A 57,374-nucleotide genomic window follows, 5' to 3' on the forward strand; every position below is an offset into this window, starting at 1 on the left:
CCATGGCACTAAACTGCCTGCGCGCGACATCTGATCGAAGCGTGACTATCGAGTTGCGGCGCAACGCGTTGAATTTTGAACACCTCCGACGTTGCGCCTGCGGCACCATGAGAAATTAACAGCCCTGGGTCCACTCGGCGCGGCGCTTCACGCGTGGCGTGAAGCGGGAGCGAAGCGCCGTGAGACCGTCAAGGAAACCGAAAAACGCGCCGGAAAGAATGGCGCAGCGTGCCTAGATGTCCGACGTGCGCACCGGCTCGAGCGTATTGCGCGTTTGCGACAGCGGCGCGGCCGGGGGACGAATGTCGCGTGTGGATCTCCATTTCGCGCGAATGAAAGGCCGCTCGTGGCCGGACACCTTCAGCGCGATATGCGTGACCCAGCGCTGCGTGGGCACATGCACGCCGTGCATCAGGATTGCCAGCACCATCATGCTGACGGCGACCGGCAGCGCCGACAGCCGGCCCGGCTCCGCATTCCACGCGATGCGCACGAACATGAGCGCGGCGAGCGCGCCGACGAGGCAGCCAGTCACTGCTTCGGACGGCGAATGCGCGCTCAGCACGACGCGCGACAAGCCCACCGTCAGGCCGGCGGCAAGCCCCGCCAGCACGCCGAGCAGCCGGATCGCGCGGCGCGTGGGCAATAACATCAAGAATAGTGTGACCGGATAGACGGCCGTGGACAGCATGGAATGACCGCTGACGCCGGTGAAATCGAGTTCGCGCACGCCGACGCCCCAGCCGAGGAAGGCCAGCTTGGTCACGGTCACGACGCCGATCGCCGTGCCGAGCAGGGCGAGCCAGCAGGCCGAGAGCCGCCACGAGTAGCCGACCGCCAGCCACATCGCAATGGCGAACGCGAGCGGCAGCGTCAAGCCGGCGCCGCCGAGGCTGGTGATCGAATACCACAGGTGGATCGGTAAATCGGGCATGGCAGGGGCGCGACGCGGGTCGCGCGAAATCGGGTTGGTGGGAGTGCGCGCGCCGCGGGCGCGAAACGCCGATGCGGCCCTCGGGAGATCAACCGCCAGTATAGTCGGGTGTCGCGCGACGGTCTTGCGGCGCACAGCGCATTTGTACGCCGAGTGTGGGCTGCCGAACGCGTATCGACGCAGTTTGACGACAGGGCCGCGGCAAGGTTCGCCGCGAACGGAAACGGCATCGCGCGCGGCGCCTATGCTCAGCAATGCATGAAAAATGATGTTATTGTGCGTTGCACAACTTCATCTGATCCGCTTTCTGGGTCCGCATTTGTCTCTTTTGCGAGGTTATCGCCGATGGCAAAAAGCCTGTCGAAAATCTGGCTGCGCGGTTTGAAGCGCCTGCTCGCGATCCAAAGCGAACATGCGCAAAAAACCGCCAAGCGAGCGCAGGCGCGACCGGTTCGCGCGGCCACCGCCAAACCGTCGAGCAAGACTCATCCACTGAAGCCGGCTGCCGCATTACGCAAGCCCGCGAAACGCGATGCGCCGCGTGAGTCGCGCGTGCGCCCACGCGCGACTGCGTGGGCGAGCGGCGCGTGGACGCGCTCGTTCCATTCCGCGCCGGCGATGCCCGGCCGGCTCGTCAATCATCTTCAGTACGGCCTCTATATCCCGTCCGGGCACGCGGGCGAGGCGTTGCCGCTCGTCGTGATGCTGCACGGCTGCACCCAGTCGATCGACGAATTCGCCGAAGGCACGCGTATGAACCTGCTGGCCGACCGCTATGGGTTCGCGATCGTGTATCCCGAGCAATCGAAGCACGCGCACTCACACCGCTGCTGGCATTGGTACGACGCCAGCGGCAGCGCGGGCGGCGGGGAGGCGTGCGCGGTGGTGTCGCTGGTGGATGCGCTGCTCGAACAGCACGGCTTTGACCGCGAACGCGTCTACCTAGCGGGGATTTCGGCGGGCGCGGGGCTGACGGCGCTGTTGGCCGTCAAGTACCCGGAACATTTCGCCGCTGTCGCGCTGCATTCCGGCCCCGCTTTCGGTGAGGCCCGCTCCGGCATTACCGCGATGGACGTGATGCGGCGGGGCGCGCGTCGCGAGCCGGTCGAGCTCGTCGATGAAATGACGAACGTCGCGCACTATCCGGGCATGCCGGCTCTGATTCTCCACGGCGACGCCGACCATGTGGTCGCGCCTGTCAACGCCGACCAGTTGGCGACGCAGTTCCTGCGCCTGAACCGCCTCATCGATGCAAATGGCGCGCGCAAAGCGGGCGAAACGCGCGAAGACCGCAAGAACGGGGTCGTGACGCGCGACTATCTGCGCGGCGGGCGGCGCGTGGTGCGGGTGTGTCGCGTGCAGGGGCTCGGTCACGCATGGGCCGGTGGCGACGATGCGCTGCCATTCCACTCCTCGAGGGGTCCCGACGCGAGCGCCATGCTGTGGGAGTTTTTCCGGCATCAGCGTCGCACGGACGCAGGTCGCATCGCGGAAGGATTGGCGACGTCGTCGGCCGGACGGTGACGTCCAGGCAACGCCGCGAAAATGAACAGTAGCGCGAGTCTAGGGTTTTCCCTATAATACGGGTTATCCCCTAGGCGTTAACGCCTAGTCTCATTTGCCGAGGTCGACCATGTACCTGATTAGCCGTCTGTTCCTCTTTTTGACCAAGTCGCCGGACCAACTCGCGAAAGAGCGTGCTGACGCCTATCTCGCTGAAGCCACCGATCTCTACGACCTCGAATTCCGCATGCGCAAGCTCGATGGCGAAGCGAATGTGCGTCAGCCGTCGTGGATGAGCCAGCACTACGGCTAAGCCGACTTTGACTTTTCATCACGGAGCCTTCGCGCCCGCTTGGCGGGCTCCGCTCAAGCAGCCGGATTCAGCTGCCACAACGCGTAATTGACGAGCGCCGCATACGCGACATACGGCACGAGCAGAATGCCCGCGAGGCGATCGCGCCGCCAGAACACATACGTCAGCATCACGATCAGCACCAGCAGGATCAGGATCTCGACGAGCCCCGCCTCCGGCCGATGCAGGCCGAAAAACAGCCACATCCACGCGGCATTGAATAGCAACTGCACGACCCACAATACGATCGCCGCGGTCAGGCCGTCGCGCTTCCACACGCGCCATGCGGAAAACGCCATCAACACGTAAAGCACGGTCCAAACCGGCGGGAAAACCCAGTTCGGCGGATTGAACGCCGGCTTTTGCAAGCCCGTGTACCACGCGTCCGGCAGCGACAGACTCGCAGCCCAGCCGGCGCCAGCGTCAGGATCAGAAACACGAGCAGCGACGGCAGACGGCGCATCTTCATCCCCTTCAAACGTTCTTATTCAATGATGTGAGCGGGCACTCACTTTCCGTATCTGGCCAATGTGCGCTCGCGCGCCTGTGCGTGATCGACGCTCGGTTCGGGATCGTTCGCGCCTGGCACCATGCCGAACTCCGCGAGCCGTTCTGCGCCCGCCAGACACGGCGCGTGAATCCATTTTGCCGGCTACGTGGTGGGTTGGGGTAGAGATCGTTTGATAAAGCGCCTGGATTGAAAATGCGGAAATAAGGTTGCGCGACGCGCCCGGTCCAGGCAGCCAACCGCCAGCCGCCGTTGTTCGCCGAGAAATCGAAGTCGTTCAGCGGATCGGCGAAATAGCGCTCGCCGAGCCGTCAGTCGACGCCGAGATCCTTCGCGAGGAAGCTCGCCGTGCCCATGCGCAGATGGTTGTTCGGCGCGGCATGATCCGTGTTGCGCAGATCGCGGCGGGTATTGTGCAGGCTGCGGGCGCTGGTCGCGACGGCGCCGGATGGTACGCCGTGAGCGGTTCGCGATGGGTGTTTCGATCAGCGCGACGGCCGAGCGGAATTCAAGCGACGTGCAGACGGACCGCGACGTTGTTACGCGTGGCGTTCGAGTACGGGCAGACCTGGTGCGCTGCGTCGACCAGTTCCTGCGCTGCGTCTGGAGCCAGGCCCGGCAGCGAGATGCGCAGATCAATGTCGAGCGCGAAACCGCCGTTGTCGTTCGGACCGATGCCGACGTCGGCGGAAACCTGCGTGTCCGCAGGCAGCGCCTGCTTGCGCTGGCCCGCGACGAACTTCATCGCGCTCAGGAAACAGGCCGAGTAGCCCGCCGCAAACAGTTGTTCCGGATTGGTGCCCGCCGCGCCAGTGCCACCGAGCTCACGCGGCGCTGCCAGCTTCACGTCCAACGCATTGTCCGACGACACGGCGCGGCCGTCGCGGCCACCCGTGCTCGTTGCGCTTGCCTTGTAGAGGATGTTCATGGTGCGGCTCCTGGTCTGGGATGTAAGGGTTGGGCAGATTTGCCACTAGCTGCCGGTTCGCGGCTCTGGCGAAGCGCTAGCGAAGCGGCATGCGCCTAAGATAGTACACAAATAATTTGTGTACAAATTAATTTCACGATGACGCGAGAACCAGTCTTTTTCAGTTTTCGCACTACTGGTCCATGAAATCGTTGAGCGTCGTGCGCAGGCGTGTGAGGTCGTCGCGCAGACGCAGCAGGAAGTCCGGCGTCTGCTGCGTCGCGCAGAGGATTTCGCCGGGCACGTCGCGTGCCTGACGCTTGAGCGCCTTGCCCGCGCCCGTGAGACGGATATACACGAGGCGCTCATCGTCGGTGCCGCGGACGCGCTCGACGAGTCCCTGCGTTTCGAGGCGCTTGAGCAGCGGCGTGACCGTCGCCGGATCGAGATTCAGGCGCCCGGCCATGTCCTTGACGGTGACGTCGTCGGTTTCCCACAGCACGAGCATCGCCAGGTACTGCGGATACGTGAGTCCGAGGTTTTCGAGCAGCGGCTTGTACGCTTTCGTCATCGCGAGCGAGGTCGAGTAGAGCGCGAAGCAGACTTGCTCGTCGAGCGTGAAAGGAAGGGCGGGGCGCTGGGTCATGAACCGTCTCGGCTAGAAGAGCGTGCAAATGGATTGCACGCAAAACATTGTGCCGCAAATCGATTCAGGATGCCGAGCGTCGGGACCAGGTGTTTCGACACAAACGTCGGGAAGATGCGCGTGGGAGACGCGGCGCGCGGGCGCCAGAACAGCACCCGCGCGGGAACGGCGGATCAGGCCGCCGGCGTGGTCGGCAGATCCGGCGTTTGCGGCGTCTGCACGCCGAAGCAGCCGCGATAGGTCGCGTAGAACGAGCAGTACAGCATCGTCGTGACGATCATCGTCGCGGGCATCAGGATCGCGAACGCGAAGTCCGCCGCGCCGAGCGCCTGCATCAACGTGGACAGCCCGAGCGACACGATCGTCGCGACCGCGAACCACAGCGCCGCGAACACGATGAAAGCGCCGCGATTGCGCCAGCAACTGACGACACTGAAGAACATCGCCTTGACGGGCGGCACGTCGTGCCAGGCGGCGAGGATCGGCGAGAACCAGAACAACATCGCGACCGGCACATAGAACGCGAGCGCGGTGATCACCGCGAGCGGGATATTGCTGTTGGCGATCGCGTTCTCATCCACCGACGCACTGCCGAGCATCACTTTCAGCAGCATGCCGCCGTCGGCGAGCGCCGAGCCGGCCAGCACGAGCGCCATCGCGATCACATACAGCACGCCGAGCACGAGCAGCCGCCGCGCGACCACCGGGCCATACGAATGGAAGCCGTCCACGAGAATGGTCGGAAACACCGGTTTGCCGGCGATCGTGTTGCGGCACGCGGCCATGAAGCCGACCGCGACGCCTGGAATGAACAGCAGCGGCAATACTCCGCCGACCACCGGAATCTGCGACACCAGCGTCATCACCAGCAAATAGGTGAAGAACAGCGTCAGGAAGGCGAGCGGATTCTTGCGGAACAGCCAGATGCCCTGGCGGAACCATACGTAGCCGGTTTTCGCGGGAACTTCGATCAGTTGCATGAGGTATGGATGCCTGGATTCGCGACGCCCTGCAGGCGCTCGCGCAGAATGCGTTCGAAATGGCCGGGGTCGTGCGGCTTGAGCAGTTCGGCCGCGCGCGGCAAATGAAAATCATACAGGCGCGAGACCCAGAAACGGTACGCGCCTGCACGCAGCATGTCGCCCCAGTGATGGTTTTCCTCGACGGTGAACGGCCGCACCGTCTGGTACGCGCGCAACAGCGCCTCGGTGCGTGCGGTGTCGAGCTTGCCGGTCGCGAGATCGACGCACCAGTCGTTGACCGTCACCGCGACGTCGAACAGCCACTTGTCGCAGCCGGCGAAATAGAAGTCGAAGAAACCACCCAGCCGCACTTCGTGCCCGGTGTCGGGCGCCGCGTGCGCGAACATCGCGTTGTCGCGGAACAGGTCGGCGTGGCACGGGCCCGCGGGCATTGCCGCGTAATCGGCCGAGGCGAAAAACGCTTCCTGATGCGCAAGCTCGGACGCCAGCAGATCGCGCTGCTCGCCTTCGAGGTACGGCAGGATCGTCGGCACGGTTTCGCGCCACCACGGCAGGCTGCGCAGGTTCGGCTGATAGCGCGGATAGTCGCGGCCAGCGAGGTGCATGCGCGCGAGCATCTGGCCGACCTCGACGCAATGCTCGACGCCTGGCGCGAGCTCGGGCGCGCCTTCGAGCTTCGTCACGATGGTGGCGGGTTTGCCGAGCAGCACGCCGAACAGCGCGCCGTCGAGGCGCGGCATCGGATCCGGTACCGGCACGCGATGGGCGGCGAGGTGCCGCATCAGGTCCAGATAGAACGGCAGTTGTTCAGCTGTCAGCTTTTCGAAAATCGTCAGCACGTATTCGCCGCGCGTCGTCGTCAGAAAGAAGTTGCTGTTTTCAATGCCGGACGAAATGCCACGAAACTCGACGACATCGCCGAGATCGTAGTGGCTCATCCATTCTGCGAGTTGGGATTCGTTGACAACGGTAAAGACGGCCATGCGAAAACGTCGGATCAGGGTTGTTCGGGCTGGCGCGGTGCGGCCAGTGCGAGGTGAGACAAATGAATGTGGCGGGATCGGGCGGCGAGTGCGGAACGGCGAGGTAGTAAGCGTCGCCGCATTCAGCGCGGGTTCATCGCGAAACGGCCGCGATAGGGTGTAATCGGGGCACGGCAGCGCCGCGGCCGCCGTTGCCGGCGCGCCGCTTTCGCAACGATCAATAGTGGAGATTCACCGACGGCAAGCGCGTACTGGGCTTGCCGCTGTCGTGGACGGAGGGCGACGTGTCGGGCGACGCGCTCATCTGGTAGCGGGTGCCGAAATTCGATTGCACGTTGATTTCGACCGGCTTGCCCTTGTCGCGGTATTCAGTGATTTCAGTGCCGTTCGGGCTGACTTCGTGAAAGCTCGGCGTGCGCGGGACGTTGATGTCGACCTTCGAACTGGCCTCTGCGCCCGGACGATTGATCTTGCCCAGGTCCGGTAGACCGGCCCGTTCATTGGCGGACTGAGGCGCGTCGGCGGGCGGCGGTTCGTCGACGGGCTGGGCAGCCATCGCGGCGCTGCTGAAGGCGAGAGCCAGCGCAACAGCGATGGGAAGGTGCGGCTTCATGGTGATTCTCCGATTGGATGCCCGATTCTAGCAAATCCGGCCTGACGTACGGCCGCAAAGTCTTTATTTTGCGCCGCTTTCGCGCAACAGGCGCGGGTTCTCGCGAGCGCTGTTGCTAGCGTCGCCGTCGACATTTGGCAACAGCGGGTTCCATGGTAATGTCGTCTCATCGAAAAGGGTGAACGATGATGATCAACAACGATATCAATCAGCGCACGGTGCAGACTCCCGCCAACAGCTTCCCGACCGAAGGCTTCGACGACGCGGCCGAAGCCGTCACCCGCCTCGCCGCGATCTACGAGGCGAACACGTCGTTTCTGCGCGATGCGTTCGCGCGCTATCGCCGCAACGAGCAGTTCGACCATCGCGTGCGCGCCTGCTATCCGTTCGTGCGCGTGCGTACCGAGGTCAACACGCACGTCGATTCGCGTCGCTCCTACGGGTTCGTCGCGGGGCCGGGCGTGTTCGAGACGACCGTCACGCGACCCGACCTGTTCGGCAACTACTATCGCGAGCAGCTGCGGCTGCTGGCGAAGAACCATCACGTGCAGATCGAGGTCGGCGTGTCGGACCACCCGATTCCGATTCATTTCGCGTTCGCCGAGGGCATCCACCTCGAAGGCGATCTGGACCGCGAGCGCCTGTTCCTGATGCGCGACATCTTCGATACCCCCGATCTCGCGCTGCTCGACGACCGCATCGTCAACGGCACGTACGAGCCGCTGCCGGGCGAGCCGCATCCGCTCGCATTGTTTACGGCGGCGCGCGTCGATTTTTCGCTGCATCGGCTGAAGCACTACACGGCGACGGCGCCGACGCATGTCCAGAACTACGTGCTGTACACGAACTACCAGTTCTATATCGACGAATTCGTGAAGCTCGGCCGCGACATGATGGCCCGTACCGGCGACGACGAGTTGCGCGCCTATCGCAGCGAATACACGTCGTTCGTCGAGCCCGGCGACGTCGTCACGTATAACGAGAATCTCGGCGAGCAGGCGCGGGAGGGTACGCCGCCGCCACGTCTGCCGCAGATGCCCGCGTATCACCTGAAACGCGCGGACGGCAGCGGCATCACGATGATCAACATTGGGGTCGGTCCGTCGAATGCGAAGACGATCACCGATCACATCGCGGTGCTGCGTCCGCATGCATGGATCATGCTCGGCCACTGCGCGGGGCTGCGCAACACGCAGCGTCTTGGCGACTACGTGCTCGCGCACGGCTATGTGCGCGAAGATCATGTGCTCGATGCCGATCTGCCGCTGTGGGTACCGATACCGGCGCTCGCCGAAGTGCAGGTCGCGCTCGAGCGCGCGGTCGCGCAGGTCACGCAGCTCGATGGCGTCGAGCTGAAGCGCGTGATGCGCACCGGCACGGTGGCGAGCGTCGACAATCGCAACTGGGAGCTGCGCGATCATCGCGAGCCGGTGCAGCGGCTGTCGCAGAGCCGCGCGATCGCGCTCGATATGGAAAGCGCGACGATCGCCGCGAACGGCTTCCGCTTCCGCGTGCCTTACGGCACGTTGCTGTGCGTGTCGGACAAGCCGCTGCACGGCGAGCTGAAGCTGCCGGGCATGGCCGATCAGTTCTATCGCGCGCAGGTCGATCAGCATCTGCAGATCGGCGTGAAGGCGATGGAACTGTTGCGGATGAACGGGCTGCATCGGTTGCATAGCCGCAAGCTGCGGAGTTTCGCGGAAGTGGCCTTTCAGTAACTCAGGCCGAGTTTGGCCTACCGGAACTTTCTGTTTCAGCGGGAAAGAAATGGCAATAACGGGTGAGGCGTTCTCGCTGATCGAACGGAGCATAGCCGTCCTTATCAATCGGCTTCGTTGGTTGTTGCGGGAACGCTTGCCGGTTCAACCCTGCCCGAACCCGGTCAACCCGATCAGGCTTCCCGCGGCCAGTAGCCATAGCGGATGAATCCGCGTCTTCGTCGCCATCACGGCCGTGAACGCGGTAATCGCCCACGCTATCGCGGTCGGGCTCGACGCGCGCGCGATCAGCGCCGCGCTCGCCGCGACGAGACCGGCCGTCACCGGCACGAGTCCAAGCTGCGCATAGCGGCGCCACGGTCGGTCCTTGAAGCGGTCCCATGCATGCATCGCGAGAATCGTCACGAGCGACGACGGCCCGAACTTCGCAAAAGAGGTGACGAGCATGCCGGGCCAACCGGCAACATGCCAGCCGATCAGCGTGACGATCATCAGATTCGAGCCGGGCGCGGCTTGAGCGAGCGCGAACAGCGCGCTGAACTCGCTGGCCGGCATCCAGTGATGCACGTCGACCACCTGCCGCTGCATCTCCGGAAGGATCGTATTGCCGCCGCCGAACGCGAGCAGCGACAGCTGGCTGAAAATCGCCGCGAGAGAAACGAGCGTGTCATTCATCGCGCGCTCCTTGCTGCAACATAGATGCTGAGCGGCGTGAGCACCAGCATCGTCGGCAGCAGCGGCAATCGCAGCACGGCAATCGCGACGAAGCCGAGCCCGGCGATCAGCGCGGCAAGCGGCTTGTTGCGCAACGGCAGCACCATCTTGAACGCCATCGAAATCAGCAGGCCCGAGGCCGCCGCGGCGAGCCCCGCGAACAGATGACGCACGTGCGGATCGTTCTGCGTGTGCTCGTACAACACGCCGAGCCCGATCACCACCAGCGAAGGCCCGGCGATCAAGCCGAGCAAACCGGCCAGCGCGCCGGCCACGCCGCGAAAGCGCATGCCGATCGCGACGGACAAATTGATCACGTTGCCGCCTGGCAGGAATTGACATAGGCCGAGCAGGTCGGTGAATTCGTCACTGGTGAGCCAACGGCGTTGTTCGACGAGCGCGCGGCGCGCGAGCGGCAACGCGCCGCCGAATGAAATGAGGCCGAGGCGGAGAAAGCCGCCGAAGATCTCACACAATGTCGGCGCGAGCGCGGCTTCGGGCGAGGTGAGTTCGTTGTCCATATTGCAAGATTCGAGTACAGGCTGAGCAGGTTAGCGCCGGACGGCACGCGTGCAAGACGAATGATTCGCCAATGTGGTCGACAGTAAGCGCGCCGCAAACTGGCCTGCAAAACGAAAGCGGGCAGCCCGAAGGCTGCCCGCCATGTGCGCGACGAGGAGCATCGTGCTACGCGTAATGCGAGGCGCGCAGCGTCATGCCATCACAGGTAGAACATCCGGTCTTCTTCCGACTTGACCGGATGAACTTCGCCTTCCTCGCGGTCTTCGTAGAACTTGAGCACCGCATCGAGCACCTGGTCCGGATTGTCGATCACCTGCATCAGATCGATGTCGGTCGGATTGATCAAACCCATCGGGATCAGCGAACTCTTGAACCATGCGAGCAGACCCTCCCAGAACTCGGCGCCGACCAGAATGATCGGCACGTGGCGGGACTTCTTGGTCTGAATCAGCGTGAGCACTTCGGCCAGTTCGTCGAGCGTGCCGAAGCCGCCGGGCATCACGATGACTGCGTCCGAATTCTTCACGAACGTGACCTTGCGCGTGAAGAAATGGCGGAAGCGCAGCGAGATGTCCTGCCACTGGTTGCCCGACTGCTCGTGCGGCAACTCGATGTTCAGACCGACCGAAGGCGCCTTGCCCGCATGCGCGCCCTTGTTGGCCGCTTCCATGATGCCGGGGCCGCCGCCGGAGATCACCGCGAAGCCCGCATCCGACAATTTGCGCGCGATCTGCGTGGCGAGTTTGTAGTACGGCGAGTTCGGTTTCAGGCGCGCCGAACCATAGATGCTGACCGCCGGGCGAATCTCCGACAGGTACTCGGTCGCCTCGATAAACTCTGCCATAATCGTGAACATCTGCCACGATGCGCGGGCTTTTTTGGCCGTTGCGCGCTCTTGATCTGCGAGCGATCGCAGACTCGGAATCACTTTTCTCTTAGTCATAATGCCTGAAGAACGAAGCCTTGAAGGTAAGACCCTGCTGTTGGTCGACGGTTCGAGTTATCTATACCGGGCCTACCATGCGATGCCTGATCTGCGCGGTCCCGAGGGTGGCCCCACAGGTGCGCTCTATGGGATGATCAACATGCTGCGGCGCATGCGCAAGGAAGTCACAGCAGAGTATAGCGCGTGCGTGTTCGACGCCAAGGGCAAAACGTTTCGCGACGACTGGTATCCGGATTACAAGGCGAACCGTCCGTCGATGCCGGAAGATCTTGCCCGGCAGATCGAGCCGATTCACGTCGCGGTGCGTGCCCTCGGCTGGCCGCTGCTGATGATTGAGCGCGTCGAAGCGGATGACGTGATCGGCACGCTGTGCACCGAGGCGGAAAAGCTCGGCATGAACGTGGTCGTGTCGACCGGTGACAAGGACCTCGCGCAGCTCGTGTCGAACCGCGTGACGCTCGTCAATACTATGACCAACGAAACGCTCGACCGCGACGCCGTGGTCGCGAAGTTCGGTGTGCCGCCGGAGCGCATTATCGATTATCTGTCGCTGATCGGCGATACGGTCGACAACGTGCCCGGCGTCGAGAAATGTGGCCCGAAAACCGCGGTCAAATGGTTGACGCAGTACGAGTCGCTGGACGGCATCGTCGAGCATGCGAGCGAGATCAAGGGCGCGGTCGGCGAGAATCTGCGCCGCGCGCTGGACTTTTTGCCGATGGCGCGCAAGCTCGTCACAGTCGAGCGTCATTGCGATCTGACCGGGCACATCGTGTCGATCGAGGAAAGTTTGCCGAGTCTTCCCGAGTCGCGCGGAGAGTTGCGCGAGGTCTTCACGCGTCACGGCTTCAAGACGTGGTTGCGCGAAGTCGAAATCGCCGATGCGGTCGAAGGCCCGGAAACCGACGTGCCGCCCGCGTTGTCCGTCGATCACGAACGCCACTACGAGACCGTGCAAACCCGGGAGCAGCTCGACACGTGGCTCGATAAGATCAACGCGGCCGAGCTGACTTCGTTCGACACCGAGACCACGTCGCTCGATCCGATGATCGCGCAGATCGTCGGCTTGTCGCTGTCGGTCGAAGCGGGCCGCGCCGCGTATGTGCCCCTTGCGCATCGCGGCCCCGACGCGCCGGTGCAGTTGCCGCGCGACGAAGTGCTCGCGAAGCTCAAGCCGTGGCTCGAAAGCGCGGACCACAAGAAGGTCGGCCAGCATCTGAAGTATGACGAACAGGTGCTCGCGAATTACGGCATCGAAATGCGCGGCGTTGAGCATGACACGCTGCTGCAATCATACGTACTCGAATCGCATCGCACGCACGACATGGACAGCCTCGCGCTGCGCCATCTCGGCGTGAACACGATCAAGTACGAAGAGGTCGCGGGCAAGGGCGCGCAGCAGATCGGCTTCGACGAGGTCGCGCTCGACAAAGCCGCCGAATACGCGGCCGAAGACGCCGACATCACGCTCCGTTTGCATCAGGCATTGCATCCGCAGATCGCCGCGGAGAAGACACTCGACCACGTATATCGCGAGATCGAAGTGCCGACCTCGCGTGTGCTGCGCAAGATGGAGCGCACCGGGGTGCTGATCGACGCGGAGAAATTGCGTCAGCAGAGCAGTGAGATCGCCACGCGTCTGATCGAGCTCGAAGCCAAGGCGTACGAGCTGGCCGGCGGCGAATTCAACCTCGGCTCGCCGAAGCAGATCGGTCAGATTTTCTTCGAGAAGCTCGAACTGCCGGTCATCAAGAAGACGCCGAGCGGCGCGCCGTCCACCGACGAAGAGGTGTTGCAGAAGCTCGCGGAAGACTATCCGTTGCCTAAGATCCTGCTCGAACATCGCGGCCTGTCGAAGCTGAAGTCCACCTATACCGACAAGCTGCCGCGCATGGTCAATCCGCAAACGGGCCGCGTGCATACGAACTACGCGCAGGCCGTCGCTGTGACCGGGCGGCTCGCGTCGAACGATCCGAACCTGCAGAACATTCCGGTGCGTACCGGCGAGGGCCGCCGCATTCGCGAGGCGTTCATCGCGCCGCCGGGGCGCAAGCTCGTATCCGCCGACTATTCGCAGATCGAATTGCGCATCATGGCGCACATCTCCGGCGACGAAGCGCTGATGCGCGCGTTCTCGCACGGCGAGGACATTCACCGCGCGACCGCGTCGGAAATCTTCAGCGTGACGCCGCTCGAAGTGTCGAGCGATCAGCGGCGCGTCGCGAAGGTCATCAACTTTGGTCTCATCTACGGCATGAGCGCGTTCGGCCTCGCGTCGAACCTCGGCATCACGCGCGATGCGGCGAAGATGTATATCGACCGCTACTTCGCGCGCTATCCTGGTGTCGCGCGCTATATGGACGAGACGCGTTCGAGCGCGAAGGCGAAGGGCTACGTCGAAACGGTGTTCGGCCGCCGTCTGTGGCTGCCCGAGATCAACGGCGGCAACGGTCCGCGCCGCCAGGCCGCCGAGCGTGCCGCGATCAATGCGCCGATGCAGGGCACCGCGGCCGACCTGATCAAGATGTCGATGATTGCCGTGCAGAACTGGATCGAAGACTCGAAGATCGGCACGCGCATGATCATGCAGGTGCACGACGAACTGATTCTCGAAGTACCTGACGCTGAGTTGTCCGAAGTCCGCAAGCGCCTGCCCGAGCTGATGTGCGGCGTCGCCGCGCTGAAGGTGCCGCTCGTCGCAGAAGTTGGCGCGGGCCTGAACTGGGAGGAGGCGCATTGACTTGCCTGTGACATGAGCACGATCAGCGCACGATAACGTCGTGCGCATGTCACACATGCGTTTTGGCGACTTGTGACTTCTCGTGCGGGTCGAGGACAATCGGTTCAGGACGGCGCATTCATGCGCGGCGTCGCGACAGATAATTCATCGGCTACACGGAGAAGTGCAATGCATCGATTTATCGTCGTTGGCGGAGGTGCGGGAGGACTGGAACTGGCGACTCGCCTTGGCGATCGCTATGGTTCCCGCAAGAAAGGGAGCCGCCCGCAGGCCCAGGTCACGCTGGTCGACCGCTATCCGACCCATATCTGGAAACCGCTGCTGCACGAGGTGGCGGCGGGCAGCATGGACCCGTTCACGCAGGAGCTCGAGTACGCGGCGCAGGCGCGCTGGCATGGCTTCGAGTTCCAGCAAGGCGAGCTGACCGGGCTCGACCGCGCGAACCGGCGCATCACGCTCGGCACCGTGCTCGACGACGACGGCGCCGAACTGCTGCCCGAACGCGAGCTCGAATACGACACGCTGGTCATCGCGATTGGCAGTACGACGGCCTTCTTCGGCGTCAAGGGCGCGGCCGAATTCTCCATCGCACTCGATACGGTGAGTCAGGCCGAGCGCTTCCGCAAGCGCCTGATCGCGGCTTGCATACGCGCCGAACATCAGGTGCACGAGCCCGTCGAGTCGAGACCGGGACCCGGCACGTCGACGTCCAGCGAGCCGCGCATTCAGGTGGCGATTGTCGGCGGCGGCGCGACGGGGGTCGAGTTGTCGGCGGAGTTGCGCAATACGGCGCAGGTGTTGTCCGCGTACGGCTTGCACAAGCTCGATCCGCGGCATGACGTCGGCATCGTGCTGATCGAGGCGGGGCCGCGCATTCTGCCCGCGTTGCAGGAGCGAGTTTCTACGGCCACCGCCGAATTGCTGACCAAGCTTGGCGTGAAGCTGATGATCGGCGAGACCGTGGCCGAGGTCGCGCCGGGCTACATCCGCACCGCCAGCGGTCACACGGTGCGCGCCGATCTGACGGTGTGGGCGGCGGGCATCAAGGCGCCGGCGGTACTCGGTCAGCTCGACGGGCTGCCGGTCAACCGGCTCGGCCAGCTGGTCGTGCGCCGCACGCTCCAAACCGAGATCGACGACAACATCTTCGCGCTCGGTGACTGCGCGGCCTGCGAGTGGCCGGGCAATGAGCGCAACGTGCCGCCGCGCGCGCAGGCCGCGCATCAGCAGGCGACCTTTCTGCTGAAGGCACTGGCGGCGCGCCTCGACAACAGGCCGCTGCCGGAATTCACCTATCGCGACTTCGGTTCGTTGGTTTCGCTCGGGCACTTCAGCGCGGTCGGCAATTTGATGGGCGGGGTGATCGGCGGCAATATGCTGATCGAAGGGCTGTTCGCGCGCTTCATGTACATGTCGCTGTACCGGCTGCATATCGCAGCGCTGCATGGCTATCCACGCATGGTCCTCGACACCTTCGCGCACTGGTTGCGCCGTACCACGCTGCCGCGCGTCAAGCTGCACTGACGCACGCGGACGTTCTCCTCAGTTGATTCTGCAACGGGATGCGCGCCAGGCGTATCCTGTTGCCTCAAACAATTCTTCGAGGAGCGCCACATGCTGAAGCCTGAAGTCGACTGTCTGGTGCCGCACGTTCCGTTCGATCGGCGCACCTTCATGAAGGCCGCGCTCGGCACCGGTTTCGCGGCGGCGGTGCTGCCAGTGTCGGCGCAAACCATCCATACCGACAGCGACGGCCTCGAAGCCGGGGAAGTTGCGTTCCATTCGGGCGGTACGCTGATACCGGCCTATCGCGCGCAGCCGAAGGGCAAGACGCATTTGCCGGTGATCCTCGTCGTGCATGAGGCTTTCGGCGTGCACGAGCATATCGCGGACGTCTGCCGGCGCTTCGCGAAGCTGGGCTATCTGGCGATCGCGCCGAACCTGTTCGAGCGCGAGGGCGATCCGACCGTCTACACGAGTATCCAGCAACTGAGCGATCAACTGCTCAGCAAGGTACCCGACGAGCAGGTGCTGGCCGACCTCGACGCGGCCGCTGCATGGGCCGGCGAAAACGGCGGTGACCTGAACCGGCTCGGCGTGAACGGCTTCTGCTGGGGTGGGCGCATCTCGTGGCTCTATGCCGAACACAATCCGCGCGTGAAGGCGGGGGTCGCCTGGGATGGTGGCGTGACCGGCGCGAAGAATCCGATGACGCCGGCCAATCCGATCGATCTCGTCGCTGACCTTCATGCGCCGGTGCTCGGCCTGTACGGGCGTCAGGATCAAAGCATTCCGCAGGACACGCTCGCGCAGATGAAGCAGGCGATCGCGCAAGGGCCGCAAGCGGGCCGCGGCTCGCAGTTCGTCGTTTATGACGACGCAGGGCACGCATTTTTCGCCGATTACCGCCCGAGCTACAGGAAGGCCGATGCCGAGGATGGCTGGCGTCGCACGCTGGTGTGGTTCAAGCAGCACGGCGTGGCTTGAAGGGCTGCTCGAAAGCCTCGCGTCTCGTTGGACTAGCGATACATCCGATGAATAAAGACTGTTGCCGCCTGGCAGCGGCAACGGCCTTTCTGCCTGGTTACGACTTGCCGCGACTTGTGCTCAAGGTTTCGCGCCCGTTGCCACGGGCCGTCTCGGATCCGAACTCCATTCGCTCCATGAGCCCGCGTACAGCGCCGAACCATGCAGGCCGGCAACCTCCATCGCGAGCGAATTCACGCATGCGGTCACGCCCGAGCCGCATTGCAGCACCACGTGTTCCGGCGGCGTGTCGCCGAGCAGCGCGTGGAATTCCTCGCGCAGGGTGTGCGCCGGCTTGAAGCGGCCGTCGGCGGTCAGGTTGTCCTTGAAGAAGCGGTTCAGCGCGCCCGGGATATGCCCGCCGACGCGATCGAGCGTCTCGTTTTCGCCGCGATAGCGATCGGCCGCGCGCGCATCGACGACGATCCGCTCCTTCGAGCCGAGGTTGCGCTCGACGGCCGCGGTATCGATGGTCACGGCGAGCGGCGCGGCCGCCTTGAAGTCGCCGGTGTTCTGCGCGGGCACTTCCTGCGTCAGCGGTTGGCCGGCCGCTTCCCATGCCTGCAGCCCGCCGTCGAGCAGCGCGACCGCGTCGTGTCCGAGCCAGCGCAACAGCCACCAGACGCGCGCCGCGTACATGCCGCCTTGCGCGTCATATGCGACGACCTGTTGACCTTGCTTCAGCCCACGTGATTCCAGCGTATCGACGAGCCGCGCGCGATCGGGTAGCGGATGCCGGCCGTTCGAACCGTTCTTCGGCCCGGACAGATCGCGATCGAGATGCAGATAGTGCGCGCCCGGCAGATGGCCGGCCAGCCAGGCTTTCTCGCCCGCCTCGGTATCGGCGAGGTCGAATCGGCAGTCGATCACGAAGACGCTGCCCGGCGCGGCCGTGAGCCGCTCGGCAAGATTGGTCGCGGAGATCAGGGTGGTGTAATGAGTGTGGGGCATGGATGTCTCCTCGATACGGGCGATAGCGGCTGCGGGCCGCGCCATTCACGCGGCTGGCGCATGGCCGGTCTATGTCGGTAGTCTAAACAAAAAAAGACGGGACGAAGCCCGTCTTTCCTTGAGTCGATCGAAGCGCCACGCGGCGCGGATCAGATCGTGCCGAGTTCGCGCCGCAGAAACTCGTGGAAGTGCTGCATGCCGTCTTCCATCGGGCTCTGATACGGACCGACCTGCGATTCGCCGCGTTCCATCAGCGCGAGGCGGCCGGCGTCCATGCGCTCGGCGATCTCGTCGTCTTCGCGGGCCGTCTCCATATACGCGGCGCGCTCGGCTTCGACAAAGTCGCGCTCGAACAACGCGATTTCCTCGGGGTAATAGAATTCCACCACGTTGGTGGTCTTCTGCGGACCGCGCGGAATCAGCCATGACACGACCAGCACGTGTGGATACCACTCGACCATGATGCCCGGGTAGTACACCATCCAGATCGCGCCGAACTCGGGCGGATTGCCGTCGCGAAAGCGCAGCACTTCGTCGTGCCACTTGCGATACGTCGGGCTGCCCGGTTGCTCGAGCGCCTTGTGCACACCGACGGTCTGCACGCTGTACCAGTCGCCGAACTCCCACGTCAGATCGTCGCAATTGACGAAGCTGCCGAGGCCGGGATGGAACGGTGCGACGTGATAGTCCTCCAGATAGACCTCGATGAAGGTCTTCCAGTTGTAGTTGCACTCATGGACTTCGACGTGATCGAACATGAAGCCCGAGAAGTCGAAGCGGCGCTTGGTGCCGAGGCGTGCGAGATCTTTCGCGACGTCGCGACCCTGCGCCTCGAACAGCAGCCCCTGCCAGTTCCGCAGCGGCGTGGCGCCGAGATTCAGGCACGGGTTGTCGGCGAAATGGGGCGCGCCGAGCAGCTCGCCTTTCAGGTCGTACGTCCAGCGATGCAGCGGACAGACGATGTTCTGCGTCTGGCCGCGGCCGTTGAGCATGATGGCTTGCCGGTGGCGGCACACGTTCGACAGCAACTCGACTTGCGACTGCTGGTTACGGACGAGCACCCGCCCCTCGCGTTCGCTGGGCAAGGCAAAATAATCCCCCGCTTCGGGCACCATGAGTTCGTGGCCGATGTAGCGTGGACCTTTCTTGAAAAGGGTGTCGATTTCGCGCGTAAGAAGCGCTTCGTCAAAGTAAGCCGTGACTGGCAGCTGGCTGTGGACAGACCGCAACTGCAATGCATTGCTCAGATTGGACATTCCCACTCCCGATGAAGACGTGAAAGCAGTGAACAACCCAACCATCGAAGATTCGATTTAGGGAGCCCGCGATTATACCCGTTTCCCCCTGACAGGGGCACTTAAGTCCCTGATTTGGGTTAAAAATGTCAAGAAAGTTCGGCATTTTCGCCGCAGACCTCGCGCTTTTTTTCTGCGAGACTTCAGGGTCGAAGCGGGGCAAAGGTGGGCATCAAACAGGCTCGAAGCGAGGCGGCACGGCGGGGCGCAGGCTGGCGAGCGGATCGAAAATGTCGCTTTTGCCGTAGAATGTCCGACTTGTTTTAATTTTGCGACCATTCATGGCGAAGACCGCATCGAACGATTCCGCCGCCGCGTCAGCCGAAAGCGGCAATAGCGCGCCGCTGCCGGAGAACTACGAGGCCGCGCAAGCAGAGCTGGAAGAGCTCGTCGCTTGCATGGAAGGCGGCAGCCTGAGCCTCGAACAATCGCTGGCCGCGTACCGTCGCGGGGCGGCTCTTGTCGCATTCTGTCAACAGCAGCTCGAAAAGGTCGAGCAGCAGGTGCGGGTCCTCGATGGCGAGACACTCAAGCCGCTGCCCATGAATACCGCAGGCACAGCCGCGACTGAGAGCGGGGACGACCTATGACATTCGAACAATGGACGCGCTCGGTGCTCGAACGCGTCGAAACGGCTCTGGAACACTATCTGCCGGCCGAGACGACCGCACCCGCCAGGCTGCACGAGGCGATGCGCTATGCGGTGCTCGGTGGCGGCAAGCGGGTGCGGCCGCTCCTGTGCCACGCGGCCGGCGAGCTGACCGGCGCGCGCGCCGAATGCCTCGATGCGGCGGCGGCGGCGCTGGAAATGATCCACGTCTACTCGCTCGTGCATGACGACATGCCGTGCATGGACGACGACGAGCTGCGCCGCGGCAAGCCGACGGTCCACGTCAAGTATGACGAGGCGACCGCGCTGCTGGTCGGCGACGCGCTGCAGTCGCAGGCATTCGTCGTGCTCACGTCCGACGTGCTCGGCCAGCCGCAGCAGGCCTCGCTCGTGCGCGAGCTTGCGCTAGCAAGTGGCTCGATCGGGATGTGCGGCGGTCAGGCCATCGATCTGGCGAGCGTCGGCCAGACGCTGACTCGCGCACAGCTCGAGACCATGCATCGCTTGAAGACCGGCGCGCTGCTGCGCGCGGCCGTGCGGATGGGCGCACTGGCCGGCGAGACCCCGGACGCGCGGGCGCTGGCTTCGCTCGACGCCTACGCTGCCGCGGTCGGCCTCGCGTTTCAGGTCGTCGACGACATTCTCGACGTCACGACCGACTCCGCAACGCTCGGCAAGACCGCCGGCAAGGACGCGAAGGATGGCAAGCCGACCTACGTGTCGATTATCGGGCTCGACGCGTCGCGCGCGCTGGCGGAGCAACTGCGCAGCGACGCGTACGCCGCGCTTGCACCGTTCGGCGCTCGTGCGCAGCGTCTTGCCGAACTGGCCGACCTGGTCGTGAACCGGGCCAGCTGAACGCGAGAGCCCGCCACCGCGCACTCTCCATCCCCGGGGTGCATGTATGAAGTGCGGGCGCGTAAGTTTTCCTACAATGGAACGACGATGTACGACTTGCTGAAAACCATCGACGACCCGGCAGCCTTGCGCCGCCTCGATCGCCGCCAATTGCAGCCGCTTGCCGACGAGTTGCGCGCCTTTGTGCTCGACAGCGTATCGCAGACGGGCGGCCATCTCTCGTCCAACCTCGGCACGGTCGAGTTGACCATCGCGCTGCATTATGTGTTCGATACGCCGCACGACCGGATCGTCTGGGACGTCGGCCATCAGACCTATCCGCACAAGATCCTGACCGGTCGTCGCGACCAGATGCACACGCTGCGTCAGTTGGGCGGCATCTCGGGCTTCCCGAAACGCGATGAATCGGAATACGACACCTTCGGCACCGCGCACTCGAGCACGTCGATTTCGGCTGCGCTCGGCATGGCGATCGCGAGCAAGCTGCAGGGCGACAACCGTATGGGCATCGCCGTGATCGGCGACGGCGCGATGACGGCCGGTATGGCCTTCGAGGCAATGAACAACGCGGGCGTCGAAGACGACGTGCCGCTGCTCGTGATCCTTAACGACAACGACATGTCGATCTCGCCGCCCGTCGGCGCGCTCAATCGCCATCTCGCGCGTCTGATGTCGGGGCGCTTCTATGCGGCCGCGCGCGCGGGCGTCGAACGCGTGCTGCGCGTCGCGCCGCCGGTGCTCGATCTGGCGCGCAAGCTCGAGGAGCACGCGAAGGGCATGATCGTGCCGGCCACGCTGTTCGAGGAGTTCGGCTTCAACTACATCGGGCCGATCGACGGTCACGATCTCGATTCGCTGATCCCGACGCTGCAAAACATCAAGGAGCTGCGCGGGCCGCAGTTCCTGCACGTCGTCACGAAGAAAGGCCAAGGCTACAAGCTGGCCGAGGCCGATCCGGTGCTGTACCACGGCCCGGGCAAGTTCAACCCTGCCGAGGGCATCAAGCCGGCCGCGACGCCGTCGAAGAAGACCTATACGCAGGTGTTCGGCGAATGGCTGTGCGATGCGGCCGAACTCGACTCGCGCGTGATCGGCGTTACGCCGGCAATGCGTGAAGGCTCGGGCATGGTCGAGTTCGAAAAGCGCTTCCCGGATCGTTACTTCGACGTCGGCATCGCCGAGCAGCACGCGGTGACATTCGCGGGCGGCCTCGCCGCGGACGGCATGAAGCCGGTCGTCGCGATCTATTCGACCTTCCTGCAACGCGCGTATGACCAGCTGATTCACGACATCGCGCTGCAAAACCTGCCAGTGGTGTTCGCAATCGATCGCGCGGGTCTCGTCGGCGCGGACGGCGCGACGCACGCGGGTGCATACGACCTCGCGTTCATGCGTTGTATTCCGAACATGACCGTGATGGCGCCGTCGGACGAAAATGAGTGCCGGCAGATGCTGTACACCGCGTTGCAGCAGTCGCATCCGACCGCGGTGCGCTATCCGCGCGGCGCGGGCACGGGTGTCGCCACGGTCAAGCAGATGAGCGCGTTGCCGTTCGGCAAGGGCGAAATGCGTCGGGAGACGTCGGCGCCGGCCGGCAAGCGCATCGCGATTCTCGCGTTCGGCACGATGGTCGCGCCGTCGCTCGCGGCGGCCGAACAACTCGACGCCACCGTCGCGAACATGCGCTTCGTGAAGCCGCTCGACACCGAGCTCGTGCGCAAGCTGGCCGAGTCGCACGACGCGATCGTCACCATCGAGGAAGGCTGCATCATGGGCGGCGCGGGTTCGGCCTGCGTCGAAGCCCTGCTCGCGAGTGGGGTTATGCGCCCCATACTACAATTGGGCCTCCCCGACCGGTTCATCGATCATGGGGACCCGGCCAAGCTGCTCGCCGCGTGCGGTCTCGACGCTGCGGGTATCGCCAGGTCGATCCGCGAACGCTTCCTCGCGAGCGGCGCGCTCGGCGGTCAGTCGTCGGTGAAGCGCGTCGCGTAAAGCGCTGCCGGCTGTCGTGCCGCGGTAGGTGCGACGCATGCCGCCGTCATGCGACGGCGGCTTCGGCAATCCCAAGTTTGAACCGACGGCCGTTTCGGCCGTCACCCAACGCCGGCGGGAGCCGGCGTTCGCCGTTGCGCGCTGATCCGCACGGCCGCTGGGCGTGTCAAAGTCGATGCGCGATAGTCCCCGATGCAGAGAAAACCTTGGCGCAGCCCGGCGCTTTCCAGAAAGGACAAAAGAATGAATCAGATGAATCCCGCCTTCGTGATGCCCGACGTGCAAAGCACCCCCGATACGCGCCAGATTCCGATCCAGCGGGTCGGCGTGAAGGGCGTGCGTCATCCGTTGACGGTTCGCGCGCAAGGCGGCGAAGTGCAGCCGACGATCGGCACGTGGAATCTCGACGTGCATCTGCCGGCCGAGCAGAAGGGCACGCACATGTCGCGCTTCGTCGCGTTGCTCGAAGAGAATAACGCGCCGCTCGAACTGGCCACGTTCCGCACGATGCTCGGCGCAATGCTCGAAAAGCTCGAGGCCGAGGCGGGCCGCATCGAAGTGTCATTCCCGTACTTCGTGAACAAGACCGCGCCGGTGTCGGGCGTGCAGAGCCTGCTCGACTATGAAGTCGCGCTGACGGGCGAGAGCCGCCAAGGCGCGACGCGGCTGTTCCTGAAGGTGCTGGTGCCGGTCACGAGCCTGTGCCCGTGCTCGAAAAAGATTTCGCAGTACGGCGCGCACAACCAGCGCTCGCATGTCACGATCGACGCCGAGTTGAACGGCGACGTCGCTGTCGAAGAGTTGATCCGTATCGCCGAGGACGAAGCGTCGTGCGAATTGTGGGGCCTGCTCAAGCGCCCGGACGAGAAGTTTGTCACCGAGCGCGCGTACGAGAATCCGAAGTTCGTCGAAGACCTCGTGCGCGACGTTGCCCAGCGTCTGAATGCCGACGAGCGTATCGTCGCGTATGTGCTCGAAGCCGAGAACTTCGAGTCGATTCACAATCACAGCGCGTATGCGCTGATCGAGCGGGACAAGCGCCTCGCCTGATACGTTCTTGATCGCTCCACGCCGTTTCGTTGCGAAAGCATTGAAGCAAAAAAGCCGCTTGTAAAGTGGCTTTTTGTCTTCTTGGGGCGGCGGTTCAGTGCGCGAGCGACGTCAGATCCCAGCGCGGCTTCACGGTGAACGCGTAGTCGTTGCCGGCCTGTTCGGGCCAGCGTTGCAGACGCAGCGCGCCGGCCAATGCGATCATCGCGCCGTTGTCCGTGCACAGCGACAGGTCAGGATAGTGCACGAAGAAATTGCGCTTCTGCGCGGCCGCCGACAGCGCTTCGCGCAACTGCGCGTTCGCGCCGACACCACCCGCGACCACCAGCCGGTTCAGTTTCGTGCGCTTGAGCGCCGCGAGCGACTTCGCCGCCAGCACTTCGACGGCCGCATCGACGAAACCGCGCGCGAGGTCGGCCTTCGCCTGCTCGCAGATGTTTGCGCCGCCGAGCCGGTTCGCGTGCGTAAGCACCGCGGTTTTCAGGCCGCTGAAGCTGAAATCGAGGTCGCCGGAATGCAGCATCGGCCGTGGCAGCACGACTGCGCCAGGTGTGCCGAACTCGGCCATGCGCGAGACTTCGGGGCCGCCCGGGTAGCCGAGGCCGAGCAGCTTGGCGGTTTTGTCGAAGGCTTCGCCGGCGGCGTCGTCGAGCGTTTCGCCGAGCGTCTCGTAGACGCCGACGTCCGTCACGCGCATCAGTTGCGTGTGACCGCCCGAGACCAGCAGCGCGACGAACGGAAACGGCGGCGGCTCGTCGACGAGCAGCGGTGACAGCAGATGCCCTTCCAGATGGTGAATGCCGACGGTCGGCTTGTTCCACGCCATCGCCAGCGAATTTGCGACGCTCGCGCCGACCAGCAGCGCGCCCGCGAGCCCAGGCCCTTGCGTGTAAGCGATCGCGTCGATGTCGCCGCGCGCGACGCCGGCGCTCTCCATGACCTGTTCGAGCAGCGGCAGCGCGCGGCGGATATGGTCGCGCGACGCAAGCTCCGGCACAACGCCGCCGTACTCCCGATGCATCGCAATCTGCGAATGCAGTGCATGCGCGAGCAGGCCGCGCCTCGTGTCGTAGAGCGCAAGACCGGTTTCGTCGCAGGAGCTTTCGATGCCGAGAACGAGCATGATGAATCGCTTGAGACAGGCGCACGTGACGCGCACCCGAAAGTGAAAGGTAAGCCTGAAAGTATAGCAGCGCGGACAAGCAGGCGCAGGCGGCTGGCAGGCCACGGCCATGGACGCGCGGGCCCGACAGGTACAATGCGGCCCCATGGAATCCTTCGATATCGCGGTGATCGGCGCGGGCGCGGCCGGCATGATGTGCGCGGCCGTGGCCGGGCAACTCGGCCGACATGTAGCGCTGATCGACCATTCGCAGCGTCTCGCGGAAAAAATCCGAATTTCCGGCGGCGGCCGCTGCAACTTCACGAATCTGTTTGCGGGGCCGGCTAATTATCTGTCGGCGAATCCGCATTTTTGCCGCTCGGCGCTCGCGCGCTATACGCCGCGCGACTTCATGGGGCTGCTGAAGCAGCATCGCGTGACGTGGCACGAGAAGCACAAGGGCCAGCTGTTTTGCGATCAGTCGAGCGACGCGGTCATCGACGTGCTGAAACACGAATGCGACGCCGGTGGGGTTGTATGGCGTACGCCGCTGTCCGTCGAAGAGGTGCGCCAGGACGCCGAGGGGCAGTTCCTGCTCGGCACGACGGCGGGCACGATCACCGCCCGTGCGCTCGTGATCGCGACGGGCGGTCTGTCGATCCCGAAGACCGGCGCGACCGATTTCGCCTATCGGATCGCCAGGCAGTTCGGCCACAAGCTGATCGACACGCGCCCCGCGCTGGTGCCGCTGACCTTCGCGCCGGCCGACTGGGAGCCGTTCGCGGCGCTGTCGGGCGTGTCGCTCGAAGTACAGCTGTCGACTGGCGATAAAAAGACCGGCGCCGAGTTCACCGAAGATCTGTTGCTCACGCACCGCGGCCTGTCGGGCCCCGGCGTGCTGCAGATATCGAGCTACTGGCAGCCCGGCGAACCGATCCACATCAATCTGCTGCCGGAGCGCAACGCGGCGGCCGCGCTCGTCGACGCGAAAAACGGCACGAAGCGGCAGATCGCCAATCTATTATCGGAATGGGTGCCGCAGCGGCTCGCGCATGTGTGGCTCGACACCCATCAGGTGGCCGCCGAGACCCGCGTGGCGGATCTGCCGGACAAGACGTTGCGCCGCATCGGTGAGGCGCTGTCGCGCTGGACACTCACGCCGAACGGCACCGAGGGCTATCGCAAGGCCGAAGTGACGCGCGGCGGCGTCGATACGCGCGGTTTGTCATCGACGACGATGATGAGCGCGCGCGTGCCCGGCCTTTACTTCATCGGCGAAGCGGTCGACGTGACCGGCTGGCTCGGCGGCTACAACTTCCAGTGGGCGTGGGCCTCCGGTGTCGCGGCCGGCGAGGCGGCCGCCGAATACGCGCGGGGGCTTGACGGCGCAATGGCTTTGTGAGAAAGCTCTGCTATACTCCTGAACCTTTACAAAGTTCCGTTATTGAAAAATGACGACCATCCGCGTAAAAGACAATGAGCCGTTCGAAGTCGCCATGCGCCGTTTCAAGCGCACCATGGAGAAAAACGGCTTGCTGACGGAACTTCGCGCTCGCGAGTTTTACGAGAAACCCACAGCCGAACGCAAGCGCAAGAAAGCGGCGGCAGTGAAGCGTCATTTCAAGCGTCTGCGTGGCCAGATGCTGCCAAAGAAGCTCTACTAATTCTAGCGTTGCCCCGCTGTACGCGGCGCGGCAGAATCGAAGCCGATGGCGGCACAACAGTGCCATCACGGCAAACCCGGCCCCTCGGGCCATCCGGCAGGGTCGCATCCACTACGCAAATTGCGCCAACCCGCTTGAGGAAGAAGTCCCAAGCGGGTTTTCGTGCTGATGCGGCGGTATCGCCGCCGTCAACCGGCCGGTTTTTCAACTTTTCAACGCAATGCAGGTGAATGATGAGCCTCAAGGACCGGATCAACGACGATATGAAAGCTGCCATGCGGGCGCGCGAGACCGAACGTCTCGGGACGATCCGCCTGCTGCTTGCCGCGATCAAGCAGCGTGAAGTCGATGAGCGGGTCACGCTCGACGATGCCGCCATAACCTCCGTCATCGACAAGATGATCAAGCAGCGCAAGGATTCGATCAGCCAGTTCGAGGCCGCGGGACGTACGGATCTCGCTGACAAGGAAAAGGCCGAGTTGGCCATTCTTTCTACGTACATGCCTGAGCAGATGTCCGAAGCGGAAATCATTGCCGAAGTGCAGGCGGCGGTCGCGCAAACCGGCGCGGCCGGCCCGCAGGACATGGGCAAGGTGATGGGTGTGCTCAAGCCGAAGCTGGCCGGCCGCGCCGACATGACCGCCGTCTCGGCGCAGGTCAAGGCAGCGCTCGCGAAGTAATTCGGTCGGTTTGCCCGGGTCGCGCGCGCCTTCGTGGAAGGCGAGGCGCGGGACCGGTCACGGAGTCGAGCCCGGACCCCGGGCTTGGATTTTGAAGCTTTCCAGGCAGCGTCATTTACTGTGATCCCACCGTCATTCCTGCAGGACCTGCTCAACCGCGTCGATATCGTCGACGTGGTCGGCCGGTATGTGCAGCTGAAAAAGGGCGGCGCGAACTTCATGGGGCTGTGTCCGTTTCACAACGAGAAGAGCCCCTCGTTTACGGTTAGTCCGACTAAACAGTTTTATCACTGCTTCGGCTGCGGTGCTCATGGCACAGCCATCGGTTTTATGATGGAACACGTGGGCGCATCGTTTCCCGAAGCGGTCAACGAGCTCGCGCAATCGGTGGGTCTCACCGTGCCGCACGAGCCTTCGCCCGGATATGGCGGCGCGGGTGCTAGCGGCTCCGGCGGCGGCTATGCGCCGGCGGCATCCAAGGCCGTCACCACCGCGCTGTCCGACCTGATGCAGACCGCCTGCGATTACTACCGCAAGCAGCTGCGCGGCGCGCCGGGCGCCATTCAATATTTGAAGAAACGCGGCCTGACTGGCGAAATCGCGGCGCGTTTTGGCCTCGGCTATGCGCCGGAAGGCTGGCAAAATCTCGAGGCGGCATTCCCGAACTATCGCGATGACGCGCTGGTCGAAGCAGGTCTCGTGATCGTCAGCGAAAAGTCCGATGCGCAGGGTCAGAACCGCCGCTACGATCGCTTCCGCGAGCGGATCATGTTCCCGATCCGCAATGTCAAAGGGCAGGTAATCGGCTTTGGTGGCCGCGTGCTCGACGGCGGCGAGCCAAAGTATTTGAATTCGCCCGAAACGCCGCTATTTAACAAGGGCAGCGAGCTGTACGGGCAGTTCGAGGCGCGTCTTGCGATTCGAGAGCGGCATTACGTGCTGGTCGTCGAAGGGTATATGGACGTGGTCGCGCTGGCCCAATTGGGCTTCCAGAACGCGGTCGCGACTCTCGGCACAGCCTGCACGCCAATTCATGTGCAGAAACTGATGCGCCAGACCGACACGGTCATCTTCAGTTTCGACGGCGACGCGGCCGGCCGGCGCGCGGCGCGCCGAGCGCTCGATGCGTGCCTGCCGCATGCGGCCGATAACCGGACAATCCGTTTCCTGTTCCTGCCGACCGAGCACGATCCGGACAGCTACGTGCGCGAGTTCGGCACGGAGGCTTTCGCCGAGCAGGTAGAACGGGCGATGCCGCTGTCGCAATTCATGCTCAACGAGGTGCTGACCGGCAAGGAGCTCGATCAGCCCGAAGGCAAAGCCCGCGCGCTGTTCGACGCGAAACCGCTGCTGCAGGCGTTGCCGGCCAATGCGCTGCGTGCGCAGATCATGCACATGTTCGCCGACCGGCTCGATGTGCCGTTCAGCGAAGTTGCGGCGCTTTGCGAGATCGACGCGCGGATCGCGGCCGCGGCGCGTGAGGCGCCGGCCCGCAAGGACCGGCGCAGCGTGACCGGCATCGAGGAAAAGACGCTGCGCAATCTGGTGATGTATCCGCGCACGGTCGCGATGCTCGACGAAGAGGCCGAAGAGGCGCTGCTTAACGTGACCCGGCACGGGGAACTGTTCGCGGAAGTGACGACGCACGCGCGCGCTCTCGGCGATTCGGCAGCGTTCCAGTTGTTATCGGATCTCTTGCGAAACGGCGCGAACGCCCCGACTTTCGAGGAAATCTTTCGCAAAATTCTAGACTATGATGAAAATGTCAGGGATTTGCTGCTGAAAGACCCGCAGGACGCGGTCGTCATCGAGGAACGGCGCGAGCAGGAACGGATTGTCGGCGAGGAGTTGAAGGCCGCGATTCTGAAGATGCGATACGACGCTTATTGCGATCGCCTCGAGCAGCTCTCGCGACAGTCCCGGCATACGCCGGAAGAATTTGCCGAGTTCTCGGAGCTCAACCGCAAGCGGGCCGACATGAAGCGTCAGCTCGGGCTGTAACGGAGAGGCCGAAATCTTGGGTGGTACAATCAAAAGTTTCTAGCGGTTTGTTTTTTCAAGGGTTTTCCTAGCAAAGGCGAAAGGCGATGCGATGGCAAAGACGACAGGCGGAAATCAGACAACAGGCTCACGCGCTAAAAAGCGCACCGGAAAAGTTACCGAAGCCAAGCTGACTGCGTCCGCCAGAAGAACGTCTGCTGTCAGCGTTGCACCGGCTGCCGGGAAAAAGTCGTCGACCACTGCGGCCGCGCAGGCCGCATCGGTTCGGGCGGCGAATGCCGCAGCACCGCCGGCCGCCAGGCGGGCGGGTGTCAGAAGCGCAAGGGAAGCGGCTGCCGTTGAGGTCGATGCGGTAGCGCGCGTGACTCCAGTATCCACGGTTCGACCGGCTGTTGTCCAACAGCCGGGGATCGAGACTACAGCCGGTACGGCGAACTCCATGACGAAAAAGCTGAATGAAGTACCCGTCGATGACGATGCAACCCACACCGAAGAAACCGCTGCCGCCGCACCGGGCAAAACGGAGAAGGTCAAGGCTCGCGACCGTCGTGCAAAGGAAAAAGCGCTGCTGAAGGATGCGTTCGCGTCGTCGCAGCCGGGCACGGTGGAGGAACTCGAAGAGCGTCGCTCCAAGCTGCGGGCGCTGATCAAGCTCGGCAAGGAGCGCGGCTTCCTCACGTACGCTGAAATCAACGATCACCTGCCGGACAACTTCACTGAGACCGAGGCGATCGAAGGCATCATCAGCACGTTCAACGACATGGGCGTCGCGGTCTACGAACAGGCTCCGGACGCTGAAACGCTGCTGCTCAACGACAACGCGCCCGCAGCTTCGTCGGACGATGAAGTCGAAGAGGAAGCCGAGGTCGCGCTGTCCACCGTCGACTCCGAATTTGGCCGCACCACCGATCCCGTGCGTATGTACATGCGCGAAATGGGCACGGTCGAGTTGCTTACGCGTGAAGGCGAAATCGAAATCGCGAAGCGCATCGAAGACGGCCTGAAGCACATGGTGATGGCCATCTCCGCGTGCCCGACCACGATCGCCGACATTCTCGCGATGGCCGAGCGCGTCGCCAACGACGAAGCGCGCATCGACGAACTCGTCGACGGTCTGATCGACGCCGATGCTGAAGACGCCGACGGCTTCTCCGCGCAGGAGGCGGAAGCGATCGAGAATGAAGACGAGGAAGCCGAGGAAGAGGACGAAGAGGACGAGGAAGAAGACGATGGCACGGCGCAAGCCACGGCCAACGCCGCGCAGCTCGAAGCGCTGCGGCGCGCGTCGCTCGAAAGATTCGCGTCGATCAGCGAATGGTTCGACAAGATGCGTCGCGCGTTCGAGAAGGAAGGCTACAAGTCAAAGTCGTATCTGAAGGCGCAGGAAACCATCCAGAACGAGCTGATGACGATCCGCTTCACCGCGCGTACCGTCGAGCGTCTGTGCGACACGCTGCGCGCGCAGGTGGATGAAGTGCGTCAGGTCGAGCGTCAGATCCTCCATACGGTCGTCGACAAGTGCGGCATGCCGCGCGCGGAATTCATCGCGCGTTTCCCGGGAAGCGAGACGGACCTCGAATGGGCCGACAAGATCGTCGCCGAGGGGCATGTGTATAGCGCGATCCTCACGCGCAACATTCCGGCGATCCGCGAACAGCAGCAGCGTCTGCTCGATCTGCAGGCGCGCGTGGTGCTGCCGCTGAAGGACCTGAAGGAAACCAACCGTCAGATGGCGGCCGGCGAACTGAAGGCGCGCCAGGCGAAGCGCGAGATGACCGAGGCGAACCTGCGTCTCGTGATCTCGATCGCGAAGAAGTACACGAACCGCGGTCTGCAGTTCCTCGACCTGATTCAGGAAGGCAACATCGGCCTGATGAAGGCCGTGGACAAGTTCGAATACCGTCGTGGCTACAAGTTCTCCACTTATGCGACGTGGTGGATTCGCCAGGCCATTACGCGTTCGATCGCCGACCAGGCGCGCACGATCCGGATTCCGGTTCACATGATCGAAACGATCAACAAGATGAACCGCATCTCGCGTCAAATCCTGCAGGAAACTGGTCTCGAGCCGGATCCGGCCACGCTGGCCGAGAAGATGGAAATGCCGGAAGACAAGATCCGCAAGATCATGAAGATCGCGAAGGAGCCGATCTCGATGGAAACGCCGATCGGCGACGACGACGATTCTCATCTGGGCGACTTCATCGAAGATACGAACACGGTCGCCCCGGCGGATGCGGCGTTGCACGCGAGCATGCGCGACGTCGTGAAGGACGTGCTCGATTCGCTGACGCCGCGCGAAGCGAAGGTGTTGCGCATGCGTTTCGGTATTGAAATGAGCACTGATCACACGCTCGAAGAGGTCGGCAAGCAGTTCGACGTGACGCGCGAGCGGATTCGTCAGATCGAGGCGAAGGCGCTGCGCAAGCTGCGTCATCCGAGCCGTTCGGACAAGCTGAAGTCGTTCCTCGAGGGGAATTGACGGCAGCCGCCGCGGCTGGCTGCAAATGATGCGATCAAAGGGCCTCCAAGTCGTTTCGCGAAAGCGAAGCGGTTGCGGAGGCCCCTTTTTCATGTAGTATGTCGGCCAATCGACGAAACGGCCCGGCCTTCACAACCGGGTCTTTTTTCTTGGGCTGGACGCCGTGTTGGTTGCAGGCAGTGGACTCATAATCCACCTCCGAAAGGACATCGTGGGTTCGAACCCCACCCGGCCCACCAAGGTATCGAGAAAAAGGGTCCCGAATTCCGGGACCCTTTTTTGTTTTTGGGCCACCTTGGGGCCCCTCCAGCGCCGTGCGGCGCTCGCACGTTCGGGCGGCTGGAAGCGGGCCCGCCAACCCGTGCATCAAGCGCCGCCTGCGATCGCAGGAATAGCCGTTGCGCGTCCAGCGTTGGGAGATCTTCCCATCCACCTGGATGCCGCCATGCAAACTGATCCAACCATCGATCCCGTCGCGCCTGCCAACCAGCCGCTCGAGGAACCCAACGGCGAGCCGCGTCCGTTGCCCGACACCCCGCCCGACGCCGACCCGCTCGCGCCGGGTTCGTCGCCCGGGGACGAGGAGGCGCTCAGGCGCACCCAGCGCAAGCCATAAGCAGCGGTCGCGCGTAATCAGGGAAACTCCGCGTATAAATGGACACGGCCCCGCCGTTAATTGAATGCGGAAGGCTTGTTGATGCACGCCGTCCGCTTTCAGCACGGGTATGGTCACGCGGCGGGCGGCGCCGCAATTCAACTCCGGGCAATGCCCGTACTGAAGGCTTCTTCGAGTCGCGTGCGCATCTTATTAAGAAGCGAGTGATGGTGCTCGCTAAAGCGAGAAGTCAGAAGACCGCCGCAATGGCGGTTTTTTATAGCGATGCTGCCTGGGCACGCCAGGCCGGGACCGTTGCGCCGCCACGGAGTGGCAGCCATTGATTGCGCCGGCCAATCGAAATTACATGAATATGCCGTTGCAAATGTTTGGCGGTTAATCGCCCCGCTGAAAAAACGATTAATTACCGATCGCGCGAAAAGGACTGCATTAACTCCATTAAGTTCCCCGGCTCGCAAAATAATTCTCAATCGACGCGGAAAGCCATCACTTCAACTATCCGATTACCCAAATAAAGACTGGCTTCTCGTCAATTTGCTCGGACCCGATTACGTCACACGTATTAACGGACTGTTGCAAACGCACAACTTCGAATATTGGTGCGTTGCCAATTCTTTTGGCCGGAGCTAGCGATCCGGCACTCTCATCTTGCATTAAATGACGGGAAAACAAGAAGTTATCCCCATCGGCTCTGGCATTGTTGCGGATTTCGAAAAATCCTGTTGCGCGAATTGCCAGCGTCGCTACCAGGGTGTCCCCCTACACTCACGCTTCGCTTCAAGGGTGCCCGGTCGATCCCAACGGTTCGGCCACGCGGGCGGCGGCGGATGCGATGCATCAGCTGCCGAGGCAGGTCCTGCTCCCCGTATAAATTTTTCGAATTGGAGTTTCCATGAAAAAGAGTCTCATCGTCGTTGCGGCGGCCGCATCGTTCGCTTCGGTCGCTCACGCACAAAGCAGCGTGACCCTGTACGGTCTGATCGACGCGGGCCTGACGTACACCAGCAACGTTGCCCATAACTCCAAGTGGGCAGCAGGTAGCGGCGGCATCAACCAGAGCAGGTTCGGCCTGCGTGGCTCGGAAGATCTGGGCGGCGGTCTGAAGGCAATCTTCACGTTGGAAAGCGGCTTCAACGTCAACAACGGCAAGTTCGCCAACAACAACGGCATGTTCAACCGTCAGGCGTTCGTCGGTCTGTCGAGCGCGCAATTCGGTACGGTCACGCTGGGTCGCCAGTACGACGCAGCGCAGGACTACCTCGCACCGCTGACCGCAACGGGCAGCTGGGGCGGCACGTACTTCGCGCACCCGTTCAACAACGACAACCTGAACACCAACGGTGGTCTGGCAGTCAACAACTCGGTCAAGTACTCGAGCGCTAACTACGCTGGCTTGACGTTCGGCGGCACGTACGGCTTCTCGAACCAGGCTGGCGGCTTCGCAAACAACCGTCAGTACAGCCTGGGCGCCGCATACCAGTGGCAAGGCCTGCACCTCGGTGCTGCGTACGCACAGCAGAACAACCCGGCTGCTAACGCGAGCGGCGCATCGGACGGCGTTCTGGCGAACACCGCGGGCGTGCTGCAAGGCAACTTCCGCCAGCGTCAGTTCGGCGCAGCGGGTTCGTACGGTTTCGGCCCGGCGACCGTCGGCGTGGCATGGACGCAATCGCGCATCGACAACCTGGTCGGCGCAGCACCCGGCCAGCGTCAAGGCCATACCAACAACTACGAAGTCAACGGCAAGTACAACGTGACCCCGGCTCTCGGCCTCGGCATCGCGTACACGTTCACCGACGCACGCGGCTACGGCATCAACGCTGACGGTAACGACATGAAGACCCGTTACCACCAGATCGGCGTGCAAGCTGACTACTCGCTGTCGAAGCGCACCGACGTCTACGCTCAGGCTGTGTACCAGCACGCAATGGGTGACGGCGGCGTGGCCTCGATCTACAGCGGCGACAACACGGTTCCGACGTCGTCGTCAAAGAACCAGACCGCTGCTACGGTCGGTCTGCGTCACCGCTTCTAAGCTTCAGCAGAAGCTGCCTGTAGTACGAGAAGGTGCCGTTCGCGGCACCTTTTTTTATGCGCGGCATCCGTGACGCCCGTTTTGCCATGACGAGCGGGAACGATTCAGAAAATCGTCCGCAGACCGAGCGCAACGCCGGTCTGATTGTCGCAGCCCGGCACAGCCCGTCGCCGAGCGCGCCCGGCAGCCACCAGTTCTCGTTGTAGTTGCCGACCGTGAGCGGGTCGTAGGTGTCGCCGAGCAGGTCGAACAGTGGCGTCCAGCGTGTCGCGCCGCTGTTGCTGCACGCGCGCGCTGTTCAAGACCGACCACGCTGTCGAAATCCGCGCAACGCGCAAGGGCGGCGTGCGCGCGGGGTAGCGCTGATCAGTCGTCAAATCCCCACCTTGTGCGCGTTCAGGATCAGTCGTAGGCCGAGCGCGGTCACGGCGCTCGCGGCGATGCGATCGATCCACGCTTTCCAGCGCAGATAGATCTCGCGCGGCCGTTTGCTCGAAAAGCACAGTGCGACGATCGTGTACCAGCCCGCTTCGATCGCGAAGATCGCCGGCGGCAGCGCGAAATAGCACCACACCGGCGGATGCTGCGGCAGTAGCGCGGCGAAGATACTGCCGTAATAGACGGCCGTTTTCGGATTGCTGAGCTGCGTGCTCAGGCCGACCCAGAACGATTTGCGTGGATTGCCGCCGCTGCCGGTTTGCGTCTCGCTGAACGCGAGCGGCTTCGCGGCGCCGCGCCAGATTTTCGATGCCAGATAGACCAGGTAAACGCCGCCGGCCACTTTCAGCGCGACGTAGAGCCATTCGACCGTCGCGAGCAGCGTATAGAGCCCGAGCAGCGCGATGCCGCTAAAAAACACGCCGCCGATCCCCATGCCGAGCGCCGTCGCCAGACCGTCGCCACGCGACAGACCGATCGCGTTGCGCGCGACGATGACGAAACTCGGCCCCGGACTCATCGCGCCTAGAAGCAGCGCGGCGAGAATCGTGAGGATGGCGGTCGAAGCGGGCATGGTCGTGTCTCCTGATGTCGGGCCGATGATGCAAGATGTTCTGGCGAATACCGAGTCTCGCATTCTCCGTCAATCGCGCGGCGGAATCGATGAATACTCAAACGTTGGAAGTCTCGCAACAAGTGCAATTGGAAAAAGTCCTTTGTTGCGGCCAACAAAATACATCGAATGCTAGAATGACTTTCCATACGCCGAAGTTCCCTCGCAACAACGAGGCGATCTATCACGCGAAACACGGGCGCGGTTCGAGCCACGTCGATGCTACCAGTAGCCGATTCCCTTGATCCGAGAGCTTCAACTCAGGCGCTTTAATTCAGAATTTGACAGGCATCACTTGCAAATGCGGGTTTTCACGCATTTGCAAGGATCACGTGAATCCGTCGAATTGCTTCCGTTCAAATTGAACTACGCACCTGCCTCGCGTTGCTTTGCGGGTTGCCAATTTGTCTAATGCCAGCAAGAGCTGCGACACCAATACGTTATGAAAGAACGAGAAGGACAACAACGACTGTTCGAACGCGATGAGAACCTGCGCGAGCGCATGATCGCGTGGATCCGCCGACGCATGAACGACCACGACATCACGCTGGAAGCGCTGGCCGAATCGCTCGAAGCCGATGCGAACGCCGTGGCCGCGGTGCTGTATCGCGACGCGTTCGGTAACAAGTGGGACGGTCGCGGCGATAAACCGGCGTGGCTCGCGCGAGCGATTCACGCCGGACAAAGCATCGATCATTTCCGCTGCTGAGCGCGCGCAGGCGCGCCGCGAACCGCCGACGCAAAAAAAAGCCCGCGCAAGGCGGGCTCGATCTTTAGTGCTCGGCGTTTCGCGACAAATCGCGCATCACAGGTCGAAAAACACGGTTTCCTTATCGCCCTGCATGTGGATGTCGAAGCGATACACGTTGGCCGCGCCCGGATCGCGACGCGCGATCAGCGTGCCGCGGCGCTCGGCCGGCACCGACGCCAGCACGGCGTCCTGCTCGTTCGCCTGCGCTTCGTCCTCGAAATAGATACGCGTGAACGTATGCAGCAGCATGCCGCGCATCGTCAGGATCACGTTGATGTGCGGCGCTTCGTCGGGGGCCGCGCGGCCCGGCTTCACCGTCTCGACGATAAAGCGCTTGTGCGCGTCCGTACCGGTGCCGACGCGCGCAAAGCCGTGAAAGCCGGTCTTCAGGATGTCCTCGCGCGATTCCGGATAGTGGCCATTCGAGTCGACTTGCGACATCTCGACCATCGCGTCGCCGACCACTTTGCCGTCGCCGTCGAACACCTGACCGACGATCGTGATGTGCTCGCCGGCCGCTTCCCTGTCGGCCAGGACGTGCGTGAACAGGCTCTTGAAGTCGAAGTCGTATTGCTGCGGGCAAAGACCATAGGCGAAGTAGGGGCCAACGGTTTGCGAAGGCGTTTGCTTGAGGGTCGTCATGGCTTAGCGCTCCATCGGGGTTTCGTTCGGGCCGCGCAGCACGATGTCGAAATCGTAGCCGAGCGCGTAGGCCTCTTGCGTAATGTCGAGCGAGAACTTCGAGATCAAACGCTCACGGGCACGCTCGGGTGTGCCCTGAAAGATCGGGTCGAACGCGAGCAGCGGATCGCCGGGGAAGTACATCTGTGTGACGAGACGCGAGCCGAAGTGGTTGCCGAACAGCGAGAAGTGGATGTGCTGCGGACGCCATGCGTTCGGATGGTTGCCCCACGGATACGCGCCCGGCTTGATGGTCATGAAGCGGTAGCGGCCTTCGTTGTCGGTGATGCAGCGGCCCGCGCCGAGGAAGTTCGGGTCGAGCGGCGCGTCGTGCTGGTCGGCCTTGTGCACATAGCGGCCGGCTGCGTTCGCTTGCCAGACTTCCACCAGCGTGTTGCGCACCGGGCGGCCGCCTTCGTCGAGCACGCGGCCCGTCACGATGATGCGCTCGCCGAGCGGTTCGCCGTTGCGCACCGCGTTGCGGGTCAGGTCGTTGTCGAGCGGGTCGAGATCGTCGGTGCCGTAGACCGGCACGCGCTGGTCGCGCAGCCGTTCTTTCAGTGGGATCAGCGGACGCGTCGGACCGCGCTTTACCGACGAACCGTACGGCGGATAGACATATTCGGGATGGGACGCGAAATCTCGCGGGGAGAGAATTGAATCTTCCATGAGGTGTCTCCGTTGGAGGAATCGTGGGGATGCGACGTTATGACTCGCACTTTATACAAAGCGTGCGGTTATGAAAAATGACGTTTTTGCCCGTTTCGTATAACCTTCCGTTATGCAACGCAGTCTCGCGGATAGCCGCGTCAAATTCCGTCATCTGCAGTGCTTTCTGGCCGTCGCGCAGTTCGGCAGCGTCCAGCGGGCGGCTGACAGTCTGTCCGTCACGCAGCCGGCGGTGTCGAAGACAGTCGCCGAGCTGGAGGCCATTCTTGGCGTGAAGCTGTTCGAGCGCGGCCGTCACGGTGCGGTGCCGACGCGCGAGGGACAGCTTTTCATGCCGCACGCGAGCGCTTGCGTGAGCGCGCTGCGCCAGGGCGTCGACCTGCTTGCTCGCGCCGAGGGCGCGGCCTCCGCGACGCTCGAAGTCGGCGTGCTGCCGACGGTCGCCGCAGTGCTGATGCCGCCCGTGCTGAGGCAATTCGCGACGCAGTGGCCGCGCGTGATCGTGCGACTCGCGACCGGCGCGAATCCAGAATTACTCGAATGCCTGAAAGCGGGCTCGATCGAATTCGCGATCGGCCGCCTCGCGGACCCCGAGCGGATGGTCGGCCTGAGCTTCGAGCAACTCTTTACCGAGCCGCTGATCGCGGTCGTGCGGGCCGGGCATCCGCTCGCGCAGGGGACGGCCTTGCCGGCCACGTCGCTGGAGGAATTTCCGATCGTGCTGCCGCCCTTCGGCACGCTGATTCGCCAATCGGCCGAGAGCCTTTTGAGCGCGTGGGGCGTGGCGCCGTTGTCGGCGTTCGTCGAGGTGTTGTCGGTATCGACGGGGCGCGCGCTGACGCTCGAAAACGGCGCGGTGTGGTTCGTGCCGCAAAGCGCGGTCGAATACGAACTCGCGCACGGCATGCTGGTGCGCTTGCCGCTGCCGTCTGCGGGTACCGGCGAGCCGGTGGGGCTGATTCGTCGCTCGGATGCGCAGCCGTCGGCGGTGGGGCGTGCGTTCATCGAGGCGGTGCGCGAGGTTGCGCGGAGCAGACGGTTGCGAATGCCCCGCGACCCGGTGTAAAAACACGGTGCGAAAGCCGCCGCGGCCCGTTTTTTCCGCGGCACACCGCGCGCACGCCGCGAGCGAGCACAGATCACGCAGCCCATCGCGAACGGCCGGAACGGTTCGCGCCGAACCCCCGGCAACACCGGCCACCGCATCGAAAGACCGTACAAGGAGATTGTCATGCCCAGCGACTTGCCCACTCCAGAGGCCGCACAGTGCGCCGTGTTGGCGCCGGAGCACAATCCGCTCGGCACGGCCGGCCTCGAGTTCGTCGAGTTCGCCGCGCGCGTTCCGCAAGCGCTCGGCGAGACCTTCACGCGGCTCGGCTTCAAGGCGATCGCGCGTCATGTCAGCAAGGACGTGACGCTGTACCGCCAGGGCGAGATGAATTTCCTGATCAACGCGGAGCCCGATTCGTTCGCGTCGCGCTACGCGGAGGAATACGGGGTCGGCATCTGCGCAATCGGCATTCGCGTCGCCGACGCGCAGCGCGCGTTCGAACGCGCGGTGGAACTCGGCGCATGGGAGTTCGAGGGCGAACGCCTCGGTGTGGGGGAACTGCTGATTCCGGCCATTCAAGGCATCGGCGATTCGCACATCTATTTCGTCGATCGTTGGCGCGGGCGAGGCGGTCAGCGCGGCGGCCTCGGTGATATCTCGATCTTCGACATCGACTTCCGCCCCATCGAAATCGACACCGCCGAAGCCGATCTGAATCACGCGGGCAGCGGCCTGATCGCGGTCGATCATCTGACGCAAACCGTGGGCGAAGGCCGCATGCAGGAGTGGATCGACTTCTATCGCGACCTGCTGAATTTTCGCGAGATCCACGAACTGCACGCGAACTGGCATGTGTCGGCGGAATCGCGCGTGATGGTGTCGCCGTGCGGCGCGATCCGCGTGCCGCTGTACGAGGAAGGCACGGGCCGGACCAACCTGATGCACGAGTATTTGCCCGATCATCCGGGCGAAGGCGTGCAGCACATCGCGCTCGCCACCGACGACATCTTCGCGTGCGTCGAGCGTCTGCTCGCGAACGGCGTCGAATTCGTCGAGCCGCCGCCGCGCTACTACGAGCAGCTCGATGCACGTTTGCAGGGCCACGGGCTCGATGTCGAGCGACTGCGGCGCACGCACGTGCTCGTGGATGGCGAGATCGGCGCGGACGGCTTGCCGCTGCTGTTTTTCCAGACCTTCGTGCGCCGCCGCGCCGGCGAGATTTTCTTCGAGATCGTGCAACGCCAGGGACATCATGGCTTCGGCGAAGGCAATCTCGCCGCATTGGCCCAGGCGCGCACGGACAGCTGAACATCGCGCGCAGCCGCAGGCGAGACAGGATCGCTGACGCTTGCGGCTTTCGTCGCGTCACGTCCCCTCGGGCCGCTGCGCCAACTCCGGACAAATCGCGCCGTATGCGGCCGCCTCGCGCAGCAGCCACTCGCGGAAACTCGCGAGCGGTTTGCCGTGACTCAACTCGGTCGGATAGACGAGGTAGTACGCGGCCTCGGCGAGCGCGGGTGTGTCGAACGGAATCACGAGACCGAACTGCCGCAATTGCGTGTCGACGAAAAAGCGCGGTACCAGCGCAATGCCGAGTCCGGCCGCGGCCGCGCTGATCAGCATCGTGTGCAGTTCGTAGCGTACGCCCTGCATCGTGCGGTTGTCGTCGACGCCGAGATTCGCGAACCAGCTCGCCCAGCCGTCGGGTCGCGTCGTCGAATGCAGCAGCGGATAGTGGAGTAATTCGGCGGCGTTGCGGATCGGCCGCTTCAGCAGGCTCGCCGCGCAGACCGGCACCACTTCCTCGCGGAACAGAAAATCCGCCGACGTAGCCGGCCAGGTCGGCTTGCCGTAGTGAATCGCCGCTTCGAAATGCGTGTCGGCGAACGGGAACGTCGCGGTGCGCACGCCCATGTTCACGCGCACCTCAGGGTATTGTTCATTGAACGAGGCCATGCGCGGAATCAGCCATTGCGATGCGAAAGTCGGCAACACCGCGAGCTCCAGATAACCGCCGCCGCTGCCGTGCGCGATGATCGACAGCGTGTCGCGATCGAGGTGTTCGAGCGAGCGTCGCACCTGCGCGCTGTAGACCTTGCCCGCGCGCGTCAGCACCACGCGTTGCTTGACGCGCACGAACAGCCGCACGCCGAGATTGCTTTCGAGCGTATTGATCTGTCGCGACACCGCGCTTTCGGTGAGGAACAGTTCGCGCGCCGCATGCGTGAAGCTCTGGTGCCGCGCAGCGGCTTCGAACGCGAGCAGCGCGCCCATGTTGGGAATCTTGAACTTCCGCACGTTAATTCCAAAAGCGCATCAAGTGTCGATTTTATCTCGCTTTACGGAAACGGAGCGGATTGCGAATAATCTCGCTCATCATGAAGCGCTCGTGTGAGCGCTCAACGTAAAGCCTGGAGAAGCCGGATGCGAAACCTGAAGAATGCGAACGTCGAACAACTATTGCAGAAGCTGCCAGGTCCGGAGAAAACCGCGCGCCTTTTTGCGACGCTGAATCATCCGCAGGTGTTGAACGAGTGGGAAAGCGGCAGCGTCACGCGCGCCGAACTCGCACAGGCGATGAACATGGCGCTGTTCGACGACCTGCTCGCGCGCTCGGAAAACGGCCGCCGCTATACAGAGGAAACCGTCGCCGCCGGCGGCAGCGTGTACTTCGATCATGGCGCGCTGCGCACCGTGCGGTGGCCGCACAGCGGCGCGCTGCCGCCCGGCGAGGCGGCGTTCGCGCGCATCCTGCGGCCGCTCGGCTTTCGGATCAACGGCCGTTATCCGCTCGATCGTCTCGGCATGACCGGCCGCGCATGGACGCATGACGACGCGCCCGACGAGATCGCGCAGTTCTTCGTCAGCGAACTGCATCCGGAGCGTTTTTCGGCGGCGTTCCAGCAGGCGGTGACGAACGTGATCGGTGCATCGCGAGACCCATTGACGCCGCGCGCCCATGGCCTTCTGTGGGAGCTCGAGCGCGACGGCGTGCTGCCGCTCGATGCGGCGCACGAGTTGCTACCGTTGATCGTCGGTGCGTTCGCGCGTCAGCACGACATGCCACACGAAGCCGATTACGACGTATTGTTGAAAGAATCGGCGGAAATGGCATGGATCGCGACCGAAGGTAACGCGTTCAATCACGCGACCGATCGTGTCGCGGACGTCTTCATGCTGTCGGACGAACAGAAGGCGAAGGGTCGGCCGATGAAGCCGGAAGTCGAGCATTCGCGTTCCGGGCGCGTGTTTCAGACCGCGTATCGCGCGGACATCGTGCAGCGCGAATTTCGCGCGGCCGACGGCAGCGTCGTCACGCGCGATGTGCCGGGCTCGTTCTACGAATTCATTACGCGCAAGCGCAGTTTCGATCAGGACGCGCGCCGCTGGGAAACGGACCTGCGTTTCGACGCGGGCAACGCACAGGGCATCTTCCGGATGACCGCAAGCCAGGCGGCCTGAGCGCATACGGCGGCGCGGGCGCCGGCATCGCAGACGAGGTGCGCAGTGGGGACGTCATTGTCATTGGATGAAGAGCGGCGGGTTGGCGCGCAGAGTGGCGCCGTGGACGAGCGCGGCACATCGAATGAACCGCGTGTCGCTGCGCCTTTCGCCGGCAGCGCCGCGCTATTGCAGGCGCTCGAAAGCGACCTGCGCAAGCATGTGCGCGGCGAAGTGCGCTTTGATCGGGGTTCCAAAGCGTTGTATGCGTCGGATGCGTCGAACTATCGGCAAATCCCGCTCGGTGTCGTGGTACCCGCCGATATCGACGATCTGCTCGCGGCGCTCGCCGCATGCCGGCGCAACGACGTGCCGTTTCTCGCGCGCGGCGGCGGCACGTCGCAGAACGGCCAGTGCGTGAACGTCGCAGTCGTGGCCGACGCGAGCAAGTATGTGAACCGCGTGGTATCGATCGATCCGCTTGCGGGCGTCGCGATCGTCGAGCCGGGCGTCGTATGCGATACCTTGCGCGATGCCGCCGAACAGCACGGCCTCACATTCGCGCCTGATCCCGCCACGCATAGCCGCTGCACGCTCGGCGGCATGATCGCGAACAACTCGTGCGGCGCGCATTCGGTCATGGCCGGCAAGACGGTCGAGAACATCGAGGCGCTTGAAATCGCGACCTTCGACGGCGCGCGTTTCTGGGTCGGTCCGACCTCCGACGAAGAACTCGAACGCATCATCGCGGCGGGTGGCCGTCAAGGCGAAATCTACGCGGCGCTCAAGCAACTGCGCGACACGTACGCGGAACGGATTCGCGCGAAATTTCCACGGATCAAACGGCGTGTGTCGGGCTTCAATCTCGATCAACTGCTGCCGGAAAACGGCTTCAACGTCGCGCGTGCGCTGGTTGGCAGCGAAGGCACTTGCGCGGTCACGTTGCAGGCGAAAGTCCGTCTCGTGAAGAGTCCGGCGAAACGCGCGATCGTCGTGGTCGGCTTCAATAACATCTATACGGCGGCGGACGCCGTGCCGCATTTCATGCGCTGCGGGCCGATTGCGATCGAGGGACTCGACCGCGCGATCATTCGCGGCTTGCAGGCGCGCGGCCTGAAGAAGGAGGAGATCGCACTGCTGCCCGAAGGCGATGCGTGGGTCGTGCTCGAATTCGGCGCGGATACGCAGGACGAGGTGCTGCAACAGGCACGCGACGCTGCCGCGTATTTTCAGTCGGGCGCGGCGGGGCCGGAGATATCGACGATGCTCGTCGATGATCGCGCATTGCAGGCAAAGGTATGGTCGATTCGCGAGACGGGCGCGTCGGCGGTCGCGTTGTCGGTGGATCGCGACAAGCCCGATCCGGTGGTCGGCTGGGAAGACGCCGCGGTCGATCCGCTGCGGCTCGGCGATTATCTGCGCGCGTTTCAGGCGCTCGTCGATCGCCATGGCTACGAGACGAGCCTGTACGGCCATTTCGGAGACGGCTGCGTGCACGCGCGCATTACATTCGATCTGCGCAGCGCCGAAGGTATCGCGACGTGGCGCGGGTTCCTGCGCGAAGCGGCGGAACTGGTGGTCGAGTTCGGCGGCTCGCTGTCGGGCGAACACGGCGATGGCCAGGCGAAGGCCGAGTTTCTGCCGATCATGTATGGCCCCGAGCTGATGCAGGCGATGGAGCAATTCAAGGCGATCTGGGACCCGGCGAATCGCCTGAACCCGGGCAAGGTCGTGCATGCATACCGCGCCGATGAAAACCTGCGCATGGGGTCCGCGTACAAGCCGGTAACGCTGCATACGAGGCTCGCGTTCGCGAGCCAGGAAGGCGACGGTTTCCAGCGCGCGATCGAACGCTGCATCGGCATGGGCAAATGCCGCTCGCTCGAAGGCGGGACAATGTGTCCGAGCTATCGCGGCACGCGCGAGGAAAAGTACTCGACGCGCGGGCGCGCGCGTCTGTTCTGGGAAATGCTGCAGGGCGACCTGATCGCCGATGGCTGGGACAGCCGGGAAGTGAAAGAAGCGCTCGATACCTGCCTCGCGTGCAAGGGCTGCAAGTCCGATTGCCCGACGCATACCGACATGGCGTCGTACAAGGCGGAATTCCTTTCTCACTACTATGAGAATCATCGACGGCCGCGTCAGGCACTGTTGATGGGGCGGATCGGCGAATGGGCGCCGTGGGCCGCGCGTTTTCCGCGCGCGACGAACTTTCTGACGACGGCGCCCGGTTTGTCCGCGCTCGGCAAATGGATCGCGGGTGTGGCGCAGACGCGTGCATTGCCGCAGTTTGCCGCTGCAACTTATAGACAGAGCGCACCGTCGCAAGCATCGGCGATTCACGCGCGCGGTGGCGACGCAAAGAAGGTGATTCTGTGGGTCGACACGTTCAACGACCACTTCACGCCCGAGATCGCGCAGGCCGCCGCTGATGTGCTGACGCAACTCGGCTGGCAAGTCGCGCTGCCGAACAGGCGTTTGTGTTGCGGGCGTCCGCTGTACGACTTCGGCCTGCTCGAACGCGCGCGCGAACTGCTCACGCATATCGTCGACGATCTCGCGGTCGACATCGCCGCCGGCGTGCCGCTCGTCGGTCTGGAGCCCGGCTGTCTATCGGTCTTCAAGGACGAGTTGCTGAAGCAACTGCCCGACCATGCGTTGGCGAAGAAGCTTTCCGCGCAAACGTATCTGTTCGCCGATTTCGTCGCCCGTCAGCCGTTCGAGTGGCCGACGCTCGACGCCGAGGTGATCGTGCATGGTCATTGTCATCAGAAGGCGCTGTTCGGCATGCAGGGCGATGCGGCGTTGCTGAACAAGCTCGGCGTCAAATGGAAACTGCTCGATACCGGTTGCTGCGGGATGGCGGGGTCGTTCGGCTTCAACGTCGAGCATCACGCGTTATCGGAAAAGATCGGCGAGGACAAGCTGTTTCCGGCCGTGCGCGACGCTATGGCGGCGAATGCGGAAACCATCGTGCTGACCAACGGCTTCAGTTGCCGCGAGCAGATCGCGCACGGCACGGGGCAGCACGCACTGCATATCGCGCAACTCGCGCAACGGGCGCTGGCGGCGCGCTGAGTATGTGCGCCGAGTATGCGTGCAGCCGGCAGCGCGCTATTTCCTGGTCGAATCGTTCGCGGGCGGCGGCGTGTGCGGAAGGTCCGCGTTGGTCGCCATCCACAACACTTCGGCGTCTTCGTCGCTGGTCGACACCGCCGCGTGGCCTGTGCGGCTGTCGAAGTAGAGGCTGTCGCCCGCGTTCAGATGCGTCGGTGCGTACAGCTCCGAATAAAGGCACACGCTGCCACTGATCACGTAGAGAAACTCCTCGCCTTCATGGCGGCCCCAGTCGTCGAATGCGTCGAGCGTGTGCGCCGAGATGCGGATGCGAAACGGCAGCATCGCCTTGTGCGCGAGATCGGTGGCGAGCAGTTCCATCTGATAGCCGCGATACGCGTGGCGCTGGCCTTCGTTCTTGCGCGTCAGCGCGCGCCGGCCGCTTGCGCTGACTTTCGGCGTCGAGCCGAACAGTTCGCCGATTTCGATCTTCAGGCCCAACACGATTTTTTGCAGCACGTCGAAAGTGGGGGACATCAGGCCGTTTTCGACTTTCGACAGCGTCGAGCGGGACACGCCGCACAGGCGGCTCGCGGTTTCGAGCGTCAGATCCTGCGCCTGACGGGCGGCGCGCACGCGCCGCCCGAGGTCGGTGGAGGATGTATCGGCGGATTTGGTGAGGTGGGTGTCCATGAGGCTTGCCGCTGGTCGGGAATGCGCTTGATCGGGCGAATGGCGTTTCCGATCATAACATTCGGCGTGGCGGGTGCCTTTGCGCGCACCTTCAGAGGTTCGCGCGCTTTTCTCATCGGAAACGCCGGGGGATTCCGGCGAACTCGACCCGGCGGGCGAACGCCTGGATGCGCAGCCTGCGAAGCGCCTATCCGACGGCCGCGACGCAATCGATCTCGATGTCGAAATGCCCCGGCCACGCGGGCACGTTGACGAAAATGCGCGCCGGCGGATCGACCGGAAAATAGCGCTGGTAGACCGCGTTGACCGCGGCGAATTTCTGGACCGACGTGCAATAGACGTTGCACTTCAGCACGTGATCGAGCGACGAGCCGGCTGTTTCCAGACACAGCTTCATCTGCTCGAGCACGAGTTCGGTCTGCCGTTCGATTGGCGCGTCGATCACTTCTCCGGTTTCGGGATCGAATGGCGGAAGACCCGACACGTAGACCGTATCGCCGTGACGCGTGACGGCGCAGGCCGGCGCTTTCAATTTTTCGAGGTACGTGGACAACGGTTCGACGCGGATGATTTCGCGAGCCATGGCGATCTCCTGCTATAGAGGTTTGCGCGGCGGGGAGGAACCTGCGCAGTTCAGGGCGTTCGGGCGCTTCACGCGTTGCGATCGAAAAGTTGATTGAGCTGCTTGGCCGCCGTCGCGCCGGTGAAGTCGAAGCGGCCATCGGCCAGCGCCTGAGCGGCCTGCATGAAGCCGCCCCACGCAGCGCGCGCGAGCGCGCCGCCGACGCTGATCCGCCGCACGCCGAGCGCGGCCACGTCCTGCAACGTCAGAGCCGATGTCGAGCCGATCAGCAGATTGACGGGCTTCGGCGCGACTGCCGCGACCACCGCTTCGATCTGCTCGCGCGTCTGGATGCCGGGCGCGTACAGGCAGTCGGCGCCCGCCGCCGCATAGGCCTTCAGACGCGCGATGGCATCGTCGAGATCGGGCTTGCCGGCGAAGAAATTCTCCGCGCGGCCAATCAGCAGCGTGTCACCGCCGGTCCGGTCGATCGCGCGGCGCGCCGCGCTGAGCCGCTGCACGGCGACGTCGACTGCAAAGAGCGGCGCGGCAGGGTCGCCGGTCGAATCCTCGATCGACAGACCCGCGACGCCTGTTTCCACCGCGAGCGTCACGCTTTCGGCCACTTCTTCCGGATCGCGGCCGAAGCCGTTTTCAAAGTCGGCATTGACTGGCAGATCGGTCGCATCGACGATCGCGCGCAGGTGCGTGAGGATCGTTTCGCGCGGCAGCGTGTTGTCCGCATGCCCGGTCGACCACGCAAAACCGGAACTCGTGGTGGCGAGTGCCTTGAAGCCAAGCGTGCGCAGATAACGGGCGCTGCCCACGTCCCATGGATTGGGCAGCACGAAACAGCCGGACGAGTGCAGTGCGCGGAGAGCGGCGCGTTTTTCAGCGGCGGTGCGGGGCATCGCATTTCTCCTTGGAGTGAGGGAGCGTGGCTCCCTCGTTGAGGGGAACACGTCGGGTCAATTGATGCACAGGGAAATCGGCATTCACCACGGGAAAGTCTATGTCCGTATCGAGTGGGATTGTTGATGAAATGGGTGGCGACTTTCGCGGACGCTTCGAATAATTCAAGGGTTGGCTTACCGAAAGGAGGCAAGAAATGAACATCACGACGCAGATGCGCGCGATCACCGCCGCGTTGCTGCTCACGCTCGTTGGCTGTGCCACGGACGGCGGCAATGGCGGCGCGCAAACCCATCTCAGTGCAACGCAATGCCGTGATCTGACCGACCTTAGGAACAAGGCACCGGCTACGCACGAGCGGAGCATGAGCGAACTGGCGGCGCTGCAGCAAGCGGGTTATCACCCTGAACGGCGCTTTGATCCTGACTATCCGGCGAGTCTTGAGCGCGCGCAGCGTCAGGTCGAGATCTGGTACCAGGCAGAATGCCCGCAGGCGCGCTCTGGCTGATTCAGCAGTGGCGCCGCAATGCCAACGAGTCACGACTGAATTCGCGGTGCGTTCTTGAAGACCGCAGAAATGCAAAAGCGAGCGCATGCCTCGAAAGCATGGCTCGCTTCATATCAGATCGAAACGGCGAAAACCGCGCAGGCGAAAAAGGTTCTTAACTCACTTATCTTGCCTCGCCAGCGCTGCTTGCTATACGTTCGCCAGTCTTCACTGACCGTCCGGATTGACCCACATCGGATGATGGCCCGCTTGCGACGATCCGCCCATCGACGATCCATATCCCGACGTGTCGCCCTGGCCTTTCGCGTTCATCGCGGAGACGCGCGCCTCGGCCGCCTGAATGTCCGCTGGATACTGGGCATCGAGCGCGGTGGCCGGGTTATAGCCCGCCTGTTCGAGCTGCTGCATCTCCGCCTTGACTTCGGCGCGCGTGATCGGCTGTTGCGATTGTGCGAACGACGCGACCGGCGCGGCGATCGCCGTCGCCAGCGCAACTGCCTGGATAAGCGATTTCATGGTGTTTCCCTCCGTAGTTTTCTATCCAGCACCGCAGCATCACCGGTGCCATAAACGAAGTTTAGAAGGGGGCGCACTCGGGGAAAACCATTACCCGATTAATTCAGTATTGTCGAGAACGGGCAGTCGGCGAGCTGTAATGTCGCCGTCGCGGTTTTCGTAAAACAATGGAAAAGCGCACGTAAATCCAGTCACACACCTTTGCGCACGTCGACGCGATATGTCGTGATTTGCCGGTAAGTATCGCCGGGTCGCACGATCACTTCGTCCTGTCCGGCCATATTGACCTCGTTCGGAAAACCGCCCGCCTCGAGGCACAAACCGGCGTGCCGTTGATAGCGAATGCCGCCGCGTCCCGGGTTGCCGTTCAACGCGTTGCCTGTGTAGAACTGCAGACCCCGCTGGTCGGTTGCGACGGTCAGTTCGCGTCCGCTGCCCGGATCGTACGCGCAGGCTACTTCGCGCAACGGCGGCGCATCGCCGTCTTTGCCGTTGATCGCGTCTGGCCGTGCCTCGCGCAGCACGTAGCAATGATCGAAGCCGCCGGCGCGCGCGAGCTGCGCATGCGGCCAGTCGAGCCGTCCGCCGATCGGCGCGCTCTGCCGGAAATCGAATGCATTGCCCGCGACGTCGGCGAGCTTGCACGGAATCATTGTTGCGTCGACTTCGAAAAAGCGCTCGGCGTCGATCGACAGCACGTGGCCACGAATGTCGGTGCCCGCGCGCCCGGTCAGGTTGAAGTACGGATGGCTCGTCAGATTGAGCGGCGTCGGCGCGTCGGTGATCGCTTCGTATCCGATCGTCAGCGTGCCGTCGTCGTCGAGCGAATAGCGCACTTGCACCGTCACGTTGCCCGGAAAACCGGCATCGCCTTCGGGCGATTCGAGCCGCATCAGCAACGCGCCGTCGTCCTCGGCGACGTCCCACAACACGCGATGAAAACCGACCGTGCCGCCATGCAGCAGATTCGGACCTTCGTTGCGATCGAGCGTGTACTCGATGCCGTCGAGCAAGAAGCGCGCGCCCGCAATGCGATTCGCCCAGCGGCCGATCAGTCCGCCCATGTAGGTCGAAGCAGCCACGTATTCGGCGGGCGTGTCGTGACCGAGCAGAATATCGCCGAGACGGCCGGCACGATCCGGCGCGTGCCACGACACCAGCGTCGCGCCGAGGTCGCTGATGGCGACCTTCATGCCGTGCGCGTTGCGCAGCGTATAGAGCCGCGCGCGATCGCCGCCCTGCAGCGTGCCCCACGGCTCGGAAGAAAGTTGTGCGATGCTGATCATGTGGTCAGTGCGAAGAAAAAATAGAAAAGCTTCCTCAGCCAGCGGTTTGGGTCTTCGGGCCCGCGCGCTGCTGGTATTCGCGCGGCGTGCAGCCGAGTTCGCGGCGAAATACCGCGTACATGTATTGCAGCGACGTGAAGCCGCAACGAATCGCGACTTCCGCGCTCGACGCATCGCGTTTCGCGAGCAGCGACTTCGCGACGTCGAGCTTGTGGCGCAGGATCTCCTGATGCACGGTGCACTGACGCTCGCGCCGGAAATACTCTTCGAGCGACGAACGCGACACGCCCACATAGTCGGCCACCTGCTCGGTCCGAATGCCCTGGCACGCGTACTGACGAATGAAATGGCGCGCGCGCATCACATAGGGACTCGCAAGCGGCTGATGCCGCGTCGATTCGAGCACATTGATGCCGACCGGCGGCACCAGAATGCGACGACCCGGAAAACGCGCGCCGTGCAGCATCTGATGCAGGATGTGCGCGGCGGTGCGGCCCATTTCCTCGGTGCCCTGAATCACCGACGACAGCGGAATGCGCGTCAGCGTACGCGTGAGCGGATCGTTGTCGATGCCGATGATCGCGACTTCCTCGGGCACCGGAATGCCCGCGATCAGACATGCCTGCAGCAAATGCCGTGCACGCGCGTCGGTCACTGCGATGATGCCGACCGGTTTCGGCAATTGCCGAAGCCATGCGGTGAGCTGTTCGATGGCCTGGTTCCACGACGGCGCGCTGGTCGACAGACCGCGATAGATCTCGGTATCGATCTGCGCCGCGCTGCGACCGTCCGCGCTGCGCAGATGCGCGAATGCGAGCTCGCGCTGTTGCGCCCAACGGTTTTCCTGCGCCTGCGGCAGGCTGTACAGCGCGAAGTTTTCGAGGCCCGCGCCGATCAGATGCGTGTACGCGAGCGACACGAGCTTGCTGTTGTCAGTCGCGATATAGGGTAAATCCGGGGGGTATTGCGTCGGATCCTCGTACGACGAACCGACGGCGACCACCGGCAGCGGACAGTCGCGCAGGGCCTCGTCGACGGCGGGGTCGTCAAAGTCCGCGATGATGCCGTCGCCGTCGAAGCGCTGGATACCCGCGAGCCGGCAGCGAAAGTCTTCTTCGAGGAACAGATCCCATGCGACGCGGGTCGATAGCAGGTAGTTGCCGATGCCGGTGATGATCTCGCGATCGTAGACCTTGTTCGCGTTGAACAGCAGCGCGATCCGATGGGTCGTCTGAGGTGCTTGTGGACGGGTCATGGCGGTAAGCGGCGTGTGGATCGATACACCACGCGCCTTTGTCTCCGTTGTGTCGGGTGCCAAGAAGCAGCCCCCGTTTTTAAGCGTCTGGTTATTCTAGGCGCCGAATCGCGTGACGGCAGTATACAAACGCGCGGGCGGTAAGAAACATCAAGCGCGCTGCGAAATATCGCAATTGCCGACACATCGTGCAAGCGGCAGCATGGCGTCACCTCGTCGGCCAGCAAGGCCACGCCGCGCGGGTTGCAATGCAGCATACATTGGAGACGCCGATGTCCTACTTCGAACACATTCCCGAGATCCGTTATGAAGGCCCGCAATCGGACAACCCGCTTGCGTACCGTCACTACGACAAAACGAGGCAGGTACTCGGCAAGACGCTCGAGGACCATCTGCGGATCGCCGTGTGCTACTGGCATACGTTCGTGTGGCCCGGTGTCGATATCTTCGGCCAGGGCACGTTCCGCCGGCCGTGGCAGCAACCCGGCGACGCCATGGAGCGAGCGCTTCAGAAGGCCGACGCCGCATTCGAATTCTTCTCGAAACTCGGCACGCCGTACTACACGTTCCACGATACCGACGTCGCGCCCGAAGGCGCGAGCGTGAAGGAATACAGCGAGAACTTCCTGCGCGTGTCCGACTACCTCGCGCGCAAGCAGCAGGATACCGGCGTCAAGCTGTTGTGGGGCACCGCGAATCTGTTTTCGCATCCGCGTTACGCGGCCGGCGCCGCGACCAATCCGAATCCTGAGGTTTTCGCCTTTGCCGCGACCCAGGTGCGTCATGCGCTCGACGCGACGCTGCGCCTCGGCGGCGAAAACTACGTGTTGTGGGGCGGCCGCGAAGGCTACGACACACTGCTCAACACCGACCTCGTGCGCGAGCGCGAGCAGTTTGCGCGCTTCCTGCACATGGTGGTCGAGCACAAGCACCAGATCGGTTTCAAGGGCGCGCTGCTGATCGAGCCGAAGCCGCAGGAGCCGACCAAGCATCAATATGACTACGACGTCGCCACCGTGCACGGCTTCCTGCTGCAGCACGGCCTCGACAAGGAGATTCGCGTCAACATCGAGGCGAATCACGCTACGCTCGCGGGCCACTCGTTCCATCACGAGATTGCGACCGCGTTTGCGCTCGGCATCTTCGGTAGCGTCGATGCGAATCGCGGCGATCCGCAAAATGGTTGGGATACCGACCAATTTCCCAACAGCGTCGAGGAACTGACGCTGGCCTTCTACGAGATCCTGCGCCACGGCGGCTTCACGAGCGGCGGCATGAACTTCGATGCGAAGCTGCGGCGCCAGAGTGTCGATGCGGAAGACCTGTTTTATGGCCACATCGGCGCGATCGACAACCTCGCGCTCGGCCTCGAACGCGCGGCGGTGCTGGTGGAAAACCAGCGTCTCGAACAGTTCAAGCGGCAACGCTACGCGGGCTGGGATGGCGAGTTAGGCCACAAGATCCTGTCAGGCGACTATTCGCTGTCGACGCTCGCGGCGGACACGCTGGCGCGCGATCTGAATCCGCGGCATGTGAGCGGGCAGCAGGAGCAGATGGAAAACATCGTGAATCAGGCGATTTATAGCGGACTTTGAATAAAGATCGCGCGACCACACGGATCGCGCGCACCAGCAAGCTGTGGGTTGTCGCTTGTCCGAGTCTGCGGCTCGCAGCGCAGACCGATACGTCCGGTATTCCCGGCTATCACAACACAAAGGAGACAGAAATGAAATTCGCCATGCGTCGTAACGTACTGAGTTCGCTGTTGTGCGGAGCGGTACTCGCCAGCCTGTCGCTCGCCGCGCCGCTCGCGCACGCCAGCAAGGATCACCCGGAAATCGGCTTCTGTATCGACGATCTGCGCGTCGAGCGCTGGTCGCGCGATCGCGACTATTTCGTCGCCGCGGCGGAAAAGCTCGGCGCGAAGGTGTCGGTGCAATCGGCCGATGCGAGCGAAGAGCGTCAGATCTCGCAGATCGAAAACCTGATCTCGCGCGGCGTCGACGTGATCGTGATCGTGCCGTTCAACTCGAAGACGCTCGGCAACGCGGTGGCCGAAGCGAGGAAAGCGGGCATCAGGGTGGTGTCGTATGACCGGCTGATTCTCGACGCCGATACCGACGCCTACATCTCGTTCGACAACCAGAAGGTCGGCGAGATGCAGGCGCAAGGCGTCTACGACGTGCGGCCGAAGGGCAACTACTTCCTGCTCGGCGGCGCCCCGACCGACAACAACGCGAAGATGCTGCGCCAGGGCCAGTTGAAGGTGCTGCAGCCGGCGATCGACAAGGGTGACATCAAGGTGGTCGGCCAGCAGTGGGTGCCGGAGTGGAGCGCATCGACCGCGCTGCGCATCATGGAGGACGCGCTGACCGCGAACAACAACAAGATCGACGCAGTCGTCGCGTCGAATGACGGCACCGCTGGCGGCGCGATCCAGGCGCTCGCCGCGCAAGGCCTCGCGGGCAAGGTACCGATCTCGGGTCAGGACGCCGACCTCGCTGCCGTCAAACGCGTGGCGGCCGGCACGCAGACGATGACGGTCTACAAGCCGCTGAAGCTGATCGCCGGCGAAGCGGCGAAGCTGTCGGTCGCGCTCGCCAAGGGCGAGAAGCCAGCCTTCAATGCGCAATACGATAACGGCAAGAAGAAGGTCGATACGGTGTTGCTGCAGCCGACCAAGCTGACGAAGGCCAACCTCGACCTCGTCGTGAAGGACGGCTTCTACACGCAGGAACAGCTCGCGAGCAAATAAAACGGAGAAGGGCGCGATGTGAACGCCACGCTCCCGGGTCATCGCGCCCCGGAGCGTGGTCGAACATCGGCCCACCTTGCAGCGAGGCATACCGAATGACGCAACCTCTTCTGACGATGCGCGGCATCGTCAAAGCTTTTTCCGGCGTGAAGGCGCTCGACGGCATCGATCTGAGCGTATCGCCGGGCGAATGCGTGGGCCTGTGCGGCGAAAACGGCGCGGGCAAATCGACGCTGATGAAGGTGCTGTCCGGCGTGTATCCACACGGTACGTGGGATGGCGAAATAACCTGGGAAGGCCAGCCGCTGAAGGCCGCGAGCGTACGCGACACCGAACGCGCGGGCATCATCATCATTCACCAGGAACTGATGCTCGTGCCGGAGCTGTCGGTCGCGGAAAACATCTTTCTCGGCAACGAAATCACGCTGCCCGGCGGGCGCATGAACTACGCGGCGATGTATCAGCGCGCCGACGAACTGTTGCGCGAACTCGGCATCAGCGGCATCAACGCCGCGCAGCCCGTGATGAACTACGGCGGCGGCCATCAGCAGCTGATCGAGATCGCGAAGGCGCTGAACAAACGCGCGAAGCTGTTGATTCTCGACGAACCGTCGTCGTCGCTGACCGCCTCCGAAATCGCGATTCTGCTCGACATCGTGCGCGATCTGAAGCGGCGCGGCATTGCCTGCGTGTACATCTCGCACAAGCTCGACGAAGTCGCGGCAGTCTGCGACACGATCAGCGTGATTCGCGACGGCCGCCATGTCGCGACCGAGCCGATGCAGGCACTGACGACCGAGCGGATCATCTCGCTGATGGTCGGCCGCGAGATCAAGAACCTGTTTCCGCGCGAGCCGCATCCGATCGGCGACGTGATCTTCGAAGCGCGCAACGTGACCTGTTTCGACGTGACGAATCCGCGTCGCAAGCGCGTGGACGACGTGTCGTTCTCGTTGCGGCGCGGCGAAATTCTCGGCGTTGCGGGGCTCGTCGGCGCGGGCCGCACCGAGTTGATGCAGGCGATCTTCGGCGCGTATGCGGGCGTCAGCGAGGCGAGCGTCGTGCTTGAGCGCAAGCCACTGAAAATTCGCGCGCCGATCGACGCGATTCGTGCCGGTATCGCGATGGTGCCCGAGGACCGTAAGCGCCACGGCATCGTGCCGGGCATGAGCGTCGGTCATAACATCACGCTTGCGGTGTTGCAGCGTTTCGCCTCGGGCGGACGCATCGATTCCGCTGCCGAGCTCGACACGATTCAGACGGAAATGAAGCGGCTTTCGGTGCGCGCCGCGAATCCGATGCTATCGATTGCAAGTCTGTCGGGCGGCAATCAGCAAAAGGCCGTACTCACGCGCATGCTGCTGACCAACCCGACGGTGCTGATCCTCGACGAACCGACGCGCGGCGTCGACGTCGGCGCCAAATACGAGATCTACAAGCTGATCTTCCAACTGGCGCAGCGCGGCATGTCGATCGTGATGGTGTCGTCCGAGTTGCCGGAAGTGCTCGGCATCAGCGACCGTGTGCTCGTGATCGGCGAGGGCGAGTTGCGCGGCGACTTCGTCAACGACGGTCTCACGCAGGAAGACATTCTCGGCGCCGCGATCCGCCCCGTGCATCTATCTTCGAACCCAACCGCAGCGAGTGCCGCATGACTCCCGAAGTAACTTCCCAACGCACCGACAACGCCGCGCCGCGAGGCGCCTTCGGCGGCGCGCAACGGATCCAGCAACTATTCGCGCGCTACAAGATTCTCGCGCTGCTGATCGCCGTCGCCGTGATCTGGATTTTCTTTTCGGCGCTCACGCACGGCGCGTTCGTCACGCCGCGCAATCTGTCGAATCTGCTGCGGCAGATGTCGATTACCGGCATGCTCGCGTGCGGCATGGTGTTCGTGATCATCGCCGGTGAAATCGATCTGTCGGTCGGTTCGCTGCTTGGTTTGCTCGGCGGCGTCGCGGCGATTCTCGACGTGAACCGGCACTGGCCGATCGGCGTGACGATTCCGGTCGTGTTGCTGCTTGGCATCGCGGTCGGGATGTTCAACGGCTGGTGGTCAACCTATCGGCGCGTGCCGTCGTTTATCGTCGGGCTCGGCGGCATGCTCGCGTATCGCGGCATTCTGCTCGGCATTACCGGCGGGTCGACGATCGCGCCGGTGTCGGACAGCTTCGTGTTCGTCGGCCAGGGCTATCTGCCGCGGTTCGCCGGCGACACGCTCGCCGTCGTGCTGTTCCTGCTGCTGGCATTCTTGACGATCCGCCAGCGCGCGAATCGGCAGCGTTATCAGCTGCGCGTCGTGCCGCTCTGGCAGGACGTCGCGAAGGTAATCGGCGCGGGCGCGATTCTCGCCGGCTTCATCGCGATGCTCGACAATTACGGCGGCATTCCGGTGCCGGTGTTGCTGCTGCTCGCGCTGCTCGGCATCTTCACATGGATCGCGACGCAGACCGTGTTCGGACGCCGCATCTACGCGGTCGGCTCGAACCTCGAAGCGACGCGGCTCTCGGGCGTCAACACCGACCGCGTGAAGCTCGCGATCTTCGCGCTGATGGGGCTGATGTGCGCGTTCGCCGGCATCGTCAACACCGCGCGGCTCGCGGCCGGTTCGCCGTCGGCGGGGTCGATGGGCGAACTCGACGCGATCGCCGCGTGCTTCATCGGCGGCACCTCGATGCGCGGCGGCTCCGGCACCGTGTACGGCGCGCTGATCGGCGCGCTCGTGATGGCGAGCCTCGACAATGGCATGTCGATGCTCGACGTCGACGCGTACTGGCAAATGATCGTGAAGGGCGGCATCCTCGTGCTGGCCGTGTGGATCGATGTGGTGTCGGGTTCGAACCGCCGTTGATCCAGTCGCGTCATCGATTCAAGCGCGAGTTTGCGGTGTGCAGGCGGTTAGTCACGCTCGCACACCGTCGCCCGCGCGATCGCAGTTAATGAAACGCCCCACGACTTTCCCACGCCGCTTTCGATCCCCGCTTTTGCGCGCCTCACGGCCGCTTCAGGCTCACGCGCGCATTTAAGTCTCACGCTCGCCGATTCGTCTTATTACTATTCGCAGACAAAGACGGGTGCATCGGCGCTGTCGCCACTTTCCTGTCATCGAGCCAGCCGAGCGAGCCATGCCATGTTGACGCGCAGAACTTTCCTGCTGGGCGGCGCTAGTGCGTTGGGCGGGCTGCTGGTCGGCTGGGCCGTGCTGCCGCCGCGGCAGCGCCTGATGACGTCGACGCCGCTGCCGACGCAAGGCTCGCAGGTCGCGCTGAACGGCTGGATCAAAATCGACGCCGACAACCGCGTGACGATCATGATGCCCAAGGCCGAGATGGGGCAGGGCATCCATACCGGGCTCGCGATGGTGCTCGCCGAGGAGCTCGACGCCGACTGGTCGCAAGTGCGGGTCGAAGAGGCGCCGATCGACCGGATCTACAACGCGGTGCAGGGCATCGTCGACGATCTGCCGTTTCGCCCCGACGACGACAGCTACGTCCGGCGCGCCACCGTATGGATCACGAGCAAGGCGGTGCGTGAGATCGGCACGATGATGACGGGCGGCTCATCGAGCATGAACGATCTGTGGACGCCGATGCGCGAGGCCGGCGCGTCGGCGCGCGTGATGCTGATCGGGGCGGCGGCCGGGCGCTGGGATGTGCCGGTCCGCGAATGCCGTGCGGAAAAGGGCTACGTGCTGCACCCCTCGGGGCACAAGGCGACGTTCGGTGAGTTGTCGTCGATGGCTGCGCGCCAACCGCTGCCGCGAAGCGTCGTCCTGAAGCAGGCCGCCCACTTCAAGCTGATCGGCCAGCCCATGCGGCGTATCGAAGCCGCGCCGAAAATCGATGGCGCGGCGCGCTTCGGGATCGACGTGCTGCCCAACGGTCTGCTCTATGCGAGCGTCGTGATGTGCCCGACGCTCGGCGGTACGGTCGCGCATTTCGACGCGACACCCGCGCAAAAGATGCCGGGCTTCGTCAAGGCGCTCGCTGTGCCGCCGTATGCGGGTGGCACCGGCGGCGTGGCCGTGATCGCGGACAACGCGTTTCGCGCGATGACCGCGGTCGAGGCGATCGACGTGAGCTGGCATGACGGCGCGGCCGCGAAGGTGTCGAGCGCGGAGGTGGAGCGCCGCCTCGTCGACGCGCTCGACGATAGCGACGGTCATGTGTATTTCCACATCGGCAACGTCGACAACGCGATGACTCGCGCGGCGCGCAGGATCGAAGCGGTGTATCACGCGCCGTACCTCGCG

General features: G+C 63.5%; 51 protein-coding genes, 1 tRNA gene and 1 pseudogene (1 of these 53 running past the window's edge). 29 read left to right on the plus strand and 24 right to left on the minus strand.

Annotated features, from left to right (window positions below; genetic code table 11):
• Positions 1–232: 232 nt before the first annotated feature.
• The gene (locus tag F6X42_RS30315; RefSeq protein WP_187637721.1) at positions 233–934 is read right to left on the minus strand and encodes a phosphatase PAP2 family protein; all 702 of its coding nucleotides are present in this window, start codon (positions 932–934) and stop codon (positions 233–235) included.
• A 345-nt stretch (positions 935–1,279) separates the two neighbouring features.
• On the opposite strand from F6X42_RS30315, the gene F6X42_RS30320 reads away from it, so the two are divergent.
• Positions 1,280–2,458 (plus strand): extracellular catalytic domain type 1 short-chain-length polyhydroxyalkanoate depolymerase, encoded by a 1,179-nt coding sequence (locus F6X42_RS30320; RefSeq protein ID WP_187637722.1) that lies wholly within the window; start codon positions 1,280–1,282, stop codon positions 2,456–2,458.
• 109 nt (positions 2,459–2,567) lie between these two features.
• Positions 2,568–2,750, plus strand: a complete 183-nt coding sequence (locus tag F6X42_RS30325) for a DUF3563 family protein (RefSeq protein ID WP_187637723.1) — start codon at positions 2,568–2,570, stop codon at positions 2,748–2,750.
• Between the two features lie 53 nt (positions 2,751–2,803).
• Here the strand turns inward: F6X42_RS30325 and F6X42_RS30330 are convergent, their stop codons facing one another.
• The 7 genes and pseudogenes from F6X42_RS30330 to F6X42_RS30360 form a co-directional block, all read right to left on the minus strand.
• Complete coding sequence (locus F6X42_RS30330) at positions 2,804–3,157, minus strand: TspO/MBR family protein (protein WP_246530294.1); 354 nt, start codon at positions 3,155–3,157, stop codon at positions 2,804–2,806.
• A gap of 140 nt (positions 3,158–3,297) precedes the next feature.
• Positions 3,298–3,668 (minus strand): annotated as a pseudogene (locus F6X42_RS30335) (FAD-binding domain-containing protein); the annotation flags it as partial.
• 137 nt (positions 3,669–3,805) lie between these two features.
• Positions 3,806–4,225: an organic hydroperoxide resistance protein gene (locus tag F6X42_RS30340; protein ID WP_187637724.1), complete on the minus strand. Its 420-nt coding sequence runs from the start codon at positions 4,223–4,225 to the stop codon at positions 3,806–3,808.
• 172 nt (positions 4,226–4,397) lie between these two features.
• Positions 4,398–4,850 carry a MarR family winged helix-turn-helix transcriptional regulator gene (locus tag F6X42_RS30345; RefSeq protein ID WP_187637725.1) on the minus strand — a complete coding sequence of 151 codons (453 nt, stop codon included), beginning with the start codon at positions 4,848–4,850 and terminating at the stop codon, positions 4,398–4,400.
• A gap of 173 nt (positions 4,851–5,023) precedes the next feature.
• Positions 5,024–5,830 (minus strand): BPSS1780 family membrane protein, encoded by an 807-nt coding sequence (locus F6X42_RS30350; protein WP_187637726.1) that lies wholly within the window; start codon positions 5,828–5,830, stop codon positions 5,024–5,026.
• Positions 5,821–6,816: a homoserine kinase gene (locus F6X42_RS30355; RefSeq protein ID WP_187637727.1), complete on the minus strand. Its 996-nt coding sequence runs from the start codon at positions 6,814–6,816 to the stop codon at positions 5,821–5,823. Before F6X42_RS30355 ends, F6X42_RS30350 begins: the two co-directional genes overlap by 10 nt.
• Positions 6,817–7,033: 217 nt before the next feature.
• Complete coding sequence (locus F6X42_RS30360) at positions 7,034–7,429, minus strand: hypothetical protein (protein WP_187637728.1); 396 nt, start codon at positions 7,427–7,429, stop codon at positions 7,034–7,036.
• A 191-nt stretch (positions 7,430–7,620) separates the two neighbouring features.
• Between F6X42_RS30360 and F6X42_RS30365 the strand changes: the two genes are divergently transcribed.
• The gene (locus tag F6X42_RS30365; RefSeq protein WP_376776462.1) at positions 7,621–9,147 is read left to right on the plus strand and encodes an AMP nucleosidase; all 1,527 of its coding nucleotides are present in this window, start codon (positions 7,621–7,623) and stop codon (positions 9,145–9,147) included.
• Positions 9,148–9,291: 144 nt separating this feature from the next.
• On the opposite strand, the gene F6X42_RS30370 is transcribed toward F6X42_RS30365, so the two are convergent.
• From F6X42_RS30370 to F6X42_RS30380, 3 genes are all read right to left on the minus strand, one after another.
• Entirely contained in the window at positions 9,292–9,822 is a 531-nt protein-coding gene (locus F6X42_RS30370) for a chromate transporter (protein WP_187637729.1), read from the minus strand.
• Positions 9,819–10,382, minus strand: a complete 564-nt coding sequence (locus F6X42_RS30375) for a chromate transporter (RefSeq protein WP_187637730.1) — start codon at positions 10,380–10,382, stop codon at positions 9,819–9,821. Before F6X42_RS30375 ends, F6X42_RS30370 begins: the two co-directional genes overlap by 4 nt.
• A gap of 200 nt (positions 10,383–10,582) precedes the next feature.
• Positions 10,583–11,326 carry an LOG family protein gene (locus F6X42_RS30380; protein ID WP_187637731.1) on the minus strand — a complete coding sequence of 248 codons (744 nt, stop codon included), beginning with the start codon at positions 11,324–11,326 and terminating at the stop codon, positions 10,583–10,585.
• A gap of 1 nt (position 11,327) precedes the next feature.
• Between F6X42_RS30380 and polA the strand changes: the two genes are divergently transcribed.
• The 3 genes from polA to F6X42_RS30395 all read left to right on the plus strand — a co-directional run bounded on the left by polA (position 11,328) and on the right by F6X42_RS30395 (position 16,556).
• Entirely contained in the window at positions 11,328–14,069 is a 2,742-nt protein-coding gene (gene polA, locus F6X42_RS30385; protein ID WP_187637732.1) for a DNA polymerase I, read from the plus strand.
• A 168-nt stretch (positions 14,070–14,237) separates the two neighbouring features.
• Positions 14,238–15,593 (plus strand): NAD(P)/FAD-dependent oxidoreductase, encoded by a 1,356-nt coding sequence (locus F6X42_RS30390; RefSeq protein ID WP_187637733.1) that lies wholly within the window; start codon positions 14,238–14,240, stop codon positions 15,591–15,593.
• A gap of 90 nt (positions 15,594–15,683) precedes the next feature.
• On the plus strand, positions 15,684–16,556 hold the full coding sequence (locus F6X42_RS30395) for a dienelactone hydrolase family protein (protein ID WP_187637734.1): 873 nt from the start codon (positions 15,684–15,686) through the stop codon (positions 16,554–16,556).
• 120 nt (positions 16,557–16,676) lie between these two features.
• Here F6X42_RS30395 and F6X42_RS30400 read toward each other — a convergent pair whose 3' ends face one another.
• Together F6X42_RS30400 and F6X42_RS30405 are read right to left on the minus strand one after the other, a co-directional pair.
• Positions 16,677–17,546, minus strand: coding sequence for a sulfurtransferase (locus tag F6X42_RS30400; protein WP_187637735.1), 870 nt, complete (start codon positions 17,544–17,546; stop codon positions 16,677–16,679).
• Positions 17,547–17,695: 149 nt separating this feature from the next.
• Positions 17,696–18,802, minus strand: coding sequence for an aromatic ring-hydroxylating oxygenase subunit alpha (locus F6X42_RS30405; RefSeq protein ID WP_187637736.1), 1,107 nt, complete (start codon positions 18,800–18,802; stop codon positions 17,696–17,698).
• Between the two features lie 320 nt (positions 18,803–19,122).
• Between F6X42_RS30405 and F6X42_RS30410 the strand changes: the two genes are divergently transcribed.
• From F6X42_RS30410 to folE2, 4 genes are all read left to right on the plus strand, one after another.
• Positions 19,123–19,431, plus strand: a complete 309-nt coding sequence (locus tag F6X42_RS30410; RefSeq protein WP_187637737.1) for an exodeoxyribonuclease VII small subunit — start codon at positions 19,123–19,125, stop codon at positions 19,429–19,431.
• Complete coding sequence (locus F6X42_RS30415) at positions 19,428–20,309, plus strand: polyprenyl synthetase family protein (protein ID WP_187637738.1); 882 nt, start codon at positions 19,428–19,430, stop codon at positions 20,307–20,309. The genes F6X42_RS30410 and F6X42_RS30415 overlap by 4 nt, the downstream gene beginning before the upstream one ends.
• 87 nt (positions 20,310–20,396) lie before the next feature.
• Positions 20,397–22,304: a 1-deoxy-D-xylulose-5-phosphate synthase gene (dxs, locus tag F6X42_RS30420; RefSeq protein WP_187637739.1), complete on the plus strand. Its 1,908-nt coding sequence runs from the start codon at positions 20,397–20,399 to the stop codon at positions 22,302–22,304.
• A 243-nt stretch (positions 22,305–22,547) separates the two neighbouring features.
• Complete coding sequence (folE2, locus tag F6X42_RS30425) at positions 22,548–23,354, plus strand: GTP cyclohydrolase FolE2 (RefSeq protein ID WP_187637740.1); 807 nt, start codon at positions 22,548–22,550, stop codon at positions 23,352–23,354.
• Positions 23,355–23,448: 94 nt separating this feature from the next.
• Here the strand turns inward: folE2 and tsaD are convergent, their stop codons facing one another.
• Positions 23,449–24,477, minus strand: a complete 1,029-nt coding sequence (gene tsaD / locus F6X42_RS30430) for a tRNA (adenosine(37)-N6)-threonylcarbamoyltransferase complex transferase subunit TsaD (RefSeq protein WP_187637741.1) — start codon at positions 24,475–24,477, stop codon at positions 23,449–23,451.
• A gap of 145 nt (positions 24,478–24,622) precedes the next feature.
• Between tsaD and F6X42_RS30435 the strand changes: the two genes are divergently transcribed.
• The 8 genes from F6X42_RS30435 to F6X42_RS30470 all read left to right on the plus strand — a co-directional run bounded on the left by F6X42_RS30435 (position 24,623) and on the right by F6X42_RS30470 (position 33,934).
• The gene (locus tag F6X42_RS30435) at positions 24,623–25,858 is read left to right on the plus strand and encodes a BaiN/RdsA family NAD(P)/FAD-dependent oxidoreductase (protein WP_187637742.1); all 1,236 of its coding nucleotides are present in this window, start codon (positions 24,623–24,625) and stop codon (positions 25,856–25,858) included.
• A 49-nt stretch (positions 25,859–25,907) separates the two neighbouring features.
• On the plus strand, positions 25,908–26,120 hold the full coding sequence (gene rpsU, locus F6X42_RS30440) for a 30S ribosomal protein S21 (protein WP_008919901.1): 213 nt from the start codon (positions 25,908–25,910) through the stop codon (positions 26,118–26,120).
• Positions 26,121–26,353: 233 nt separating this feature from the next.
• The gene (locus F6X42_RS30445) at positions 26,354–26,800 is read left to right on the plus strand and encodes a GatB/YqeY domain-containing protein (RefSeq protein WP_187637743.1); all 447 of its coding nucleotides are present in this window, start codon (positions 26,354–26,356) and stop codon (positions 26,798–26,800) included.
• Between the two features lie 120 nt (positions 26,801–26,920).
• On the plus strand, positions 26,921–28,801 hold the full coding sequence (dnaG, locus tag F6X42_RS30450) for a DNA primase (RefSeq protein WP_187637771.1): 1,881 nt from the start codon (positions 26,921–26,923) through the stop codon (positions 28,799–28,801).
• Positions 28,802–28,892: 91 nt separating this feature from the next.
• On the plus strand, positions 28,893–31,283 hold the full coding sequence (rpoD, locus tag F6X42_RS30455; protein WP_187637744.1) for an RNA polymerase sigma factor RpoD: 2,391 nt from the start codon (positions 28,893–28,895) through the stop codon (positions 31,281–31,283).
• Positions 31,284–31,434: 151 nt separating this feature from the next.
• Positions 31,435–31,522 (plus strand) — tRNA-Ile (locus F6X42_RS30460).
• A gap of 206 nt (positions 31,523–31,728) precedes the next feature.
• A complete protein-coding gene (locus F6X42_RS30465; RefSeq protein ID WP_187637745.1) occupies positions 31,729–31,899 on the plus strand; it encodes a hypothetical protein in 171 nt (56 codons plus the stop codon).
• A gap of 892 nt (positions 31,900–32,791) precedes the next feature.
• Positions 32,792–33,934, plus strand: a complete 1,143-nt coding sequence (locus tag F6X42_RS30470; RefSeq protein WP_187637746.1) for a porin — start codon at positions 32,792–32,794, stop codon at positions 33,932–33,934.
• Between the two features lie 373 nt (positions 33,935–34,307).
• Here the strand turns inward: F6X42_RS30470 and F6X42_RS30475 are convergent, their stop codons facing one another.
• Positions 34,308–34,946, minus strand: coding sequence for a LysE family translocator (locus F6X42_RS30475; RefSeq protein ID WP_187637747.1), 639 nt, complete (start codon positions 34,944–34,946; stop codon positions 34,308–34,310).
• A 481-nt stretch (positions 34,947–35,427) separates the two neighbouring features.
• Here F6X42_RS30475 and F6X42_RS30480 point away from each other — a divergent pair, with 481 nt between their 5' ends.
• Positions 35,428–35,694: an H-NS family nucleoid-associated regulatory protein gene (locus tag F6X42_RS30480; protein WP_187637748.1), complete on the plus strand. Its 267-nt coding sequence runs from the start codon at positions 35,428–35,430 to the stop codon at positions 35,692–35,694.
• A 96-nt stretch (positions 35,695–35,790) separates the two neighbouring features.
• On the opposite strand, the gene pcaG is transcribed toward F6X42_RS30480, so the two are convergent.
• Both pcaG and pcaH read right to left on the minus strand, forming a co-directional pair.
• Positions 35,791–36,378 (minus strand): protocatechuate 3,4-dioxygenase subunit alpha, encoded by a 588-nt coding sequence (gene pcaG / locus F6X42_RS30485; protein WP_187637749.1) that lies wholly within the window; start codon positions 36,376–36,378, stop codon positions 35,791–35,793.
• A 3-nt stretch (positions 36,379–36,381) separates the two neighbouring features.
• Positions 36,382–37,086, minus strand: coding sequence for a protocatechuate 3,4-dioxygenase subunit beta (pcaH, locus tag F6X42_RS30490; protein WP_187637750.1), 705 nt, complete (start codon positions 37,084–37,086; stop codon positions 36,382–36,384).
• Between the two features lie 112 nt (positions 37,087–37,198).
• Between pcaH and pcaQ the strand changes: the two genes are divergently transcribed.
• Complete coding sequence (gene pcaQ / locus F6X42_RS30495; RefSeq protein WP_187637751.1) at positions 37,199–38,152, plus strand: pca operon transcription factor PcaQ; 954 nt, start codon at positions 37,199–37,201, stop codon at positions 38,150–38,152.
• Between the two features lie 165 nt (positions 38,153–38,317).
• Positions 38,318–39,445: a 4-hydroxyphenylpyruvate dioxygenase family protein gene (locus F6X42_RS30500; RefSeq protein WP_187637752.1), complete on the plus strand. Its 1,128-nt coding sequence runs from the start codon at positions 38,318–38,320 to the stop codon at positions 39,443–39,445.
• A gap of 57 nt (positions 39,446–39,502) precedes the next feature.
• On the opposite strand, the gene F6X42_RS30505 is transcribed toward F6X42_RS30500, so the two are convergent.
• Complete coding sequence (locus F6X42_RS30505) at positions 39,503–40,435, minus strand: LysR substrate-binding domain-containing protein (RefSeq protein WP_187637753.1); 933 nt, start codon at positions 40,433–40,435, stop codon at positions 39,503–39,505.
• A 126-nt stretch (positions 40,436–40,561) separates the two neighbouring features.
• Here F6X42_RS30505 and F6X42_RS30510 point away from each other — a divergent pair, with 126 nt between their 5' ends.
• Both F6X42_RS30510 and F6X42_RS30515 read left to right on the plus strand, forming a co-directional pair.
• A complete protein-coding gene (locus F6X42_RS30510; RefSeq protein ID WP_187637754.1) occupies positions 40,562–41,599 on the plus strand; it encodes a DUF1338 domain-containing protein in 1,038 nt (345 codons plus the stop codon).
• A gap of 63 nt (positions 41,600–41,662) precedes the next feature.
• Complete coding sequence (locus F6X42_RS30515) at positions 41,663–44,656, plus strand: FAD-binding and (Fe-S)-binding domain-containing protein (protein ID WP_187637772.1); 2,994 nt, start codon at positions 41,663–41,665, stop codon at positions 44,654–44,656.
• Positions 44,657–44,692: 36 nt separating this feature from the next.
• Here the strand turns inward: F6X42_RS30515 and F6X42_RS30520 are convergent, their stop codons facing one another.
• From F6X42_RS30520 to F6X42_RS30530, 3 genes are all read right to left on the minus strand, one after another.
• Positions 44,693–45,328, minus strand: coding sequence for a helix-turn-helix domain-containing protein (locus F6X42_RS30520; protein WP_187637755.1), 636 nt, complete (start codon positions 45,326–45,328; stop codon positions 44,693–44,695).
• Between the two features lie 187 nt (positions 45,329–45,515).
• Positions 45,516–45,911, minus strand: coding sequence for a RidA family protein (locus F6X42_RS30525; RefSeq protein ID WP_187637756.1), 396 nt, complete (start codon positions 45,909–45,911; stop codon positions 45,516–45,518).
• A 68-nt stretch (positions 45,912–45,979) separates the two neighbouring features.
• Positions 45,980–46,801, minus strand: a complete 822-nt coding sequence (locus F6X42_RS30530) for an isocitrate lyase/PEP mutase family protein (protein WP_187637757.1) — start codon at positions 46,799–46,801, stop codon at positions 45,980–45,982.
• A gap of 197 nt (positions 46,802–46,998) precedes the next feature.
• Here F6X42_RS30530 and F6X42_RS30535 point away from each other — a divergent pair, with 197 nt between their 5' ends.
• Positions 46,999–47,310 carry a DUF4148 domain-containing protein gene (locus F6X42_RS30535; RefSeq protein ID WP_187637758.1) on the plus strand — a complete coding sequence of 104 codons (312 nt, stop codon included), beginning with the start codon at positions 46,999–47,001 and terminating at the stop codon, positions 47,308–47,310.
• Between the two features lie 207 nt (positions 47,311–47,517).
• Here F6X42_RS30535 and F6X42_RS30540 read toward each other — a convergent pair whose 3' ends face one another.
• From F6X42_RS30540 to F6X42_RS30550, 3 genes are all read right to left on the minus strand, one after another.
• Positions 47,518–47,826, minus strand: coding sequence for a DUF4148 domain-containing protein (locus F6X42_RS30540; protein WP_187637759.1), 309 nt, complete (start codon positions 47,824–47,826; stop codon positions 47,518–47,520).
• Between the two features lie 191 nt (positions 47,827–48,017).
• Complete coding sequence (locus F6X42_RS30545; RefSeq protein WP_187637760.1) at positions 48,018–49,112, minus strand: aldose epimerase family protein; 1,095 nt, start codon at positions 49,110–49,112, stop codon at positions 48,018–48,020.
• 34 nt (positions 49,113–49,146) lie between these two features.
• Positions 49,147–50,367 (minus strand): XylR family transcriptional regulator, encoded by a 1,221-nt coding sequence (locus F6X42_RS30550; RefSeq protein WP_187637761.1) that lies wholly within the window; start codon positions 50,365–50,367, stop codon positions 49,147–49,149.
• Between the two features lie 272 nt (positions 50,368–50,639).
• On the opposite strand from F6X42_RS30550, the gene xylA reads away from it, so the two are divergent.
• The 5 genes from xylA to F6X42_RS30575 all read left to right on the plus strand — a co-directional run.
• Positions 50,640–51,962 (plus strand): xylose isomerase, encoded by a 1,323-nt coding sequence (gene xylA, locus F6X42_RS30555; protein ID WP_187637762.1) that lies wholly within the window; start codon positions 50,640–50,642, stop codon positions 51,960–51,962.
• A 131-nt stretch (positions 51,963–52,093) separates the two neighbouring features.
• A complete protein-coding gene (gene xylF, locus F6X42_RS30560; RefSeq protein ID WP_187637763.1) occupies positions 52,094–53,122 on the plus strand; it encodes a D-xylose ABC transporter substrate-binding protein in 1,029 nt (342 codons plus the stop codon).
• Positions 53,123–53,217: 95 nt separating this feature from the next.
• Positions 53,218–54,777, plus strand: a complete 1,560-nt coding sequence (gene xylG / locus F6X42_RS30565) for a D-xylose ABC transporter ATP-binding protein (RefSeq protein WP_187637764.1) — start codon at positions 53,218–53,220, stop codon at positions 54,775–54,777.
• Positions 54,774–55,973: a sugar ABC transporter permease gene (locus F6X42_RS30570; protein WP_187637765.1), complete on the plus strand. Its 1,200-nt coding sequence runs from the start codon at positions 54,774–54,776 to the stop codon at positions 55,971–55,973. Before xylG ends, F6X42_RS30570 begins: the two co-directional genes overlap by 4 nt.
• A 279-nt stretch (positions 55,974–56,252) precedes the next feature.
• Positions 56,253–57,374 carry the start of a xanthine dehydrogenase family protein molybdopterin-binding subunit gene (locus tag F6X42_RS30575; RefSeq protein WP_187637766.1) on the plus strand. Its footprint extends 1,149 nt past the window's final position, so the window shows 1,122 of its 2,271 coding nt (coding positions 1–1,122); it begins with the start codon at positions 56,253–56,255; its stop codon lies off the right edge, out of view.

It is taken from the genome of Paraburkholderia podalyriae (genome assembly GCF_014397785.1).
Classification (GTDB): Bacteria; Pseudomonadota; Gammaproteobacteria; order Burkholderiales; family Burkholderiaceae; genus Paraburkholderia; species Paraburkholderia podalyriae.

Coding starts and splice junctions, on each gene's coding strand:
- F6X42_RS30315 (WP_187637721.1), bottom strand. CDS start 934: ATGCCCGATTTACCGATCCACCTGTGGTATTCGATCACCAGCCTCGGC.
- F6X42_RS30320 (WP_187637722.1), top strand. CDS start 1,280: ATGGCAAAAAGCCTGTCGAAAATCTGGCTGCGCGGTTTGAAGCGCCTG.
- F6X42_RS30325 (WP_187637723.1), top strand. CDS start 2,568: ATGTACCTGATTAGCCGTCTGTTCCTCTTTTTGACCAAGTCGCCGGAC.
- F6X42_RS30340 (WP_187637724.1), bottom strand. CDS start 4,225: ATGAACATCCTCTACAAGGCAAGCGCAACGAGCACGGGTGGCCGCGAC.
- F6X42_RS30345 (WP_187637725.1), bottom strand. CDS start 4,850: ATGACCCAGCGCCCCGCCCTTCCTTTCACGCTCGACGAGCAAGTCTGC.
- F6X42_RS30350 (WP_187637726.1), bottom strand. CDS start 5,830: ATGCAACTGATCGAAGTTCCCGCGAAAACCGGCTACGTATGGTTCCGC.
- F6X42_RS30355 (WP_187637727.1), bottom strand. CDS start 6,816: ATGGCCGTCTTTACCGTTGTCAACGAATCCCAACTCGCAGAATGGATG.
- F6X42_RS30360 (WP_187637728.1), bottom strand. CDS start 7,429: ATGAAGCCGCACCTTCCCATCGCTGTTGCGCTGGCTCTCGCCTTCAGC.
- F6X42_RS30370 (WP_187637729.1), bottom strand. CDS start 9,822: ATGAATGACACGCTCGTTTCTCTCGCGGCGATTTTCAGCCAGCTGTCG.
- F6X42_RS30375 (WP_187637730.1), bottom strand. CDS start 10,382: ATGGACAACGAACTCACCTCGCCCGAAGCCGCGCTCGCGCCGACATTG.
- F6X42_RS30380 (WP_187637731.1), bottom strand. CDS start 11,326: ATGACTAAGAGAAAAGTGATTCCGAGTCTGCGATCGCTCGCAGATCAA.
- polA (WP_187637732.1), top strand. CDS start 11,328: ATGCCTGAAGAACGAAGCCTTGAAGGTAAGACCCTGCTGTTGGTCGAC.
- F6X42_RS30390 (WP_187637733.1), top strand. CDS start 14,238: ATGCATCGATTTATCGTCGTTGGCGGAGGTGCGGGAGGACTGGAACTG.
- F6X42_RS30395 (WP_187637734.1), top strand. CDS start 15,684: ATGCTGAAGCCTGAAGTCGACTGTCTGGTGCCGCACGTTCCGTTCGAT.
- F6X42_RS30400 (WP_187637735.1), bottom strand. CDS start 17,546: ATGCCCCACACTCATTACACCACCCTGATCTCCGCGACCAATCTTGCC.
- F6X42_RS30405 (WP_187637736.1), bottom strand. CDS start 18,802: ATGTCCAATCTGAGCAATGCATTGCAGTTGCGGTCTGTCCACAGCCAG.
- F6X42_RS30410 (WP_187637737.1), top strand. CDS start 19,123: ATGGCGAAGACCGCATCGAACGATTCCGCCGCCGCGTCAGCCGAAAGC.
- F6X42_RS30415 (WP_187637738.1), top strand. CDS start 19,428: ATGACATTCGAACAATGGACGCGCTCGGTGCTCGAACGCGTCGAAACG.
- dxs (WP_187637739.1), top strand. CDS start 20,397: ATGTACGACTTGCTGAAAACCATCGACGACCCGGCAGCCTTGCGCCGC.
- folE2 (WP_187637740.1), top strand. CDS start 22,548: ATGAATCAGATGAATCCCGCCTTCGTGATGCCCGACGTGCAAAGCACC.
- tsaD (WP_187637741.1), bottom strand. CDS start 24,477: ATGCTCGTTCTCGGCATCGAAAGCTCCTGCGACGAAACCGGTCTTGCG.
- F6X42_RS30435 (WP_187637742.1), top strand. CDS start 24,623: ATGGAATCCTTCGATATCGCGGTGATCGGCGCGGGCGCGGCCGGCATG.
- rpsU (WP_008919901.1), top strand. CDS start 25,908: ATGACGACCATCCGCGTAAAAGACAATGAGCCGTTCGAAGTCGCCATG.
- F6X42_RS30445 (WP_187637743.1), top strand. CDS start 26,354: ATGAGCCTCAAGGACCGGATCAACGACGATATGAAAGCTGCCATGCGG.
- rpoD (WP_187637744.1), top strand. CDS start 28,893: ATGGCAAAGACGACAGGCGGAAATCAGACAACAGGCTCACGCGCTAAA.
- F6X42_RS30465 (WP_187637745.1), top strand. CDS start 31,729: ATGCAAACTGATCCAACCATCGATCCCGTCGCGCCTGCCAACCAGCCG.
- F6X42_RS30470 (WP_187637746.1), top strand. CDS start 32,792: ATGAAAAAGAGTCTCATCGTCGTTGCGGCGGCCGCATCGTTCGCTTCG.
- F6X42_RS30475 (WP_187637747.1), bottom strand. CDS start 34,946: ATGCCCGCTTCGACCGCCATCCTCACGATTCTCGCCGCGCTGCTTCTA.
- F6X42_RS30480 (WP_187637748.1), top strand. CDS start 35,428: ATGAAAGAACGAGAAGGACAACAACGACTGTTCGAACGCGATGAGAAC.
- pcaG (WP_187637749.1), bottom strand. CDS start 36,378: ATGACGACCCTCAAGCAAACGCCTTCGCAAACCGTTGGCCCCTACTTC.
- pcaH (WP_187637750.1), bottom strand. CDS start 37,086: ATGGAAGATTCAATTCTCTCCCCGCGAGATTTCGCGTCCCATCCCGAA.
- pcaQ (WP_187637751.1), top strand. CDS start 37,199: ATGCAACGCAGTCTCGCGGATAGCCGCGTCAAATTCCGTCATCTGCAG.
- F6X42_RS30500 (WP_187637752.1), top strand. CDS start 38,318: ATGCCCAGCGACTTGCCCACTCCAGAGGCCGCACAGTGCGCCGTGTTG.
- F6X42_RS30510 (WP_187637754.1), top strand. CDS start 40,562: ATGCGAAACCTGAAGAATGCGAACGTCGAACAACTATTGCAGAAGCTG.
- F6X42_RS30520 (WP_187637755.1), bottom strand. CDS start 45,328: ATGGACACCCACCTCACCAAATCCGCCGATACATCCTCCACCGACCTC.
- F6X42_RS30525 (WP_187637756.1), bottom strand. CDS start 45,911: ATGGCTCGCGAAATCATCCGCGTCGAACCGTTGTCCACGTACCTCGAA.
- F6X42_RS30530 (WP_187637757.1), bottom strand. CDS start 46,801: ATGCCCCGCACCGCCGCTGAAAAACGCGCCGCTCTCCGCGCACTGCAC.
- F6X42_RS30535 (WP_187637758.1), top strand. CDS start 46,999: ATGAACATCACGACGCAGATGCGCGCGATCACCGCCGCGTTGCTGCTC.
- F6X42_RS30540 (WP_187637759.1), bottom strand. CDS start 47,826: ATGAAATCGCTTATCCAGGCAGTTGCGCTGGCGACGGCGATCGCCGCG.
- F6X42_RS30545 (WP_187637760.1), bottom strand. CDS start 49,112: ATGATCAGCATCGCACAACTTTCTTCCGAGCCGTGGGGCACGCTGCAG.
- F6X42_RS30550 (WP_187637761.1), bottom strand. CDS start 50,367: ATGACCCGTCCACAAGCACCTCAGACGACCCATCGGATCGCGCTGCTG.
- xylA (WP_187637762.1), top strand. CDS start 50,640: ATGTCCTACTTCGAACACATTCCCGAGATCCGTTATGAAGGCCCGCAA.
- xylF (WP_187637763.1), top strand. CDS start 52,094: ATGAAATTCGCCATGCGTCGTAACGTACTGAGTTCGCTGTTGTGCGGA.
- xylG (WP_187637764.1), top strand. CDS start 53,218: ATGACGCAACCTCTTCTGACGATGCGCGGCATCGTCAAAGCTTTTTCC.
- F6X42_RS30570 (WP_187637765.1), top strand. CDS start 54,774: ATGACTCCCGAAGTAACTTCCCAACGCACCGACAACGCCGCGCCGCGA.